Annotated in this window: 57 protein-coding genes, 4 tRNA genes and 1 pseudogene (2 of these 62 cut by a window edge); 12 read left to right on the plus strand and 50 right to left on the minus strand. The window is 68.5% G+C overall.

Annotated elements, in window-relative coordinates; translation table 11 throughout:
* The 14 genes from rplE to rpsJ form a co-directional block, all read right to left on the minus strand.
* Positions 1-522: the 5' portion of a 50S ribosomal protein L5 gene (rplE, locus tag ACX25U_RS14450; protein ID WP_030745251.1), read on the minus strand. It extends 36 nt beyond the left edge of the window; the window shows 522 of its 558 coding nt (coding positions 1-522); it begins with the start codon at positions 520-522; its stop codon lies beyond the left edge, outside the window.
* Complete coding sequence (gene rplX, locus ACX25U_RS14455) at positions 522-845, minus strand: 50S ribosomal protein L24 (protein ID WP_030174548.1); 324 nt, start codon at positions 843-845, stop codon at positions 522-524. The genes rplE and rplX overlap by 1 nt, the downstream gene beginning before the upstream one ends.
* 2 nt (positions 846-847) lie before the next feature.
* Entirely contained in the window at positions 848-1,216 is a 369-nt protein-coding gene (gene rplN / locus ACX25U_RS14460; protein WP_003998823.1) for a 50S ribosomal protein L14, read from the minus strand.
* Positions 1,217-1,537: 321 nt separating this feature from the next.
* On the minus strand, positions 1,538-1,825 hold the full coding sequence (gene rpsQ / locus ACX25U_RS14465) for a 30S ribosomal protein S17 (protein ID WP_073951487.1): 288 nt from the start codon (positions 1,823-1,825) through the stop codon (positions 1,538-1,540).
* Complete coding sequence (gene rpmC, locus ACX25U_RS14470; RefSeq protein WP_018564811.1) at positions 1,825-2,049, minus strand: 50S ribosomal protein L29; 225 nt, start codon at positions 2,047-2,049, stop codon at positions 1,825-1,827. The genes rpsQ and rpmC overlap by 1 nt, the downstream gene beginning before the upstream one ends.
* Positions 2,049-2,468: a 50S ribosomal protein L16 gene (gene rplP, locus ACX25U_RS14475; protein WP_009190136.1), complete on the minus strand. Its 420-nt coding sequence runs from the start codon at positions 2,466-2,468 to the stop codon at positions 2,049-2,051. The genes rpmC and rplP overlap by 1 nt, the downstream gene beginning before the upstream one ends.
* Before the next feature lie 5 nt (positions 2,469-2,473).
* A complete protein-coding gene (gene rpsC, locus ACX25U_RS14480) occupies positions 2,474-3,301 on the minus strand; it encodes a 30S ribosomal protein S3 (RefSeq protein WP_454392197.1) in 828 nt (275 codons plus the stop codon).
* Positions 3,301-3,648, minus strand: coding sequence for a 50S ribosomal protein L22 (rplV, locus tag ACX25U_RS14485; RefSeq protein WP_356189305.1), 348 nt, complete (start codon positions 3,646-3,648; stop codon positions 3,301-3,303). The genes rpsC and rplV overlap by 1 nt, the downstream gene beginning before the upstream one ends.
* Before the next feature lie 41 nt (positions 3,649-3,689).
* Positions 3,690-3,971, minus strand: coding sequence for a 30S ribosomal protein S19 (gene rpsS, locus ACX25U_RS14490; protein WP_023547380.1), 282 nt, complete (start codon positions 3,969-3,971; stop codon positions 3,690-3,692).
* A 12-nt stretch (positions 3,972-3,983) separates the two neighbouring features.
* Positions 3,984-4,820, minus strand: coding sequence for a 50S ribosomal protein L2 (gene rplB, locus ACX25U_RS14495; protein WP_454392200.1), 837 nt, complete (start codon positions 4,818-4,820; stop codon positions 3,984-3,986).
* Between the two features lie 52 nt (positions 4,821-4,872).
* Positions 4,873-5,292, minus strand: a complete 420-nt coding sequence (gene rplW, locus ACX25U_RS14500; protein ID WP_389828173.1) for a 50S ribosomal protein L23 — start codon at positions 5,290-5,292, stop codon at positions 4,873-4,875.
* Positions 5,292-5,951, minus strand: a complete 660-nt coding sequence (rplD, locus tag ACX25U_RS14505) for a 50S ribosomal protein L4 (protein ID WP_454392203.1) — start codon at positions 5,949-5,951, stop codon at positions 5,292-5,294. Before rplD ends, rplW begins: the two co-directional genes overlap by 1 nt.
* 8 nt (positions 5,952-5,959) lie before the next feature.
* Positions 5,960-6,604, minus strand: coding sequence for a 50S ribosomal protein L3 (gene rplC / locus ACX25U_RS14510; protein WP_454392205.1), 645 nt, complete (start codon positions 6,602-6,604; stop codon positions 5,960-5,962).
* Between the two features lie 18 nt (positions 6,605-6,622).
* Entirely contained in the window at positions 6,623-6,931 is a 309-nt protein-coding gene (rpsJ, locus tag ACX25U_RS14515; RefSeq protein WP_003948644.1) for a 30S ribosomal protein S10, read from the minus strand.
* A gap of 526 nt (positions 6,932-7,457) precedes the next feature.
* On the opposite strand from rpsJ, the gene ACX25U_RS14520 reads away from it, so the two are divergent.
* From ACX25U_RS14520 to ACX25U_RS14530, 3 genes are all read left to right on the plus strand, one after another.
* Entirely contained in the window at positions 7,458-7,985 is a 528-nt protein-coding gene (locus tag ACX25U_RS14520; protein WP_454392207.1) for a hypothetical protein, read from the plus strand.
* Positions 7,986-8,187: 202 nt separating this feature from the next.
* Positions 8,188-8,607, plus strand: coding sequence for a hypothetical protein (locus ACX25U_RS14525; RefSeq protein ID WP_454392209.1), 420 nt, complete (start codon positions 8,188-8,190; stop codon positions 8,605-8,607).
* Positions 8,604-8,993 carry a hypothetical protein gene (locus ACX25U_RS14530; protein WP_458633809.1) on the plus strand — a complete coding sequence of 130 codons (390 nt, stop codon included), beginning with the start codon at positions 8,604-8,606 and terminating at the stop codon, positions 8,991-8,993. Before ACX25U_RS14525 ends, ACX25U_RS14530 begins: the two co-directional genes overlap by 4 nt.
* A gap of 4 nt (positions 8,994-8,997) precedes the next feature.
* Here ACX25U_RS14530 and gdhA read toward each other — a convergent pair whose 3' ends face one another.
* From gdhA to ACX25U_RS14565, 7 genes are all read right to left on the minus strand, one after another.
* On the minus strand, positions 8,998-10,353 hold the full coding sequence (gdhA, locus tag ACX25U_RS14535) for an NADP-specific glutamate dehydrogenase (RefSeq protein ID WP_454392213.1): 1,356 nt from the start codon (positions 10,351-10,353) through the stop codon (positions 8,998-9,000).
* A 692-nt stretch (positions 10,354-11,045) separates the two neighbouring features.
* Complete coding sequence (locus tag ACX25U_RS14540; protein ID WP_454392215.1) at positions 11,046-11,678, minus strand: PH domain-containing protein; 633 nt, start codon at positions 11,676-11,678, stop codon at positions 11,046-11,048.
* Positions 11,679-12,168: 490 nt separating this feature from the next.
* Positions 12,169-12,741, minus strand: a complete 573-nt coding sequence (locus ACX25U_RS14545; RefSeq protein WP_454392217.1) for a hypothetical protein — start codon at positions 12,739-12,741, stop codon at positions 12,169-12,171.
* Between the two features lie 14 nt (positions 12,742-12,755).
* The gene (locus ACX25U_RS14550) at positions 12,756-15,029 is read right to left on the minus strand and encodes a hypothetical protein (RefSeq protein ID WP_454392219.1); all 2,274 of its coding nucleotides are present in this window, start codon (positions 15,027-15,029) and stop codon (positions 12,756-12,758) included.
* 25 nt (positions 15,030-15,054) lie between these two features.
* Positions 15,055-15,570, minus strand: a complete 516-nt coding sequence (locus ACX25U_RS14555; RefSeq protein ID WP_454392221.1) for a hypothetical protein — start codon at positions 15,568-15,570, stop codon at positions 15,055-15,057.
* A 282-nt stretch (positions 15,571-15,852) separates the two neighbouring features.
* Positions 15,853-16,953, minus strand: a complete 1,101-nt coding sequence (mycP, locus tag ACX25U_RS14560) for a type VII secretion-associated serine protease mycosin (protein WP_454392223.1) — start codon at positions 16,951-16,953, stop codon at positions 15,853-15,855.
* A 1,831-nt stretch (positions 16,954-18,784) separates the two neighbouring features.
* Positions 18,785-19,330, minus strand: a complete 546-nt coding sequence (locus tag ACX25U_RS14565) for a hypothetical protein (protein ID WP_454392225.1) — start codon at positions 19,328-19,330, stop codon at positions 18,785-18,787.
* 208 nt (positions 19,331-19,538) lie between these two features.
* Between ACX25U_RS14565 and ACX25U_RS14570 the strand changes: the two are divergent.
* Positions 19,539-19,964 (plus strand): annotated as a pseudogene (locus tag ACX25U_RS14570) (LysR family transcriptional regulator); the annotation flags it as partial.
* 114 nt (positions 19,965-20,078) lie between these two features.
* Here the strand turns inward: ACX25U_RS14570 and ACX25U_RS14575 are convergent.
* From ACX25U_RS14575 to rplK, 13 genes are all read right to left on the minus strand, one after another.
* Complete coding sequence (locus tag ACX25U_RS14575; RefSeq protein ID WP_454392227.1) at positions 20,079-20,978, minus strand: hypothetical protein; 900 nt, start codon at positions 20,976-20,978, stop codon at positions 20,079-20,081.
* Between the two features lie 184 nt (positions 20,979-21,162).
* On the minus strand, positions 21,163-22,356 hold the full coding sequence (gene tuf, locus ACX25U_RS14580; RefSeq protein WP_454392229.1) for an elongation factor Tu: 1,194 nt from the start codon (positions 22,354-22,356) through the stop codon (positions 21,163-21,165).
* Positions 22,357-22,512: 156 nt separating this feature from the next.
* Complete coding sequence (fusA, locus tag ACX25U_RS14585) at positions 22,513-24,639, minus strand: elongation factor G (RefSeq protein ID WP_454392231.1); 2,127 nt, start codon at positions 24,637-24,639, stop codon at positions 22,513-22,515.
* Positions 24,640-24,678: 39 nt separating this feature from the next.
* Complete coding sequence (gene rpsG, locus ACX25U_RS14590; RefSeq protein WP_073951511.1) at positions 24,679-25,149, minus strand: 30S ribosomal protein S7; 471 nt, start codon at positions 25,147-25,149, stop codon at positions 24,679-24,681.
* Positions 25,150-25,151: 2 nt separating this feature from the next.
* Positions 25,152-25,523, minus strand: coding sequence for a 30S ribosomal protein S12 (gene rpsL / locus ACX25U_RS14595; protein WP_003948652.1), 372 nt, complete (start codon positions 25,521-25,523; stop codon positions 25,152-25,154).
* Positions 25,524-26,340: 817 nt separating this feature from the next.
* Positions 26,341-26,898 carry a DUF1707 and DUF4190 domain-containing protein gene (locus ACX25U_RS14600; RefSeq protein WP_454392233.1) on the minus strand — a complete coding sequence of 186 codons (558 nt, stop codon included), beginning with the start codon at positions 26,896-26,898 and terminating at the stop codon, positions 26,341-26,343.
* 133 nt (positions 26,899-27,031) lie between these two features.
* Positions 27,032-30,931 carry a DNA-directed RNA polymerase subunit beta' gene (locus ACX25U_RS14605; protein ID WP_454392235.1) on the minus strand — a complete coding sequence of 1,300 codons (3,900 nt, stop codon included), beginning with the start codon at positions 30,929-30,931 and terminating at the stop codon, positions 27,032-27,034.
* A 97-nt stretch (positions 30,932-31,028) separates the two neighbouring features.
* Positions 31,029-34,514, minus strand: a complete 3,486-nt coding sequence (gene rpoB / locus ACX25U_RS14610) for a DNA-directed RNA polymerase subunit beta (protein WP_454392237.1) — start codon at positions 34,512-34,514, stop codon at positions 31,029-31,031.
* Positions 34,515-35,125: 611 nt separating this feature from the next.
* On the minus strand, positions 35,126-35,512 hold the full coding sequence (rplL, locus tag ACX25U_RS14615) for a 50S ribosomal protein L7/L12 (RefSeq protein ID WP_454392239.1): 387 nt from the start codon (positions 35,510-35,512) through the stop codon (positions 35,126-35,128).
* Positions 35,513-35,629: 117 nt separating this feature from the next.
* A complete protein-coding gene (rplJ, locus tag ACX25U_RS14620) occupies positions 35,630-36,160 on the minus strand; it encodes a 50S ribosomal protein L10 (RefSeq protein ID WP_454392241.1) in 531 nt (176 codons plus the stop codon).
* Positions 36,161-36,484: 324 nt separating this feature from the next.
* Entirely contained in the window at positions 36,485-37,405 is a 921-nt protein-coding gene (locus ACX25U_RS14625; RefSeq protein WP_454392242.1) for a hypothetical protein, read from the minus strand.
* A 144-nt stretch (positions 37,406-37,549) separates the two neighbouring features.
* Positions 37,550-38,275 (minus strand): 50S ribosomal protein L1, encoded by a 726-nt coding sequence (gene rplA, locus ACX25U_RS14630; RefSeq protein WP_454392244.1) that lies wholly within the window; start codon positions 38,273-38,275, stop codon positions 37,550-37,552.
* A 98-nt stretch (positions 38,276-38,373) separates the two neighbouring features.
* Positions 38,374-38,808, minus strand: coding sequence for a 50S ribosomal protein L11 (rplK, locus tag ACX25U_RS14635; RefSeq protein WP_043442978.1), 435 nt, complete (start codon positions 38,806-38,808; stop codon positions 38,374-38,376).
* A gap of 519 nt (positions 38,809-39,327) precedes the next feature.
* Between rplK and ACX25U_RS14640 the strand changes: the two genes are divergently transcribed.
* Together ACX25U_RS14640 and ACX25U_RS14645 are read left to right on the plus strand one after the other, a co-directional pair.
* A complete protein-coding gene (locus ACX25U_RS14640) occupies positions 39,328-39,516 on the plus strand; it encodes a hypothetical protein (protein WP_454392246.1) in 189 nt (62 codons plus the stop codon).
* Complete coding sequence (locus ACX25U_RS14645) at positions 39,513-39,743, plus strand: hypothetical protein (RefSeq protein ID WP_454392247.1); 231 nt, start codon at positions 39,513-39,515, stop codon at positions 39,741-39,743. The genes ACX25U_RS14640 and ACX25U_RS14645 overlap by 4 nt, the downstream gene beginning before the upstream one ends.
* A 123-nt stretch (positions 39,744-39,866) precedes the next feature.
* Here the strand turns inward: ACX25U_RS14645 and nusG are convergent, their stop codons facing one another.
* The 3 genes from nusG to ACX25U_RS14660 form a co-directional block, all read right to left on the minus strand.
* Positions 39,867-40,685: a transcription termination/antitermination protein NusG gene (nusG, locus tag ACX25U_RS14650; RefSeq protein WP_454392249.1), complete on the minus strand. Its 819-nt coding sequence runs from the start codon at positions 40,683-40,685 to the stop codon at positions 39,867-39,869.
* Positions 40,686-40,765: 80 nt separating this feature from the next.
* Complete coding sequence (gene secE / locus ACX25U_RS14655) at positions 40,766-41,053, minus strand: preprotein translocase subunit SecE (RefSeq protein ID WP_454392251.1); 288 nt, start codon at positions 41,051-41,053, stop codon at positions 40,766-40,768.
* 107 nt (positions 41,054-41,160) lie between these two features.
* Positions 41,161-41,233, minus strand: a tRNA-Trp gene (locus ACX25U_RS14660).
* Positions 41,234-41,451: 218 nt separating this feature from the next.
* Between ACX25U_RS14660 and ACX25U_RS14665 the strand changes: the two genes are divergently transcribed.
* Entirely contained in the window at positions 41,452-42,678 is a 1,227-nt protein-coding gene (locus ACX25U_RS14665; protein WP_454392253.1) for a pyridoxal phosphate-dependent aminotransferase, read from the plus strand.
* Between the two features lie 132 nt (positions 42,679-42,810).
* A complete protein-coding gene (locus ACX25U_RS14670; RefSeq protein WP_454392255.1) occupies positions 42,811-43,842 on the plus strand; it encodes an adenosine deaminase in 1,032 nt (343 codons plus the stop codon).
* 34 nt (positions 43,843-43,876) lie between these two features.
* Here ACX25U_RS14670 and ACX25U_RS14675 read toward each other — a convergent pair whose 3' ends face one another.
* From ACX25U_RS14675 to ACX25U_RS14705, 7 genes are all read right to left on the minus strand, one after another.
* Positions 43,877-44,590 carry a DsbA family protein gene (locus ACX25U_RS14675; protein ID WP_454392257.1) on the minus strand — a complete coding sequence of 238 codons (714 nt, stop codon included), beginning with the start codon at positions 44,588-44,590 and terminating at the stop codon, positions 43,877-43,879.
* An 85-nt stretch (positions 44,591-44,675) separates the two neighbouring features.
* Entirely contained in the window at positions 44,676-45,731 is a 1,056-nt protein-coding gene (locus ACX25U_RS14680; protein ID WP_454392259.1) for a UDP-N-acetylmuramate dehydrogenase, read from the minus strand.
* 66 nt (positions 45,732-45,797) lie between these two features.
* Complete coding sequence (locus ACX25U_RS14685; RefSeq protein ID WP_454392261.1) at positions 45,798-46,226, minus strand: MaoC family dehydratase; 429 nt, start codon at positions 46,224-46,226, stop codon at positions 45,798-45,800.
* Between the two features lie 7 nt (positions 46,227-46,233).
* Positions 46,234-46,686: an FAS1-like dehydratase domain-containing protein gene (locus ACX25U_RS14690; RefSeq protein WP_454392263.1), complete on the minus strand. Its 453-nt coding sequence runs from the start codon at positions 46,684-46,686 to the stop codon at positions 46,234-46,236.
* Between the two features lie 96 nt (positions 46,687-46,782).
* A complete protein-coding gene (gene rpmG, locus ACX25U_RS14695; protein WP_003948671.1) occupies positions 46,783-46,947 on the minus strand; it encodes a 50S ribosomal protein L33 in 165 nt (54 codons plus the stop codon).
* 87 nt (positions 46,948-47,034) lie between these two features.
* A tRNA-Met gene (locus ACX25U_RS14700) sits at positions 47,035-47,107 on the minus strand.
* 46 nt (positions 47,108-47,153) lie between these two features.
* Positions 47,154-47,226, minus strand: a tRNA-Thr gene (locus ACX25U_RS14705).
* A 197-nt stretch (positions 47,227-47,423) separates the two neighbouring features.
* Between ACX25U_RS14705 and ACX25U_RS14710 the strand changes: the two genes are divergently transcribed.
* The gene (locus ACX25U_RS14710; RefSeq protein WP_454392265.1) at positions 47,424-48,686 is read left to right on the plus strand and encodes an amidohydrolase family protein; all 1,263 of its coding nucleotides are present in this window, start codon (positions 47,424-47,426) and stop codon (positions 48,684-48,686) included.
* A 79-nt stretch (positions 48,687-48,765) separates the two neighbouring features.
* A complete protein-coding gene (locus ACX25U_RS14715) occupies positions 48,766-49,422 on the plus strand; it encodes an SDR family oxidoreductase (RefSeq protein WP_454392267.1) in 657 nt (218 codons plus the stop codon).
* Positions 49,423-49,483: 61 nt separating this feature from the next.
* Here ACX25U_RS14715 and ACX25U_RS14720 read toward each other — a convergent pair.
* Positions 49,484-49,565, minus strand: a tRNA-Tyr gene (locus ACX25U_RS14720).
* A gap of 228 nt (positions 49,566-49,793) precedes the next feature.
* Between ACX25U_RS14720 and ACX25U_RS14725 the strand changes: the two genes are divergently transcribed.
* Positions 49,794-50,282 (plus strand): YajQ family cyclic di-GMP-binding protein, encoded by a 489-nt coding sequence (locus ACX25U_RS14725; RefSeq protein WP_454392269.1) that lies wholly within the window; start codon positions 49,794-49,796, stop codon positions 50,280-50,282.
* Between the two features lie 110 nt (positions 50,283-50,392).
* On the opposite strand, the gene ACX25U_RS14730 is transcribed toward ACX25U_RS14725, so the two are convergent.
* Entirely contained in the window at positions 50,393-50,659 is a 267-nt protein-coding gene (locus tag ACX25U_RS14730) for a GlsB/YeaQ/YmgE family stress response membrane protein (RefSeq protein WP_454394279.1), read from the minus strand.
* Positions 50,660-50,799: 140 nt separating this feature from the next.
* On the opposite strand from ACX25U_RS14730, the gene ACX25U_RS14735 reads away from it, so the two are divergent.
* Entirely contained in the window at positions 50,800-52,056 is a 1,257-nt protein-coding gene (locus tag ACX25U_RS14735; RefSeq protein ID WP_454392270.1) for an APC family permease, read from the plus strand.
* A gap of 25 nt (positions 52,057-52,081) precedes the next feature.
* Here the strand turns inward: ACX25U_RS14735 and ACX25U_RS14740 are convergent, their stop codons facing one another.
* The 4 genes from ACX25U_RS14740 to ACX25U_RS14755 form a co-directional block, all read right to left on the minus strand.
* Positions 52,082-52,474, minus strand: coding sequence for a YccF domain-containing protein (locus ACX25U_RS14740; RefSeq protein WP_454392272.1), 393 nt, complete (start codon positions 52,472-52,474; stop codon positions 52,082-52,084).
* Positions 52,471-53,334 (minus strand): zinc metalloprotease HtpX, encoded by an 864-nt coding sequence (gene htpX / locus ACX25U_RS14745; RefSeq protein ID WP_454392274.1) that lies wholly within the window; start codon positions 53,332-53,334, stop codon positions 52,471-52,473. Before htpX ends, ACX25U_RS14740 begins: the two co-directional genes overlap by 4 nt.
* Positions 53,335-53,567: 233 nt before the next feature.
* On the minus strand, positions 53,568-55,097 hold the full coding sequence (locus tag ACX25U_RS14750; RefSeq protein ID WP_454392276.1) for an NADH-quinone oxidoreductase subunit N: 1,530 nt from the start codon (positions 55,095-55,097) through the stop codon (positions 53,568-53,570).
* Positions 55,094-55,584 carry the final stretch of a complex I subunit 4 family protein gene (locus tag ACX25U_RS14755; RefSeq protein WP_454392278.1) on the minus strand. The gene runs 1,138 nt beyond the window's last position, so only the last 491 of its 1,629 coding nucleotides appear in the window; its start codon lies beyond the right edge, outside the window; its stop codon occupies positions 55,094-55,096. Before ACX25U_RS14755 ends, ACX25U_RS14750 begins: the two co-directional genes overlap by 4 nt.

Raw genomic sequence — 55,584 nt, forward strand, 5'->3', positions numbered from 1 at the left:
GAGCGCGCGGCCCTCAGCGTCGTTGGTCGCCGTGGTGACCACGGTGATGTCCATACCCCGGACGCGGTCGATCTTGTCCTGGTCGATCTCGTGGAACATGACCTGCTCCGTGAGACCGAAGGTGTAGTTGCCACGGCCGTCGAACTGCTTGGGGGACAGGCCGCGGAAGTCGCGGATGCGCGGCAGCGCGAGCGACAGGGTGCGGTCCAGGAACTCCCACATGCGGTCGCCACGGAGCGTGACGTGGGCACCGATCGGCTGGCCCTCACGCAGCTTGAACTGCGCGATGGACTTGCGGGCCTTGGTGACCGCCGGCTTCTGGCCGGTGATCGTGGTGAGGTCGCGGATGGCGCCCTCGATCAGCTTGGAGTCGCGGGCGGCGTCGCCCACACCCATGTTGACCACGATCTTGACGAGGCCGGGAACCTGCATGACGTTCTCGTACTTGAACTCGTCACGCAGCTTGCCCGCGATCTCCTCGCGGTACTTCTGCTTCAGACGCGGGGCAGTGGTGGTAGCCATCAGATGTCCTCACCCGTCCGCTTGGCAACGCGGATCTTGTTGCCGTTGTCGTCGAAGCGGTAACCGACGCGGGTCACGACCTTCTGGCCGTCCTTCTCCACGACGAGCTGAACGTTGCTCACGTGGATCGGCGCCTCGGTGGTGACGATGCCGCCGGCCTGGGAACCGCGGGCGGTCGGACCGGCCTTGGTGTGCTTCTTGACCCGGTTGACACCCTCGACCAGGACGCGCTCCTCGCGCGGGTAAGCGGCGATGACCTTGCCCTGCTTGCCCTTGTCCTTGCCGGTGATGACCTGGACCAGGTCGCCCTTCTTGATCTTCATGCTCACAGCACCTCCGGCGCGAGGGAGATGATCTTCATGAACTTCTTCTCGCGCAGCTCACGGCCCACGGGGCCGAAGATACGGGTGCCACGAGGGTCGCCGTCGTTCTTGAGGATGACGGCGGCGTTCTCGTCGAAGCGGATGTACGAGCCGTCCGGACGGCGGCGCTCCTTGACGGTGCGAACGATGACCGCCTTGACGACGTCACCCTTCTTCACGTTGCCACCGGGGATCGCGTCCTTGACGGTGGCGACGATGACGTCACCGATGCCCGCGTAGCGGCGACCGGAGCCACCGAGCACACGGATGCAAAGGATTTCCTTCGCCCCCGTGTTGTCGGCGACGCGCAGTCGCGACTCCTGCTGGATCACGTCTATCTCCTGATCGTCTGCCGGTTCCCGCAGGGCCCTTTACGGGCGACCCTGCGAGCCTGGCGGAACTGTCCTGCGGGTCGCTCCCGCAGGAATTACTTGTACCTCTGGAGGCGTAAACCCCTGCCGCCGGGCGGCACACCGGCCCGGAGACCCGGGGTGTCCGCTCGCCGGCCCGAAGGCCGGGGCGAGCGCCCCGGGCCCGGCCGTCCGGCGGGACTCCGCGAGTTCCCTCGTGAGCCCGTCGGACGGCCACTGCCCCGGCGGGGTGCCGGGGGCCGTAGCCCCTGGCGGGGTCAGCGGGGGCCAGGCCCCCGCTTCTTACTTCGCCTTCTCGAGGATCTCGACGACGCGCCAGCGCTTCGTCGCGGACAGCGGCCGGGTCTCCATCAGGAGGACGCGGTCGCCGACACCCGCGGCGTTCTGCTCGTCGTGCGCCTTGAGCTTCTCGGTACGGCGGATGACCTTGCCGTACAGCGCGTGCTTGACGCGGTCCTCGACGGCGACGACGACGGTCTTGTCCATCTTGTCGCTGACGACCAGACCCTCACGGGTCTTGCGGAAGCTGCGCTGCTCCGTCTTGTTCTCAGTCACATTGCTCTCGCTCATCAGGCGTTCTCCACCGTTTCGATGCCCAGCTCACGCTCGCGCATCAGGGTGTAGATCCGCGCGATGTCCTTGCGGACCGCCTTCAGACGGCCGTGGTTCTCGAGCTGCCCCGTCGCCGCCTGGAAGCGGAGGTTGAACAGCTCTTCCTTGGCCTCGCGGAGCTTGCCCAGAAGCTCCTCGTTGCCCAGCTCGCGCAGCTCGGACGCCTTGGTACCGGCCGACATCACGCTTCACCTGCCTCGCGCTTGACGATCCGGCACTTCATCGGCAGCTTGTGGGCCGCACGGGTCAGCGCCTCACGGGCGATCTTCTCGTTCGGGTAGGACAGCTCGAACATCACGCGACCGGGCTTGACGTTCGCGATCCACCACTCCGGCGAACCCTTACCGGAACCCATGCGGGTCTCGGCGGGCTTCTTGGTCAGCGGGCGGTCCGGGTAGATGTTGATCCAGACCTTGCCGCCACGCTTGATGTGACGGGTCATGGCGATACGAGCCGCCTCGATCTGGCGGTTCGTCACGTACGCCGGGGTCAGCGCCTGGATGCCGTACTCGCCGAACGCAACCTGCGTTCCACCCTTGGACATACCGTTGCGCTTCGGGTGGTGCTGCTTGCGGTGCTTGACCCTACGGGGGATCAGCATGTCGGTCAGGCCTCCGTTCCGGTGCTCTCAGCCGGAGCGGCAGGAGCCGGGGCCTCGGCCTTGGGGGCCTCGGCGGCCGGAGCCTGCTGCTGCGGCTTGCGACCGCGCCGCTCGCCACCGCGGCCACCACGGGCCGGGCGGTCGGCGCCACCGCGAGCCGGGCGGTTGCCCGCACGGGCGGCGGCGTTCTCGGCGCGGACCTCGGCGATGTTCTTCACGTCGCCCTTGTAGATCCAGACCTTCACACCGATGCGGCCGAAGGTCGTCTTGGCCTCGAAGAAGCCGTAGTCCACGTTCGCGCGGAGCGTGTGCAGGGGCACGCGGCCCTCGCGGTAGAACTCCGAGCGGGACATCTCGGCGCCGCCGAGGCGGCCGCCGCACTGGATCTTGATGCCCTTGGCGCCGGCCTTCATCGCCGACTGCATGCTCTTGCGCATGGCGCGGCGGAAGGAGACGCGGGAGGACAGCTGCTCGGCAACGGCCTGGGCCACCAGCTGAGCGTCGGTCTCGGGGTTCTTGACCTCGAGGATGTTCAGCTGGACCTGCTTGCCCGTGAGCTTCTCGAGGTCGCCGCGGATGCGGTCGGCCTCGGCGCCACGGCGGCCGATGACGATGCCCGGACGCGCGGTGTGGATGTCCACGCGGACGCGGTCACGGGTGCGCTCGATCTCCACCTTGGAGATGCCGGCGCGCTCCATGCCGGACGTCATCATCCGACGGATGGCGACGTCTTCCTTGACGTAGTCCTTGTAGAGCTTGTCGGCGTACCAACGCGACTTGAAGTCGGTCGTGACACCGAGCCGGAACCCGTGCGGGTTTACCTTCTGGCCCATTACCGGGTTCCTTCCTTGCTGCTGACGACCACGGTGATGTGGCTGGTCCGCTTGCGGATCCGGTAGGCACGGCCCTGGGCACGCGGACGGAACCGCTTCAGGGTCGGGCCCTCGTCGACGTACGCCTCGGAGATGTAGAGGCTGTCGGCGTCGGTGTGGTCGTAGTTGTGCGCGGCGTTGGCGATGGCGCTGTCCAGCACCTTGCCGACCGGCGCGGAGGCTGCCTGCGGAGCGAATCGCAGGACGGCCTGGGCCTCCGTGGCGTCCATGCCACGGATGAGGTCCACCACGCGGCGGGCCTTCATGGGCGTGACGCGGATGTACCGCGCCTGGGCCCTGGCTTCCATGGTTGTCCCTTCAGTTACTTACGTGTCTGAATGCGATCCGCTTAGCGGCGCTTCGACTTCCGGTCTTCCTTGACGTGACCCCGGAAGGTGCGGGTCGGCGAGAACTCGCCGAGCTTGTGGCCGACCATCGACTCGGTGACGAACACCGGGATGTGGGTCTTGCCGTTGTGCACCGCGAGCGTGTGGCCCAGCATGGCCGGGACGATCATCGAGCGGCGGGACCAGGTCTTGATGACGTTCTTGGTGCCGGCTTCGTTCTGGGCGTCCACCTTCTTGATCAGGTGGTCGTCGACGAAGGGCCCCTTCTTCAGGCTACGAGGCATCTCAACCCGTCCTTAGCGCTTCTTGTTCGTCTTGCGGCGGCGGACGATGTACTTGTTCGACGCCTTCTTGGGCGAACGAGTACGGCCTTCCTTCTTGCCCCACGGGGACACCGGGTGGCGGCCACCGGAGGTACGGCCCTCACCACCACCGTGCGGGTGGTCCACCGGGTTCATGACCACACCACGGACGGTCGGGCGGACGCCCAGCCACCGCTTGCGGCCCGCCTTGCCCCAGTTGATGTTGCTCTGCTCAGCGTTGCCGACCTCGCCGATCGTGGCGCGGCAGCGCTGGTCGACCAGGCGGATCTCACCGGACGGCATGCGGAGGTGGGCCATCGTGCCCTCCTTCGCGAGCAGCTGCACGGAGGCACCGGCGGAACGGGCGATCTTGGCGCCGCCGCCGGGGCGGAGCTCGATCGCGTGGATCGTGGTACCGACCGGCATGTTGCGCAGGGCCATGTTGTTGCCCGGCTTGATGTCGGCCCCGGGACCGTTCTCGACGCGGTCGCCCTGGTGCAGGCCGCGCGGCGCGATGATGTAGCGCTTCTCGCCGTCGGCGTAGTGCAGCAGCGCGATGTGCGCGGTGCGGTTGGGGTCGTACTCGATGTGCGCGACCTTCGCCGGCACGCCGTCCTTGTCGTGACGACGGAAGTCGATCACGCGGTAGGCGCGCTTGTGGCCGCCGCCCTGGTGGCGGACGGTCACACGACCGGAATTGTTACGGCCGCCCTTGCTGTGCAGGGGACGGACCAGCGACTTCTCCGGCGTGGACCGCGTGATCTCGACGAAGTCGGCGACGCTGGCGCCACGACGGCCAGGAGTCGTCGGCTTGTACTTGCGGATACCCATTGTCTCTCAGTCCTCGGAAATGATCCGGACTATCTGGACGCTCCGACCGCCGTCAGGCGGTCGGACCGCCGAAGATGTCGATACGGTCGCCCTCGGCGAGGGTCACGATCGCGCGCTTGGTCGCCGCACGCTGGCCGAAACCGGTGCGGGTCCGCTTGCGCTTGCCCTGGCGGTTGATCGTGTTGACCCCGGTGACCTTGACCTCGAAGACCGCCTGGACGGCCTCCTTGATCTGGGTCTTGTTGGCACGCGGGTCGACGACGAACGTGTACTTGTTCTCGTCGAGCAGCGCGTAGCTCTTCTCGGAGACGACCGGCTTGATCAGGACGTCACGGGGGTCCGTGTACGACTTGCTCAGCGGGGTCTCGACGGTGTTCTTGCCCTCGGCGGCGTGGCGGCGCGCCTTGGCGACACGCGCGGCCTTGGCGGCCTTGGCCGCCTTCGAGGCGATGCTCGGGTGACGCGTAGCCATCAGGCCTCGCTCCCTTCGTTGTCGTTGGCCTTGTTCGGGCCGGCGACGAAGGACTCGAAAGCGGCCTGGGTGAAGACCACGTCGTCCGAGACGAGAACGTCGTACGTGTTCAGCTGGCCCGGCTCCAGGATGTGGACCTGGGGCAGGTTGCGGGCGGACAGCCACGCGGCCTCGTCGGCACGGTCGACGACCAGGAGCAGGTTCTTGCGCTCCGAGATCTTGCCGAACAGCGACTTGGCGGCCTTCGTGGAGGGGGTCTCGCCCTCGACCACGCCGGAGACGACGTGGATGCGGTCGTGGCGGGCCCGGTCGGTGAGGGCGTGGCGCAGGGCCGCGGCCTTCATCTTCTTCGGGGTCCGCTGCGAGTAGTCACGCGGCTGCGGGCCGTGGACGACGCCACCGCCGGCGAACTGCGGCGCGCGGGTCGAACCCTGACGGGCGCGACCGGTGCCCTTCTGACGGTACGGCTTCCTGCCGCCGCCACGGACTTCAGCGCGGGTCTTGGTCTTGTGGGTGCCCTGACGGGCAGCGGCCAGCTGCGCGACGACGACCTGGTGGATCAGCGGGATGCTGACCTTCTCAACGCCGAAGATCTCCGCGGGGAGCTCGACGGTACCGGCCTTCTCGCCCGCCGGCGAAAGGATGTCAACAGTGCTCATCGGTTACCTCAGGCCCCCTTGGCCGCGGTGCGGACCAGGACGAGGCCGCCGTTCGGACCGGGAACCGCGCCCTTGATGAGCAGCAGACCCTTCTCCGCGTCAACGGCGTGGACGGTCAGGTTCTGGGTGGTGACCCGCTCGTTGCCCATGCGACCCGCCATGCGGAGGCCCTTGAACACACGGCCCGGGGTGGCGCAGCCACCGATGGAGCCGGGCGAGCGGTGCTTGCGCTGGGTGCCGTGCCCGGCGCCGAGGCCACCGAAGTTGTGGCGCTTCATGACACCGGCGAAGCCCTTGCCCTTGCTCTTGCCGGTGACGTCGACCTTCACGCCGGCCTCGAACACCTCGGCGGTGATCTCCTGGCCGAGGGTGTACTCGGCGGCGTCCGCGGTGCGGATCTCGACGAGGTGACGACGGGGGGTGACGTCGGCCTTCGCGAAGTGGCCCTTGAGGGGCTTGTTCACCTTGCGCGGGTCGATCTCGCCGAAGGCGAGCTGGACGGACTCGTAGCCGTCGACGTCGTTCGTACGGACCTGGGTGACGACGTTCGGCCCGGCCTTGACGACGGTGACCGGGACGACACGGTTGTTCTCGTCCCAGACCTGCGTCATACCGAGCTTCTCGCCCAGGATGCCCTTGATCTGCTTAGCCATCTCTCAGATCACCGCGCCTCAGAGCTTGATCTCGATGTCGACACCGGCCGGGAGGTCGAGTCGCATCAGAGAGTCAACGGTCTTGGGGGTCGGGTCGAGGATGTCGATCAGGCGCTTGTGCGTGCGCATCTCGAAGTGCTCGCGCGAGTCCTTGTACTTGTGCGGCGACTTGATGACGCAGTACACGTTCTTCTCAGTGGGCAGCGGCACCGGGCCCGCGACCGACGCACCGGTACGGGTCACCGTCTCGACGATCTTCTTCGCCGAGGAGTCGATGACCTCGTGGTCGTAGGCCTTGAGCCGGATGCGGATCTTCTGTCCCGCCATGGCTACTCCGTAGTCCTGTCTCTTCTCACGCTCTGGAACCCGGTGTTCCCTTGCTTTTCTCCGACCCACGCGGTCGGGCGTGTCGCGGTCCCGCTGACACGGATGCCCCTTGTTTCGAACACCCCTGCGGGATTGCGCACGGCCTGCCACCACCGCTAGCCGGGGGCTGAAGACCCACCGGGCGCCTGGCCGGCGTCGCACCCACACTTCCCGGAAGATTCCCGTACGTCCGCCCCAGCGCTGCCGTGAGGCAGTTAGGACGACGAGTACCGTGGGACTCGCTTCCGGTCCTCCCGGCGGGAGGCGCGCGGCATCAACACTCGACCGAGCAACTCGGACAGTCTGCCACAGCGAGCACGGCGCTGGCCAATCGGACCGGGGAGAATACCCCGGGAGTGGCGTGGGTCAAACGTGGGCCCCTTGGACCCACGGCCGGAGCCGTACCTCGTCCGCGCACGCGGAGTGAGCGGGACCGGCCGGAGGGTAGGGTCCCGGATCGGGCGAACACACGGCCGACGGGGGGATCATGGCGGCGTACCTGGGGCCACTGGAACTGGTCGGGGACCGCTGGATCATCGGGGACCCGAAGCGGGAGGGCGGCTCGTGCCTGGCTCTCACCGCCGAGGGCTTGGAGCACCACCGGCACGGAGCGCCGGAACTCCCGGCCGTCGTCCCGTGGTCCAAGTTCGTGGAGCTGCACATCCGAGCCACCTACAAGGCGCGGCACGCCACTCGCACCATGGGCGTGCTGGCCGCGCTCGCCGACAGCCAGATGGAGGCCGGCCCCAGCGGCTGTTCCCTGAACGGGATCCTTCGCCATCCGTACGAGCCCTGGTCGGTGACCTACACCCATCACCAGCGCCCCTACACGGGCAACCACGTCTACGTGGTGCAAGCCCTGTTCCGGAGGACGTCCGAAGCGAGGGCGCTGCACCGCCTGGGCGACCCGGAGTGGCTGGGGGCGGCCGTCGCCCGGCTGGCGCCGTTGTCCGCGTGGTGGACCCCCACACTGAGTCGCCAGGTGAGGGAGATCATCGAGGACCTCGGCACCTGACAGGGCTCCGAACCGACAGGACGACCCGTGTTGTCATCCGCGCGGACGGCTCCGCCGGTCCGACCCGCGGAGGGTTCTCCGCATCCTCGAACGGCAGCTCTTCCTGCTGTTGTGGGGCGGCCTGCGCGGGCGGGTTGTGATCTTCACGCTAGGGTCGGGCGCCGAAGGCAGAAGCACACACCGCGAACACTCGGGGGACGGGATGACGGCAGCCGACGCGCACGACACCGGGGAACTGCCCGGAGCGGCGGCACCCGTGGACGGAAACCGTGGGCACGACAAGACACTCCGGGACGCGACCCGCATGGACAAGTGGTCGGTCGCCTGGATACTGACCGCACTGCTGATGTGGGGGCTCTTCGCGGTCCTGATGCTCGCCTCGGACAGCCCCGACGCCTCCGCCGACGGCCGGGGCTGCCAGGGCCCGTTGATCGCCGCGCTCCAGGAAGAGGGGCCGGCCTGCGACGACGGAATGCGCCAGTGGCCGGTGCTGCTCGTCGTCCTGGTCCTGGCGCTCATCCCCACGATCGTCGCCGCGGCGACGACGGTCTACGCCAAGCTGCTGGGCCGCCTGGCGACGGCGCCCGGCGAGACGACCGGGCGCGGGGACACGTGCCGTTGAGTGGTCGGCTCTCCGAGGCGTACGCCACGAAGTGCGCCCAGGCGCCGGGCGCGAGGGTGAGTTGCGGGCCCTCGGTGAACCCTGACGTGCCCCCGCACGCCCAGTCAGCCGTTGCCGCGAACGAACCCCACTCCCGGGCGAATCCACGCCCCCGCCCGCGCGCCCACGGCGTCACGCACAAAAACACCCGCCACACCGCCCGCTTCACGGTGATCGGCGGCCACCTCGCCCAGCACCCGGAACTCTCGCTGGTCGCCACCGCGCCGGCCGTGCACATCCAGTCCCTGCCGGACGACACCCCCGTGGACATCAAGACCCTCGCCGACCGGTGCCGCCGCAGACCGCGACCGTCCGCGGCAGCACCGGGAAGTGTGTCCCTGACCTGAAACGTCAGATGACGCCCTGGGCGAGCATCGCGTCGGCGACACGCTCGAAGCCGGCGATGTTCGCCCCGGTGACGTAGTCGCCGGGGGAGCCGTAGCGCTCGGCGGTCTCGTGGCAGGTGGTGTGGATGTCGCACATGATGCCGTCGAGCTCCTCCTCCACGCGGGCGGCGGTCCACGACGTACGGGAGTGGTTCTGCGCCATCTCCAAGGCGCTGACCGCGACCCCGCCCGCGTTCGCCGCCTTGCCGGGGCCGAAGGCGACCCCCGCGCTCTGGAGCAGGTGCACGGCCTCGGGCGTCGTCGGCATGTTGGCACCCTCGGACACGGCCTTCACCCCGTTGCGGATGAGCGCCTCGGCGTCCTTCTCGTCGAGCTCGTTCTGCGTCGCGGACGGCAGCGCGATGTCCGCCGGAACCTCCCAGACCCGCCCGCCGGGCACGAACCGCGCGGAGGCTCCGCGGCGCTCGGCGTACTCGCTGATCCGGCCGCGCTCGACCTCCTTGATCTGCTTCAGCAGCTCGACGTCGATGCCCTTGTCGTCGATCACGTACCCGCCGGAGTCGGAGCAGGTCAGCGGGTTGGCGCCGAGGGCCAGCAGCTTCTCTATGGTGTAGATCGCGACGTTCCCGGAGCCGGAGACGACCGCCGTCTGGCCCTCCAGGTCCTCGCCGCGCTCGCGCAGCATCGCGCCCGTGAACAGCACGTTGCCGTAGCCGGTCGCCTCGGGCCGGATCAGGGAGCCGCCCCAGCCCTGGCCCTTGCCGGTGAGCACGCCGGCCTCCCAGCGGTTGGTGATCCGCCGGTACTGGCCGAACAGGTAGCCGATCTCGCGGGTACCGACGCCGATGTCACCGGCGGGCACGTCGGTGTGCTCGCCGATGTGCCGGTACAGCTCCGTCATGAACGACTGGCAGAAGCGCATGACCTCCGCGTCGCTGCGCCCGTGCGGGTCGAAGTCGCTGCCGCCCTTGCCGCCACCGATGCCGAGCCCGGTCAGCGCGTTCTTGAAGACCTGCTCGAAGCCGAGGAACTTGATGATGCCGAGGTTCACGGACGGGTGGAAGCGCAGGCCGCCCTTGTACGGGCCGAGCGCGCTGTTGAACTCCACCCGGAACCCGCGGTTGACGTGCACCCGCCCGCGGTCGTCCTGCCACGGCACCCGGAAGATGATCTGCCGCTCCGGCTCGCACAACCGCTCGACAAGCCCCGCCTCCGCGTACTCCGGCCGGGCCGCGAGCACCGGCGCCAGCGTCTCCAGCACCTCGTGAGCGGCCTGGTGGAACTCGGGCTGGGCGGGATTGCGGCGCTCGATCTCGGTGAGCAGGGAGGCGAGCGAGGCCTTCGTGTCGAGTCGCGTCACGGCGGACCCCTTTCTGGCACAACTGCCGGTACGAACCGGCGATGAAGCGCTAGGCGCCGTTGCCTCCGCGCAGGGACAGGGCCGTCCCGGGAATGGTCCATCCGGGAAACGACCGACCCTTCAGTGTTACTCCTATGTCAATGTACTGACCAGTGATCGATCACCAGGAGTCCACTATGCGAGACGGTCCAGCCGCAGACAGGGGACAAACCACCACCAACAGTACGGTGCTGGACGCCTCCGATGGCCGTCGGAGGCAAACGTGTGACGAGGACAACTACGTCACGGGCTCGACGGTCTCGCTCCTCGCCTCGCCGACGCCCTGTCCTCGGCGAGGCTCGTCTCGGGCCTCGTCGGCAGGGACGGCGTAGACGATGAGCAGGGCCGCGTACACGAAAATCAGAGCGCTGCCGGTGCAGGAGGTGCAGGCCGGCGTGTCGGCGTCGGCACGGGCCGGCCCGGGATCGTGTTGCCCAGCACGCCCGCGCACAGTACGAGGCCCGCCGCACCGAACAGCCGGACGGGACCGCGCTGCCTGCGCAGCCAAGGCGGAGTCCAGCCGGCGCTCCGGGCTGCGGCCGGCGGGAGCCGGAACACGGTGAAGCCGATCAGCGTGGTCCGGTTCGGGTACGGATTCACGCCTTCATTCCTCACTGCTGAGACGGTGCCGGGGTGGACACGGGCAGGAGGTGTCAGCGGTGCAGGAATTCGGCCGCGATGTACAGCCCGCCGGCCAGGGCGACCGCCCATCGGACGAGTTCCGAGCCGATCAGCGCACGTTCGGCCTGCGCGGTGGGGCGCAGGTGACTGTGCCGGGCTATGGCGGTCAGCGTGTCGGCCGCCGCCTGGCCTCCCCTGCCGGAACGGCGGACGACACGGCTCAGCCAGGGCGGCGCGAACAGTCCGGCCATGGGCTCTTTCTCCGGACCGAAGAACTCCAGCTGCCCGTCGTGCCGCATCTCCACACGGCTGATCGTCGACCACGGCAGGAACCGTGTGGACCACAGACGGCGTATGTACACACCGTCCCGGTCAGCGGTGATCCGCCACAGCGCCAGCCAGCTGCACAGCCATCCGACGACCAGCGAGGACCACAGCGCGGAGATCAAGTGACCCGGCTGCGGATGTGCCAGGCCCGCCCCGGACGGCTGATCGGCCAGTACCACGAACACGACGCACCAGGCCGCCGCCGTCGCCCTTCCGCCCCACCCGGCACCCCACACCAGCGGCACCTCCGGCGCCGCCATCGTCTCGGCGAGCCTCTCGACCCGCGCACGGCGCTCCCGCCGGGCCTCACGTCGCCGCTCCGCACGGCCTGTTCTCATCCCAGCCCCGCCACACGCATCTGTATGTTCCGCACGTTTCGGCATGTTCCGCCGCTCATACGCCCAGGTCCTGGGCCAGTTGGCCTGATCAGCTCTTGATGTGTATGGGGCAAAGCGCACCGGAGTCGCACCATCCTGCACTGTCGTTCGCACAGACCGATCCCGGAGGGCGTACGCGCGGCAGCGGCATGCCGGCATGCCGGCATGCATGTAGCGGACCACAGTCAAGAGCGACGAGACACTGGACGCCAGAACGCGCCATGAGGCGGCCCAGCTCGGCATAACCGTCTCCAAGCGGCCCCAAGAGGCCATCGCAGCCCACCTGCCGGGTGGATCGGCAGATGGGCTGTCAGGATTTACCAGGACGTCGGCATGAGGCTCCGGGTGCAGTGCTGTGCGAGCCGACTCAGACTTCCGTCATTGCCGTGGTGGCGGTGTGACGGCCCACCCTCAAACCGCAGGGGATATTACGGGCGAACCGCCGGATCAGTCAGCGACCGGAGTCCGCTGACGGGGCGACGTCGTCTTCGGTGCAGAGCTCGGACGTGGAAGCCGCATCAGTGAACTCGGTGATGACCTTTTCCATGACCGCTACGCCGACCGAGCCTTGCTCCTTACTGATCACTGTGAAGACTTCTGCGCCGTCCTTGCGCTTCTTGCTGCACCTTACGTGCCCTACCGCGGCTGAGTCGGAAATGATGTACTGCTCCTTCTTCTTCTTGACATCGGCGGGCCTCAAGTGGTGTTCGCCGTATGCGATCTTAGTGAGGGTGGTCCCCGGTGACGACCGTTGAATGATGCTGTCGACGGCAAGCTTCCGGTCAACCAGCAGTTGGCAACGCGCGTAGCCGGTGATGCCGCCCTTCATGGGCCAGAGCTTCTTACCCGGCGGAAGAAGCGGTTCGAGAGCTGAGGAAGACACCGCCGTGCCGCACAACGAAGACGGAATGCCGTATTCCCGCTTGTCCTGCGACGATCCTGAAGAACAGGCAGTCAGGACCATGCCGGCGGCCAGGAGACAGACGATGCGAGCCGCGGAGAAGCGACGACGGATGAGCGACATCGTTCGGGTCCTTACTAGGGGATTTCTGTTTCAAGGTCGTCGGCCATGTGACGCCCGTTCGCCGCAGCGGTGTCGAAGCCTCCCTCAGTGCCCTGGCGCGCCCACTCGCCCACCTGGTGCGCGTACGGGGAGTGGTTCACCTTGGCAGCCTCGACAGCAGCGCACTGGGCCAATTCGGTGTTCCTCTTTTTACTTTCCGCCCAAAGCCGCCCCGAGTCGAGCCCGCTCTCCTTGAGGTTGTCTCCCGATACACCGTTGAACAATTCTTCGAGTACGACGCTGCTGACAGTACTGGCGACGCCATAAGCAGCGGCACCCGCCACTGGCGACCCGATGAAACTTGTCCCCACTCCGATACCGGTGCTGATGGCGCCGCTTGTGACGTTCCTCAACTGTGCGACGGCGTGGTTGTAGTCTTCATCCTTTACCTTCGCGGGGCCCAGCACGGCCTCCTGGCGTCCAATGGCCAAAGAGCCGCCGACTTCCGCCGACCGCCGGGAGATCTCCTTGACGGTGTTCTCCACGCTCTGGTTGTATCGCTGATCCTCGGGCACGTCCGGATTGAGGTGGTATTCCATGAGTTTGGCCATGTAGTCTTTCTGGCCGACCTCCACGGCAGAGTAGCCCTCGGGGTTCTGCCCGACGGTGATCAGGAATCGGACCACGTCGGTGTGATCCACCTTCGCCGATGCTCCAGCAACCGGGAAAAGCTTCTCAATCTCCCGCCAGTATTCGGAGTCAGGTTTGACGTCAGTCGTGGCGCGGTTGATGTCCGGGAGATACTCCGACGCCATCTGCCCGATGCTGTCGGACATGTAGCCGTTCTTGGTCAGGCGCTCGGGATTTTCGCTGATGGACTGGACCACGCCGGCCATGAGCTTGGCCTGTTTCTCGTTGTGCGCCGGTGTGTCCAAGGTCGGCTGCTCGCCCGCAGGGTGGCCGGTCGTCGCGGCCTCGAGCGCCATCGCCAGATTGTTCTGCCCGGTGTGGAGGGCGTGGCCCTTGAGGTCGGTCTCCTTCGGCCACTCCCGGTCCTCGAAAAGATACTTGAAATTGGAGACAGCCTCTTTGTGGTCTCCCCCCTTGGGCAGGTACTCCTCGCTGAAGAAGTCCGTGGCGGCGTCCGGGCTGTTGGACAGCGCCCTCAGGTAGCCGGTCAGCGGGTCGGAGCCGCTGTCGTCGCCCATGCGGTTGAGCCACGGGTCCATGCCCAGGTGTTGCCAGGCCAGGTTGGCGTGCTCGCCGTTGCCGGTGAGTTTGCGCTCGGTGGCCATGAGGGCGGTGCCGTAGCTCTTGAGGAACTGGTCGTCGTAGTCGCCGACCCGCATGAGGTTGCTCATGACCTGGAAGCCCATGGGCCCCATCTGCCCGCCGATCCGTTGGTCGCCGAGCGCGACCATCTTGCCCTTCCAGTCGGTCATGGCGGCCGAGTCGCTCTGCGAGGCGGTGGCGAGCGTCAGGCTGAGGTTGCGCTGCAGGTCGCCGTACTGGTCGAGCCGAGCGTGTCCCAACTGGACTGCCTTGTGAGGGTCGTTGATCCCGGCCCAGAACTCGAGCGTCTTCTCGGGCCCGAGGTCGGTGGCGAAACGCTCCGCGAACAACGGATCGTCGGCGTACTTCTTCAGCCCGGCATTGAGCCTGTCGAACTCGGCGGGCGTCAGGTCCTGCGGATCCTTCTTGACGAGCTTGGCCAGCTCGTCGGCTTCCTTGATGGCGGCTGCGGCCGCGTCGCGGTCCTTGTAGCTCGCGTCCGAGAAGCCGTAGTCGGTCTGGTCGACGAGGGCCATGAGCACCGTGTTCGCTGTGGTGTCGCTCTCGGTGGCCTGGGCAAGGATCTTCTGGACCTCGTCCCGGAGGGCGATGACGTCGCTCTCGTCATGCTCCGGTGGCGTGTAGCCGGAGGCGGCGCGGTCCGGGTGGACGTTCATGGTCACGGTGAAGGTGCCTTTGCCGGTGTTCATGACCGTCAGGTTCTTCTTCAGCCCGCGCTCGATCGCCTCGATGAGCTGCTTCTGGTAGCCCTTGAGCTCCCCGGCGGTATCGCTGAGGACGTTGTGGATCGTCTGGGCCTGGGTGTGGGCGTCCTTGAACTCGCCGGCCGTCTTGCCGACGAACTCCTTGGTCACCTGGCTGTTCTCACCCTTCCAGTCGGCCGTGTTCGCAGCCCGGTGCAGGCCCTTCTCAGCGTCCTCCGCCAGCTTTTCCAGGTTCCGAACGATAAGTGACCAATCCTCGATGGCGTCGTCGAGCAGCTTGAAGTTGGCGAAGCGCAGAGCATCGAGATCCATGATTCAGCGTCCCCGTTGCGTGTGATCAGTTCTTCTTCGCCGAATCCGGCGAACCGTAGACCGGGTTGTGCTTTCCCGGGCCCCCGACGCGCTCATTGAAGCCGGCGTCAAGCACGTCGATGCTGCTCATCTGCCGATGGATATACGCATCGTCGCCCGCATGGATCTTCTTGGTCACCTGCATGTGGTTGGAGATGTGGGCGCACGCGTCCAGCAGCGTGTTGAGCTGCTTCTCCCACTTGTTCGACACGTGCTGGAGCCCCGAGCCCAGGGCGAAGCCCTGCTTCGTCAGATCGCCGGCCGCTGAGTCCACGCTGGTGTTCGACAGACGGGCCTTGTCCCAGAGTTGGTTGTAGAGGGTGTGGGCCTGACTGCCGATCTTCGCCAGGTCGTGCTGCGTGACCTTGAGGTCACCGGTCTGGCTGGGGACGGGGACCCCTCCGGAGTCAGCCGGGAACTGGTTCAGCTGCATGTGCGCCGCCCCACCCTGCCGACGCGCCAGCGCGTCTGCCTTCAGCTGCTCCCATTCATCCCATGCCATGGGCGATCCCTTCCCCCGCTCGGTCCTTGCCCAGCACTCGACGTCCACAGTGGATTGCCTGGTTCCGGTCAAGGTAGCAACACCTGTGAACGGGTACGGCGCCAATCCCGTTCTCACTCACGATCCACACCTTTCTCCCGCAGCCCGTCCGACGAGTCGACGTACAGCCGTGTTCCGGCGCCGCCGGTCCGGGCCCCGCGGAGGGCAACGACGGCTACCAGGACGAGACTTCTGGAGCGATAGGGGGTGCCGGCACGGTCACGGAGTCCAGGCAGAGAGCCATCAGAAAACGTCGGCCCGTCGGCGTCTCGCGACGGCGAAGGCCGCCACGGTCCCGCCGAGCAGCAGAACGGCGCCGGCGCCGAGTCCGGCCCACAGCATGCCGTTGCTGTCGTCGTCCTTGGCCGACGCAGTGGCAGCAGCGGCCTCACCATTTGCTGCGTCAGCATCCCTGCTCGGTACCTCGGTGGGCCTCGGCGACGCGGAGGGCGATGCCGCGGCTGCCAAGTCCGGGAGCGGATAGACGTCCGCCGGCCCGGGGTCGCCCGGGTTCTGCAGGGCGACGCGCGGGCGGACGATGCCGTATCCGATGGAGTCGTTGCGCTTGGCGCCGTCCGTGGGAGCGCCGATGGTGTTGAGCATGACGCGCAGGACCTGGTTGTTGGTCCAGTCCGGGTGCTTGGACCAGATCAGGGCGGCGCTGGCGGAGGCCAGGGCGGTGGCGTCACTGGTGCCCCTGGTCTTGCAGAGGCCTGTCCTGCCACCGCAGGCGTGGACCATGTCTTCACCAGGAGCCGAGACATCCACTTGAGGCCCGTACTGGGAGAAGGATGCCCGCTGGAGATTCCTGCCGACCGCTGCTACACCGACGACGCCGGGTGTGGCTGCTGGGTAGCTGATCTGGTGAATTTTGTCGGCATCATTGCCCACCGCAGCAAAGATCAATGAACCCTTGTCCAGGGCATACCTGACCGCCTCGGTCAACTCTGGGGCGTTGGTGCCACCATCCATTGAGATATTGATGACGCGAGCTCCTGAATCGGCCGCGTAACGGATGGCCTTGCTGAAGTACGCAGCTACCGCGAAGGGGTTGACTTCGTTGGTGGCAGGCATTCGCACGGGGAGAATCTTCGTTCCAGGAGCGAGACCAAACGCTCCGTTTCCACCGCCGTAGGCACCCGTACCGGCAATGAGGCCAGCCATCCCCGTTCCATGCCCTTGGTAGTCCGTGTGCTCGTCACCGGCACGGCTTGCGGGAGCGAAATCTTTGCCGCCGAGCACCCGGCCCTTCAAGTCAGGATTGTTCGGGTCGACCCCGGTATCGATCACAGCGACGATGACACCCTCGCCTGTGCTCGTCCGCCACATCTTCTCTGCTTGCATGGCGTCCAGATGCCACTGCTGGGAACGTGCGGACTCGGCATGAGCTTGGGTAGCTGTACCGCCCACCAACAGTAGGCCAGTGGCCGCCAAAGCCACTGCTCGGACTGTTCTGTCCCACGTCCTGCCGATGGGCATGTACATCGCTCGTGTATCCCTTGGTCCTCAGTCGGCGGTTGGTGGCTCGCCCCGACGGTCGGTCTGTTTCTTCTGCCGTCGCTGTCGGCCGGCAGCCGTCGAGTTGCCAGGAGTGCCACGACGGCCGTTCCGAGCGCTGGCCTCGCTCGGCATGCCGCCGGAGATGCCTCCGCGGGTCGGTGCGGAGGGCACGGACGTACCGGGGCGCGCCAATGCACGGTCTGTGCGCTGCGGTGTACCCCCGACAACGCCTTCGCGGGCTGAAGGCATCTGGCCTCCGGTGATCGGCCCAGTCTGTCGAGCAGGTGGCTGGCCTCCCTGGCCTGTGGCCGACCCACGACCGGCGGATGCACGGCCTCCTGTGGGCTCGCTGCCAAGCGGCCCACCCGGCGGGCGCCCCTTCGTCCTGCCAGTGGCAGGGGTCCCAACCGGACGTCCGCCGGTGATTCCCGAGCCGGACGGAACACTGCGGCCGGGCGGTACGCCTTGGACAGGAAGGGTACGGCCAGATGCTGCGCCGGAGCCCGGCACGTTGCGACCTGGGACGGGACCGGTTCCGGTGACTCCACGACCACGAACAGGGCCGACAGATGTCTGCCCAGGGCGGTTGGGAACAAGACCAGAGCCACTGGGAACTGCACCAGTCCGACCGATCATGCGACCACCGACTGTCGGTTTACCCGAACCGCCGGAGGCAGAAGGTGCACGCCCAGGCCCCGCGGAAAACGACGGGACCGGGGCGCTCGTCGATGGAAGGCCCCCGGTTTCGCCCGGTCGCCCAATCGCCGGCCCACTGCCTGTTGGCCCCGTGGAGGGCTGGTGAACTTCGGTGGGAACAGTCACGGAGTCAATACCGACACGCGTGGCGGGCTCGTTTGCTGTCGGATGCGGGTACGTGGACGGCACTGTGTTCGTCGTGGAAACCGTGGCTGTGGGCGCGGCCGCGTCAGTCGATCCGAAACTCGCGGGGCGACCATGCCCTTCTCCCACGGTTCCTGCACTGCCGGAACCGGTATAGCCCCCGCTCGTTCCCCCTGACCCGGCCGCCTGTTGACGAGCCAGGTCAACGCTCACTTCGCCGTCGTCGCGAGGCACCAAAACCTTCGGCGGCGGCGGGAACTTGGGCCGCTCCAAGTCGTCCATCTGCGTCGCGGACAGCTTGTACGACTGCCCCAGTTTCCGCATCTGGGCCGCCGCCTCCAGGCGGACCTTCTCCTGGTCGGCCTTCAGCGCGGCAAGCTCGTCCGTCGACTTGGCGCGGATCGCCGCCGCGTCCGGGTCGTTGTGGGCGGCCGTCGCCGCGGCCAGGTTCGCCTGTGCGCCCTTGGTGTCGCGGGGGATCGACGCCTGGGCCGTGGCGATCGCGTTCGACGCCTGGCCCAGCCACTTCGCCGCGCCCTCACTGAAGTCACCCAGCCGGTGGGTGGAGTTGGCCAGATCGTTGGCCCACGCGCGGAACGCCTCCGCGCCCTCGCCCTTCCACGCCACCCACTGCGGGCGGACCTTCAATTCCTCCGCGATCTTGCGGATCTCCTCGGCGGCCGCCGTCAGACGGTCGGCGGCCGCCTGCACTTCTCCCGCGTTCGCCTGGTCCAGCCACGCCAGCATCTGCTCGTGGCTCATGCTTTCGAAGGACGTACTACCGCCGCCGTTTCCCTTGCCCGCCATCAGACCTCCCCCGTCACCGTCGGAACCATCAGATCGTGCCACCCGAGTCGCCCGCCGGCGGCTGCGTCGGCTCGGTGGCCCCGCCGCCGTGCTCGCCGCCGTCCTGGCTCTTCTGCGGCAGCGAGGGGTCGTAGCTCCCGCCGTAGTGCTTCGTCGCCTCCGCACTGATCGCCGCCATCCGGTCCCGGACGTCCACGTCGATGTTCTGGTAGCCCTTGTGCGAGGCCAGGACCGCGATGCCCATGCCCTCCATCGAGTCCGACAGCAGCATCGACAGCGTCTCCAGCTCGCTGATCACCGTCTCGTACGTCGAATACAGACCGGCCGCCTCCGCCCACGCCCCGCTTCCGCCACCGAACTGGTGACGGGTGAGCTGGGCCTGTCCGACCTTGCCCGGGCCGGCCTCCGAGCCCTTCAGGTCGCGGATCAGATCGTCCACCCGCTTCTGGAACTTCGTGAACGACGACAGCTCCGTAGCCACGTCGGCCGCGGCCGCGGCAGCGTCCCGCGCCGCGTCGAACAGGCCGGACAGCCACGACGACGGCTGCCCGGTCGATCCGGCATCGCTCGGCAACACAGCGTCCTCCCCCGTGCGTTCGTAAAGCGCAAGCCTCGATGACAACTCTAGCTACACCCAGTGACAGTACCCACCCGGGTGATGCGCCGACGATCCGAATTGGCCGACATCACTCGATCCAACCGGCTTGAACGACACGGCACATGAGCAGTTGTACTCAGATGGCACACGTCACTGCCTTCGCGCAACTGGCCCTTCCCGTCCCCTGAAGACGGTCCGGACGATCGCCGAGGCAGGAAGTCCCACCCGGGCGGCACCGGTTCTCGGGCTCGCAACCCGCGCTGAGCGCGCAGCTCAGGCGGATCGAACAAGCCCTGGGAGGGAAGCTGTTCGAGCGCGGACGGTACGGGGTGCGGACCACCGCGCCGGGCGAACCGACGCTGGAGCGGGCCCGGATCGTGCAGCCCGCCGTGACCGGGCTCCAGCAGGAGGCGGCCCGGTTCGCGCGGGCCCGGCGGGCGGCCGAGTGGCTGCGGCTGGGTGGTACGCACGAGCCGCTGCTGGGCGCCTTTGTGGACCTGCTGGCGGACACCGCACCCGACGCGCGCAGGTGACCACCCGCGTCTCCTGGTCCGAGCGGGAGCCTACTGTCCTGCTGGCCGAGGGCCGCCTGGACTTCGCCGGCGCCGGGCGGACACCGATCGACCGGTGATCCGTCCGTCGCCGATCCACCGCTGAGCGACCACTGTGAGGCCGGGCCCGGGGGGACCGGGGGAGACCCCCGGTCCCGTCTGCAGGGTCGGGCTCAGGCCCCGGACCCTTCCTCGGCCGGCGCGAACAGCTCGGCCGTCGAGGTCGCCGTGATGGCCCGTGTGAACCAGGTGCTCAGCGTGTCGAGATCGGCGCAGCCGGCGATCCGCTCCCGGTCCTCCTCGGAAACCTCGATCCCCCGGCGGTCCAGCAGAAGCAGTATGTCCTCGGCACGCCCCTCGGCACGTCCCTCGGCCCGGAGGTTCTGGGCGGTCTGGGACTGGAAGAAGGAGAGGTCGACGGCCATGAGGTGCCTCCAGAGATCTGCGGCCGGTGTCTTGCCGAGGCCTTGTTCGGTGAGCTCGATGAGGATGCCTGCGGTGCTCTCGTCGTGAATCAGCAGGCCTTTCAGTGCCGTGGCCAGTGCCTTCAGTATGGCATCGGCGCCGGGGTCACGGCGGTGCAGCGCTGCGGACAGGACGGTCAGCGGGATGTCGCGGGCCGCTTCCTCCGGGCTGTCGATCACGGGCAGGTCGTCCGGGCCGAGAACCAGGGGACGCAGAGTCGGAGAGGGCCACTGCGGCGGGCCGATGTCGACCTGCCGTGCCGCCCAGGCCGCGGTGCCACGGTCCGGGCAGACGACGAGGAGGACCGGGGGCGTCCGGTACTTGGCGTACAGGTGGGAGAGGTAGTAGGCCCAGCTCGCCGGCTTGTCCGGATCACGTCTGCCCTGGGACTCGACCGCGAGGACGAAGCTGCCGTTGTCCGCGGTGTCCATCCGCAGCAATGTGTCCACCCGCCGCTCCACCGGGCGGTTCTCGGTGAGGTCGGTGGGGAGCGGGGACGCCGAGACGGGGGTGTCGAAGAGGACGCCGAGGCCCTTGACGGCACGGGCGAAGAGCCCCGGGTCCTCCTGGAAGATCCGGTGCAGGGCCTCGTGGGATGAGCCGACCATGCGCCGAAAGCAGGCCGGACCGGGCGAAGCCGGAGCGCATATGCCAGTGGTTCCTGCTGACGAGTGACGTCCCAGGACATGAACTTGACGCAGGTCCGCACGCGAAAGGGCCCGTACGACCTCAGTCGTACGGGCCCTCTCAGGTGCTCGCAGCGGAGCTACCGGGTCAGACGATCCTCAAGACTTACTTGATGATCTTGGTGACCTGGCCGGCGCCCACCGTGCGGCCACCCTCGCGGATGGCGAACTTCAGGCCCTCTTCCATGGCGACGGGCTGGATGAGCTCCACCTTCATCTCGGTGTTGTCACCCGGCATGACCATCTCGGTGCCCTCGGGGAGGGTCACCACGCCGGTCACGTCCGTCGTGCGGAAGTAGAACTGCGGGCGGTAGTTGTTGAAGAACGGGGTGTGGCGGCCACCCTCGTCCTTCGACAGGATGTAGGCCTGGGCCTGGAACTCGGTGTGCGGGGTGACCGAGCCCGGCTTGATGATGACCTGGCCGCGCTCGACGTCCTCGCGCTTGATGCCGCGGAGCAGCAGACCGACGTTCTCACCGGCCTGGCCCTCGTCGAGCAGCTTGCGGAACATCTCGATGCCGGTGACCGTGGTGGAGGTCTTCTCCGGCTTGATGCCGATGATGTCGACGGTCTCGTTGACCTTGAGGACACCACGCTCGATACGGCCGGTGACGACCGTACCGCGACCGGTGATGGTGAAGACGTCCTCGATCGGCATCAGGAACGGCTTGTCGATGTCGCGCTCCGGCTCCGGGATCGACTCGTCGACGGCCTTCATCAGGTTGAGGACCGAGTCGACCCACTGCTGCTCGCCCTCGAGGGCCTTCAGCGCGGAGACCTTGACGACCGGGACGTCGTCGCCCGGGAACTCGTACTCGGTGAGGAGCTCACGGACCTCGAGCTCGACGAGCTCCAGGATCTCCTCGTCGTCCACCATGTCGGCCTTGTTCAGGGCGACGACGATGTACGGCACGCCGACCTGGCGGGCCAGGAGCACGTGCTCCTTGGTCTGCGGCATCGGGCCGTCGGTGGCGGCGACCACCAGGATCGCGCCGTCCATCTGGGCGGCACCGGTGATCATGTTCTTGATGTAGTCCGCGTGACCCGGGCAGTCGACGTGGGCGTAGTGACGCGCCTCGGTCTGGTACTCGACGTGCGAGATCGAGATGGTGATACCGCGCTGGCGCTCTTCGGGGGCCTTGTCGATGTTGTCGAACGGGGTGGCCTCGTTCAGCTCCGGGTACGCGTCGTGCAGCACCTTGGTAATGGCGGCCGTGAGGGTCGTCTTACCGTGGTCGATGTGACCGATGGTGCCGATGTTGACGTGCGGCTTAGTCCGCTCGAACTTCGCCTTCGCCACTGGGGTCCTCCTGTGGAGTGGTTCTGTACGCCTTACTTCATCGGCGCCAGGTGATCTTTGCTGGATGGCCCGGATCTCCGGGGCACTCCACCACGATTGCGGCGGAATGCCCCGTGAGGCTCCGGAGTCAAGCCTAAAGGCTGGAACTCGGCTGAGTTACTCGCCCTTGGCCTTCGCGATGATCTCCTCGGCGACGTTCCGCGGAACCTCGGCGTAGGAGTCGAACTGCATCGAGTAGCTTGCGCGACCCGAGGTCTTGCTGCGGAGGTCTCCGACGTAGCCGAACATCTCCGAGAGGGGCACGAGGCCCTTCACGACGCGGGCACCCGCCCGCTCCTCCATGGCCTGGATCTGGCCACGGCGGGAGTTGATGTCACCGATGACCTCGCCCATGTAGTCCTCGGGCGTGGTGACCTCGACGGCCATCATCGGCTCGAGAAGAACCGGGCTGGCCTTGCGCGCGGCCTCCTTGAAGGCCTGCGAACCGGCGATCTTGAACGCGAGCTCGGAGGAGTCGACCTCGTGGTAGCCGCCGTCGAGAAGCGTGACGCGGACGCCCGTCATCTCGTAACCGGCGAGGATGCCGAACTGCATGGCCTCCTGCGCACCGGCGTCCACCGAAGGGATGTACTCCTTCGGAACGCGGCCACCGGTGACCTTGTTCACGAACTCGTACGAGGTGTCGCCGCCCTCGAGCGGCTCGATCGAGATCTGCACCTTGGCAAACTGGCCGGTACCACCGGTCTGCTTCTTGTGGGTGTAGTCCACCCGCTCGACGGCCTTGCGGATCGTCTCGCGGTACGCGACCTGCGGCTTGCCGACGTTGGCCTCGACCTTGAACTCACGGCGCATACGGTCGACCAGCACCTCGAGGTGCAGTTCGCCCATACCACCGATGATGGTCTGGCCGGTCTCCTCGTCCGAGTGGACCTGGAAGGACGGGTCCTCCTCGGCCAGGCGCTGGATCGCGACGCCCAGCTTCTCCTGGTCGCCCTTCGACTTGGGCTCGATGGCGACCTGGATGACCGGCGCCGGGAAGTCCATGGACTCCAGGATGACCGGGTTCTTGTCGTCGGACAGCGTCTCACCGGTGGTGGTCTGCTTCAGGCCCATGACGGCGACGATGTCGCCGGCGCCTACCGCCGGGATCTCCTCACGCTTGTTGGCGTGCATACGGTAGATCTTGCCGATGCGCTCCTTCTTGCCCTTGACGGAGTTCAGCACCTGGGTGCCGGACTCCAGGCGGCCCGAGTAGACCCGGACGAAGGTGAGCTTGCCCAGGTGCGGGTCGCTCATGATCTTGAACGCAAGGGCGGAGAGCGGCTCGTCCTCGGACGGCTTGCGCTTGATGATCTCCTCGGCGTTGCCCACGGCGTGGCCCTCGATGGCCTCGACGTCGAGCGGCGTGGGGAGGTAGCGCACGACCGCGTCGAGCAGGGGCTGAACGCCCTTGTTCTTGAACGCGGTGCCACAGAACACCGGGGTGATCGTGGTCTCGGTGGACTTGCCGGACGCGATGGTGATGCGACGGATCGCGGCGTGCAGCTGCTCCTCGGTGGGCTCCTCGCCCTCCAGGTACAGCTCCATGATCTCTTCGTCGTTCTCCGCGACGGCCTCGACCAGCTTGCCGTGCCACTCCTCGGCGGCCTCGGTGTGCGTGGCCGGGATGTCGACGATGTCGTACATCTCGCCCTTGGTCGCCTCGGCGGACCAGACCAGGGCCTTCATGCGGACCAGGTCGACGACGCCCCGGAAGTCGGCCTCGGCGCCGATCGGCAGCTGCATGACCAGCGGCTGCGCGCCCAGGCGGTCGGAGATCATGTCGACACAGCGGTGGAACTCGGCACCGGTGCGGTCGAGCTTGTTCACGAAGCAGATGCGCGGAACGCCGTAGCGGTCCGCCTGACGCCACACCGTCTCGGACTGGGGCTCGACGCCGGCAACGCCGTCGAACACCGTCACGGCACCGTCGAGCACGCGCAGGGAACGCTCCACCTCGACGGTGAAGTCGACGTGACCCGGCGTGTCGATGATGTTGATGGTGTGGTCGACGTTGTCCAGCGGCCAGTGGCAGGTGGTGGCAGCAGAGGTGATCGTGATGCCACGCTCCTGCTCCTGCTCCATCCAGTCCATCGTGGCGGAGCCCTCGTGGGTCTCACCGATCTTGTAGGACACACCGGTGTAGAACAGGATCCGCTCGGTGGTGGTCGTCTTGCCCGCGTCGATGTGGGCCATGATCCCGATGTTGCGGACCTTGGCCAGGTCAAGTGAAGTGGTAGCCATAAGGCTTCAGTCTTCTCTCGGTTCTCGATGGGGTAGCGACTACCAGCGGTAGTGCGCGAAGGCCTTGTTGGACTCGGCCATCTTGTGCGTGTCCTCGCGCTTCTTCACAGCGGCGCCGAGGCCGTTGGAGGCGTCGAGGAGCTCGTTGAGCAGACGCTCGGTCATGGTCTTCTCGCGGCGGGCGCGGGAGTAACCGACCAGCCAGCGCAGCGCCAGGGTGTTGGCGCGGCCGGGCTTGACCTCGATCGGTACCTGGTAGGTGGCGCCACCGACACGGCGGGACTTGACCTCGAGGGTCGGCTTGATGTTGTCCAGAGCGCGCTTCAGGGTGATGATCGGGTCGTTGCCGGTCTTCTCGCGCAGACCCTCCATGGCGCCGTAGACGATGCGCTCGGCGGTGGAGCGCTTGCCGTTCAGCAGCACCTTGTTGATCAGGGAGGTCACCAGAGGAGAGCCGTAGACCGGGTCGATGATGACCGGGCGCTTCGGGGCGGGGCCCTTACGAGGCATTCTTACTTCTCCTTCTTGGCGCCGTAGCGGCTGCGGGCCTGCTTGCGGTTCTTGACACCCTGGGTGTCGAGCGAGCCACGGATGATCTTGTAGCGAACACCCGGCAGGTCCTTCACACGGCCGCCGCGCACGAGCACGATGGAGTGCTCCTGCAGGTTGTGTCCCTCACCCGGAATGTAAGCGGTGACCTCGATGCCGCTGGTCAGACGCACACGCGCGACCTTGCGGAGGGCCGAGTTCGGCTTCTTCGGGGTGGTCGTGAACACACGCGTGCAGACGCCACGGCGCTGGGGCGAACCCTCGAGTGCCGGCGTCTTGTTCTTCTCGACCTTGTCCTGCCGGCCCTTGCGGACCAGCTGCTGGATCGTAGGCACTACTTCTCCGGTTTCTGTGTGCCGATGGGTACAGCTAACCTGGAACATCGCCGACCCACGCGGTCGGGTGTGTCGAATCCCGCAGACTCCCACCGCCAGGCAGAAAGAGGCGCAGATTACGGTGGCCGTCAGCGGCTCCCTGTGCGGTGTGAAGGCACGCACGAAAGCCAGGGCACACCCCAGGCACAAGGTCTGAGCGTACCTACCTCATTCGCTGCGGTCAAAACAAATGGGCCCCGCCCGCCTCGTTCCGCGTACTTTGTCAAGCCCCTGTACGCTGCGCGATCTTCGAATCCACGGATCACGGTCTACGGATACGGCAATTCCCGCACGTCAGCCCGCTGCCACGGCTTTGAACGCCGAGAATCACGGCCCTTCCCGCGCCGACGGAATCTCCACCCGGTCGGCGCGCCCCGGAGCGTCGGCGGACGCGCCTGGACGGGCCACGGTCCGGGGGTACGGGGGTACGGGGGTACGGGATGCACGCGCGCCGGCCCGTTGGCACGACCGCCGGGAGGAGCGCCTGGAGGCACGCGGGCGCCCTCCGCCCCGCCGAATCGCCACCCGCGCAACGCGCACGATCCAGGCGTACGGCATGCGCGCGCATCAGCCCGGTCACGCAACCGCCGCCACGACCGCCCGCGGCAGCGGATATCCGCCCGGGCGGCCGCGCCGGAACACCCGTGGGCGCCCCGTCCGGCAACCACGGCCCCGGGGTACGGGATGCGCGACCGCCACTGCCGGAAGGCCGGTCGGCACGAAGCCCCGTCACCGCCCTCTTCAGGCGCGCCTGGGCGGGCCGCCGGCCCGGTATGTGTCAGCTCGGTGAGGCTACCGCCGCCACGACGAGGAGGGTGAGGAGGAGAGCCCAGCCGGCGACGGAGAGCCAGCCCAGGACCAGGCCGGCCAGGGCCAGGCCGTCGCCGCCCTCGCCTCGGCGGCGTATCTCGGAGCGGGCGACGTGGCCCAGGATCACCGCGGGAAGGCCAGTGAGACCGGCCGTCATCAGGGTGAGCACGCCGCAGACCAGGGAGCCGACCGCCTTGCCGTTGGTGGGCGGGGCCGGGCGCGGCAGGAACGTCGCGGGGACCGCCGGAGCCGCCGCGGGGTACGGTGCCGGGCCCTGGGGCAGATCGGCGACCAGCAGCGCCAGTTCTCCGACGGTACGCGCCTGGTACGCCCGGGTGACGCGCCGGTCGAGTTCCCCCTGATCCAGACGGCCCTCGCTGAAACCCGCTCTGAGCACGTCCACGGCACGCTCGCGGTCGGCATGGGACGCGAGCAGCGACGGGCTGCCCTGGCCCTGCCACGGCTGCGGAACGCCCCGCCCAGGCTGCCAGGGCTGCCAGGACGGCTGCGATGGCGGAAACGACACGGACGACCTCCCCCGAACCGTACGAGTCCCTCCATCATGCGCCATCGGGCGCCGAAACGCCGAAAGGCGGCCACCCCGTAACGGAGTGGCCGCCCCTCAGTGCGTCACCTCAGTGCGTCGAGCGCACGCCCGCTCACTGGTTGTACGGACCGTAGTCGTAGTCCTCCAGCGGAACGGCCTGGCCGGAGCCCGTGCCGAACGGCGAGTAGTCGATGTCGTCGTAGCCCACGGCCGAGTACATCGCGGCCTTGGCCTCCTCGGTCGGCTCGACCCGGATGTTGCGGTAGCGGGACAGGCCCGTACCGGCCGGGATGAGCTTACCGATGATGACGTTCTCCTTGAGGCCGATCAGGGAGTCGGACTTGGCGTTGATCGCCGCGTCCGTGAGGACCCTGGTCGTCTCCTGGAAGGACGCCGCCGACAGCCAGGACTCGGTCGCCAGCGAGGCCTTGGTGATACCCATCAGCTGCGGACGGCCGGAGGCCGGGTGACCACCCTCCTGGACCACACGACGGTTCTCCTGCTCGAACTTCGAGCGCTCGACCAGCTCGCCGGGCAGCAGCTCGGCGTCGCCGGACTCGATGATCGTCACCCGGCGCAGCATCTGCCGGATGATGATCTCGATGTGCTTGTCGTGGATCGACACACCCTGCGAGTTGTAGACCTTCTGGACCTCGCCGACCAGGTGGACCTGGACGGCCCGCTGGCCCAGGATGCGCAGCACGTCGTGCGGGTTGGTGGCACCCACGGTGAGCTTCTGGCCCACCTCGACGTGGTCGCCCTCGCCGACCAGCAGACGGGCACGCTTCGAGATCGGGTAGCTGGTCTCGTCGCTGCCGTCGTCCGGGGTGATGACGATCTTCTTGGTCTTCTCGGTCTCCTCGATCCGGACGCGTCCGGCCGCCTCGGAGATCGGGGCGACACCCTTCGGCGTACGGGCCTCGAAGAGCTCGACGACACGCGGCAGACCCTGGGTGATGTCGTCACCGGCCACACCACCGGTGTGGAAGGTACGCATCGTCAGCTGGGTGCCGGGCTCACCGATGGACTGGGCGGCGATGATGCCGACCGCCTCACCGATGTCGACCAGCTTGCCGGTGGCGAGCGAACGGCCGTAGCACATGGCACAGGTGCCCACCGCGGACTCGCAGGTCAGGACCGAGCGGGTCTTGACCTCCTCGACGCCGCGGGAGACCAGCTCCTCGATGAGCACGTCGCCCAGGTCGGTGCCGGCCGGGGCCAGCACCTGGCCGTCGACGACGATGTCCTCGGCGAGGCAGCGCGCGTACACGGACGTCTCGACGTTGTCCGCCTTGCGCAGCACGCCGTCGGCGCCCCGCTCGGCGATGCGCAGACGCAGGCCGCGGTCGGTGCCGCAGTCCTCCTCGCGGATGATGACGTCCTGGGAGACGTCGACCAGACGACGGGTGAGGTAACCGGAGTCGGCGGTACGCAGGGCGGTGTCGGCCAGACCCTTACGGGCACCGTGCGTGGAGATGAAGTACTCCAGCACGGACAGACCCTCGCGGAACGACGCCTTGATGGGCCGCGGGATGGTCTCGTTCTTGGCGTTCGACACCAGACCGCGCATACCGGCGATCTGACGCATCTGCATCATGTTCCCTCGGGCGCCCGAGTTCACCATCATGAAGATCGGGTTGGTCTTCGGGAAGTTGTCGTTCATCGCCTCGGCGACCTCGTTGGTCGCCTTGGTCCAGATCGCGATGAGCTCCTGGGTGCGCTCGTCCTTGGTGATCAGACCGCGCTCGTACTGCTTCTGGACCTTCTCGTCCTGCGCCTCGTACCCGGCGACGATCTCCTTCTTCGCCTCGGGGACGACGACGTCGGAGATGGCGACGGTGACGCCGGAACGGGTGGCCCAGTAGAAGCCGGCCGCCTTCAGGTTGTCGAGCGTGGCCGCCACGATGACCTTCGGGTAGCGCTCGGCGAGGTCGTTGACGATCTCGGAGAGCTGCTTCTTGCCGACCTCGTAGTCGGCGAACGGGTAGTCCTCGGGCAGCAGCTCGTTGAAGAGCGCGCGGCCCAGCGTGGTCTTCAGCCGGAAGCTGTCACCCTGCTGCCACTCCGGCTCGCCCTCCTCGCGGGCCGGCGGGGTCCAGCCGCGCGGCGGGATGGTGCCCACCGGGAAGCGGATGTCCACGCGCGACTGCAGCGACAGCTCACCGGCGTCGAACGCCATGATCGCCTCGGCCACGGAGGAGAAGGAGCGGTCCTGGCCCTTCACGTCCCGCATCTCGCCGTCGGTGGTGAGGAAGAACAGACCGAGGACCATGTCCTGGGTCGGCATCGTCACCGGACGGCCGTCGGCCGGCTTGAGGATGTTGTTCGAGGACAGCATCAGGATGCGGGCCTCGGCCTGCGCCTCCGCGGACAGCGGCAGGTGCACGGCCATCTGGTCACCGTCGAAGTCCGCGTTGAACGCGGTGCACACGAGCGGGTGAATCTGAATGGCCTTGCCCTCGACCAGCTGCGGCTCGAAGGCCTGGATGCCGAGGCGGTGCAGCGTGGGCGCACGGTTCAGCAGAACCGGGTGCTCCGCGATGACCTCTTCCAGCACGTCGTACACGACCGTGCGGCCGCGCTCGACCATGCGCTTGGCGCTCTTGATGTTCTGCGCGTGGTTCAGGTCGACCAGGCGCTTCATCACGAACGGCTTGAACAGCTCCAGCGCCATCGCCTTCGGCAGACCGCACTGGTGCAGCTTCAGCTGCGGACCGACGACGATCACGGAACGCGCGGAGTAGTCCACGCGCTTGCCGAGCAGGTTCTGGCGGAAGCGGCCCTGCTTGCCCTTGAGCATGTCGGACAGCGACTTCAGCGGACGGTTGCCGGGGCCCGTGACCGGGCGGCCGCGGCGGCCGTTGTCGAAGAGCGCGTCGACGGCCTCCTGGAGCATGCGCTTCTCGTTGTTGACGATGATCTCGGGCGCGCCGAGGTCGAGAAGCCGCTTCAGGCGGTTGTTGCGGTTGATGACACGGCGGTACAGGTCGTTCAGGTCGGAGGTCGCGAAGCGGCCACCGTCCAGCTGCACCATCGGACGCAGGTCCGGCGGGATGACCGGGACGCAGTCCAGGACCATGCCCTTGGGGCTGTTGGAGGTCTGCAGGAACGCGGAGACGACCTTCAGGCGCTTGAGCGCACGGGTCTTCTTCTGGCCCTTGCCGGTGCGGATGATCTCGCGGAGCCTCTCGGCCTCCTCCTCGAGGTCGAAGGACTCCAGGCGCTTCTGCAGCGCCGCGGCACCCATCGAGCCGTCGAAGTACGTGCCGAAGCGGTCACGCAGCTCGCGGTAGAGCAGCTCGTCGCCCTCGAGGTCCTGGACCTTGAGGTTCTTGAACCGGTTCCACACCTCGTCGAGCCGGTCGATCTCGCGCTGGGCGCGGTCGCGCAGCTGCTTCATCTCGCGCTCGGCGCCCTCGCGCACCTTGCGGCGCACGTCGGCCTTGGCGCCCTCGGCCTCCAGCTCGGCGAGGTCCGCCTCGAGCTTCTTGGCGCGGGACTCCAGGTCGGCGTCGCGGCGCTGCTCGATCTGCTGGCGCTCGACCGAGACGTGGGCCTCCAGCGAGGGCAGGTCGCGGGTACGGCGCTCCTCGTCGACGTACGTGATCATGTACGCCGCGAAGTAGATGACCTTCTCCAGGTCCTTCGGGGCCAGGTCCAGCAGGTAGCCCAGGCGCGACGGGACACCCTTGAAGTACCAGATGTGCGTGACGGGCGCGGCCAGCTCGATGTGGCCCATCCGCTCACGGCGCACCTTCGCGCGCGTGACCTCGACGCCACAGCGCTCGCAGATGATGCCCTTGAAGCGGACGCGCTTGTACTTGCCGCAGTAGCACTCCCAGTCCCGGGTGGGGCCGAAGATCTTCTCGCAGAAGAGGCCGTCCTTCTCGGGCTTGAGGGTGCGGTAGTTGATGGTCTCGGGCTTCTTGACCTCGCCGTGGCTCCACTGACGGATGTCGTCAGCGGTGGCCAGGCCGATCCGCAGCTCGTCGAAGAAGTTGACGTCGAGCACTATGCGTCAATCCCTCTCAGGGTCGTTAAGTCTGTGGTCTGAAACGGGGGCCTGGGGGTCGGCGGGCCTCCTGGTCAGGAGGCCCGCCGGACTCCCGTCAGACCTCTTCGACGCTGCTCGGCTCGCGCCGGGACAGGTCGATGCCGAGCTCCTCCGCGGCGCGGAAGACATCCTCGTCGGTGTCGCGCATCTCGATGGACATACCGTCGCTGGACAGCACCTCCACGTTGAGGCAGAGAGACTGCATCTCCTTGATGAGCACCTTGAAGGACTCGGGGATGCCGGGCTCGGGGATGTTCTCGCCCTTGACGATGGCCTCGTAGACCTTCACGCGGCCGGTGACGTCGTCGGACTTGATGGTCAGCAGCTCCTGGAGGGCGTAGGCGGCGCCGTACGCCTCGAGTGCCCACACCTCCATCTCGCCGAACCGCTGGCCACCGAACTGGGCCTTACCACCCAGCGGCTGCTGGGTGATCATCGAGTACGGACCGGTCGAGCGGGCGTGCAGCTTGTCGTCGACCAGGTGGTGCAGCTTCAGGATGTACATGTAGCCGACCGAGATCGGGTCCGGGAACGGCTCGCCGGAGCGGCCGTCGAAGAGCCGGGCCTTGCCGGACGGCAGGACCAGGCGGTCGCCGTCGCGGTTGGGGACGGTGTGCTCCAGCAGACCCGCGATCTCGTCCTCCCGGGCACCGTCGAAGACCGGGGTGGCCACGTTGGTGCGCGGCTCGACCTGGTCTGCGCCGATGGTCTGGAGGCGCTCGGCCCACTCCTCCGCGAGGCCGGAGACGTCCCAGCCCTGGCTGGCGAGCCAGCCGAGGTGGATCTCCATGACCTGTCCCGGGTTCATTCGGGACGGCACGCCCAGCGGGTTGAGGATGATGTCGACCGGGGTGCCGTCCTCCAGGAACGGCATGTCCTCGATCGGCAGGATCTTGGAGATGACACCCTTGTTGCCGTGGCGGCCGGCGAGCTTGTCACCGTCGGTGATCTTGCGCTTCTGCGCCACGTAGACGCGGACCAGCTGGTTCACGCCGGGCGGCAGCTCGTCGCCCTCCTCGCGGTCGAAGACGCGTACGCCGATGACCTTGCCGGTCTCGCCGTGCGGCACCTTCAGCGAGGTGTCACGGACCTCACGGGCCTTCTCACCGAAGATCGCGCGCAGCAGGCGCTCCTCCGGGGTCAGCTCGGTCTCGCCCTTCGGGGTGACCTTGCCGACGAGGATGTCGCCGGCGATGACCTCGGCGCCGATGCGGATGATGCCGCGCTCGTCGAGGTCGGCGAGGACCTCCTCGGAGACGTTCGGGATGTCCCGGGTGATCTCCTCGGGGCCGAGCTTGGTGTCACGGGCGTCGACCTCGTGCTCCTCGATGTGGATCGAGGAGAGGACGTCGTCCTGCACGAGGCGCTGCGACAGGATGATCGCGTCCTCGTAGTTGTGGCCCTCCCACGGCATGAACGCGACCAGCAGGTTCTTGCCGAGCGCCATCTCGCCGTTCTGGGTGGCCGGGCCGTCGGCGAGGACCTGGCCCTCGACGACGCGGTCGCCCTCGTTGACGATGACCTTCTGGTTGACCGAGGTGCCCTGGTTGGAGCGGGCGAACTTGGCCAGGCGGTACGTGATGTACGTGCCGTCGTCGTTGGCGGTGGTGATGTAGTCCGCGGAGACCTCCTGGACCACACCGGCCTTCTCGGCCTTGACGACGTCGCCGGCGTCGACGGCGGAGCGGTACTCCATGCCGGTGCCGACGAGCGGGGCCTCCGACTTGATGAGCGGAACGGCCTGGCGCATCATGTTCGCGCCCATGAGGGCACGGTTGGCGTCGTCGTGCTCGAGGAAGGGGATCATGGCGGTCGCGACCGACACCATCTGGCGCGGCGAGACGTCCATGTAGTCGACGTCCTCGGGGCTGACGTAGTCGACCTCGCCGCCACGGCGGCGGACCAGCACGCGGGCCTCGGCGAAGCGCAGGTCGTCCGTCAGGGTGGCGTTGGCCTGCGCGATGACGAAGCGGTCCTCCTCGTCTGCGGTCAGGTAGTCGACCTCGTCGGTGACCTGGCCGTCGTTGACCTTGCGGTACGGGGTCTCGACGAAACCGAACGCGTTGACCCGGCCGTAGGAGGCGAGCGAGCCGATCAGACCGATGTTCGGGCCTTCCGGCGTCTCGATCGGGCACATACGGCCGTAGTGCGAGGGGTGCACGTCACGGACCTCGAAGCCGGCCCGCTCACGGGAGAGACCACCCGGGCCAAGGGCCGACAGGCGGCGCTTGTGGGTGAGGCCCGACAGCGGGTTGTTCTGGTCCATGAACTGGGACAGCTGGCTGGTGCCGAAGAACTCCTTGATGGAGGCGACGACCGGCCGGATGTTGATCAGGGTCTGCGGCGTGATCGCCTCGACGTCCTGCGTGGTCATGCGCTCGCGGACGACGCGCTCCATCCGGGCCAGACCGGTGCGGACCTGGTTCTGGATGAGCTCGCCCACGCTGCGCAGACGGCGGTTGCCGAAGTGGTCGATGTCGTCGGTCTCGACGACGACCGTCTCGCCGTTGTCGGCGACGGTCTCGATCTCGCCGGCGTGCAGCTTCACCAGGTACTTGATCGTCGAGATGACGTCCTCGACGGTCAGGACGCCGGCGTCCAGCGGAGCGTCCGCACCCAGCTTCTTGTTGACCTTGTAGCGGCCGACCTTGGCGAGGTCGTAGCGCTTGGGGTTGAAGTAGAGGTTCTCAAGGAGCGTCTGCGCGGCCTCGCGCGTGGGGGGCTCGCCCGGACGCAGCTTGCGGTAGATGTCCAGCAGCGCGTCGTCCTGGCCCTGGGTGTGGTCCTTCTCCAGGGTGGCGCGCATCGACTCGTAGTCGCCGAACTCCTCGAGGATCTGCTCGTTGGTCCAGCCGAGCGCCTTCAGGAGGACGGTGACGGACTGCTTGCGCTTGCGGTCGATGCGGACACCGACCATGTCGCGCTTGTCGATCTCCATCTCCAGCCAGGCACCCCGGGAAGGGATGATCTTGGCGGAGAAGATGTCCTTGTCGGACGTCTTGTCGATGGAGGAGTCGAAGTAGACACCGGGGGAACGGACCAGCTGCGACACCACGACACGCTCGGTGCCGTTGATGACGAAGGTGCCCTTGTTCGTCATGAGCGGGAAGTCGCCCATGAAGACGGTCTGGGACTTGATCTCGCCGGTCTCGTTGTTGGTGAACTCGGCCGTGACGAAGAGCGGGGCGGCGTACGTGAAGTCGCGCTCCTTGCACTCGTCGATGCTGTTCTTCGGCGGCTCGAAGCGGTGGTCGCGGAACGTCAGCGACATCGACCCGGAGAAGTCCTCGATCGGGGAGATCTCCTCGAAGATCTCCTCGAGGCCGGACTTGGTGGGGACGTCCTGACCGGACTCCAGAGCCGCCTCGACGCGAGCCTTCCACGCGTCGTTGCCGAGCAGCCAGTCGAAGCTCTCGGTTTGCAGCGCGAGAAGGTTCGGAACCTCGAGGGGCTCCTTGATCTTTGCAAAGGAGATGCGCAGCGGGGCGGTGCTGGCGCCGTTGTTCGTATTCGCGGTCGAGGCGTTGCGCGAGGCGGCCAAGAGGGGGTCCTTCCGAGGGCTCGGACTCACTACGCGCGTACCGGCCCCCCGCCGCCGCTTGACGACGGGTCGTCCTGCTCCGGCCGAAAAGGCCAGGTCAGTGATGGTCCGGTCGTCGTTGCTGAGGCGAGGGCATGCCCCTGGTGACGGGCAGGGGGCAGCTAACAGGCAGCGCAAAGGGTCAGTGTAGCCACTTGGCCCACTGATGTCCAGTACGGGTTTTTCGAGACCCTCGTAGTTGTCAACGCCTGCGGCATGCCTGCCCTCAACGCACCCTGATACTGCCCTCTTCGTCGTCGATCCATGCCTCGGATTCGGATCCTTGTGACGACGCGTCCTGAGAATTGCGCGCTGCGTGCAGTTCGTCAAGGCCCCCCATGCCAAAACCGGATGCTGCCCTCGTCACTTGCGGCCTGCGCCGGGACCTCTCGAGGCACGACGAAGATCACCATACCCCTCTCGGTCCCGGGTGCAAGGCAGCCTGCGCCGCCCCTGGGAAACGCCGAGGAGCGACCACCCGGATGGATGATCGCTCCTCGGTGCGTTCGCGTTACAGCCCTGCGGGACTGCTGTCAGCGCGCGGGAGTCCCTGACGGACCCGTCGTGAGGTCTTACTTGACCTCGACGGAGGCGCCGGCGCCCTCGAGGGCCTCCTTGGCCTTGTCCGCGGCCTCCTTGTTGACCTTCTCGACGACGGGCTTCGGCGCACCGTCGACCAGGTCCTTGGCCTCCTTCAGGCCCAGGGAGGTCAGCTCGCGCACGACCTTGATGACCTGGATCTTCTTCTCGCCGGCGCCGGTGAGGATGACGTCGAACTCGTCCTTCTCGGGCTCGGCCTCGGCGGCGGCGACACCGGCACCACCGGCGACGACGACCGGGGCGGCCGCGGCGGCGGTGACGTCGAACTTCTCCTCGAAGGCCTTCACGAACTCGGAGAGCTCGATGAGGGTCATCTCCTCGAACTGCGCGAGCAGGTCTTCCTGGCTGAGCTTCGCCATGATGGCGGTCCTTCCACTTGAATCGGCAGGTGCCGGATGTACTGGGTGAGGCGGGCGTACGTCGGCCCGCTGCGACCCTTGCCGCGTCAGGCGGCGCGGGTCAGAAAGCGAGCCGAATTACTCGGCACCGCCCTGCTCGTCCTGCTTGGCGCGCAGCGCGTCCACGGTGCGGACGAGCTTCGACGGCAGCGCCTGGAAGACGGAGGCAGCCTGGGACTGCTTCGCCTTGAAGGCACCGGCCAGCTTGCTGAGCAGAACCTCGCGAGACTCCAGGTCCGCAAGCTTCTTGATCTCGTCGGCGGACAGCGCCTTGCCCTCAAGGACACCGCCCTTGATGACGAGATTCGGGTTGTCCTTGGCGAAGTCACGGAGACCCTTCGCCGACTCCACCGGGTCACCGGTGACGAAGGCGACGGCCGTCGGACCAGCGAAGAGCTGGTCGTCCAGCGTGATCCCGGCCTCATTGGCCGCAATCTTGGTCAGCGTGTTCTTCACCACGGCGTACTGGGCGTTCTCACCGAGCGACCGGCGCAGCGTCTTGAGCTGCGCCACGGTGAGACCGCGGTACTCGGTCAGCACGGCGGCGTTGGAACTGCGGAACTTGTCCGTCAGCTCCGCAACCGCGGCAGCCTTGTCGGGCCTCGCCATAGAGCCTCGGCCTCCTTCCGGGTGATTCGGACCGCGCGGACCCGAAGGAGGACTGGGAAAAACGAAACGCCCCGGCGCAGGCGCACGGGGCGGACTCGACCGGCCACGCACACGACACGGTCGCGCGCACTCCGGGAGTTCTTCCACTGTCACCTACGCGGGTCGTCCGCAGTTCAGCGGATCCTTCGGCCACCGCGCCCTCGTACGAGCGCACGGCAACGACCAGCGGTCTTTGGCTTCGGTGGGAGCGTACGGGAACGGGTCACCGCAATGCAAATCCGCCCGTACGGAGCCCAGACCTACGGAGGCTCGGACCGTACGGGGTCAGGAGCCGGTGCCCGTGCCACCCGCGACGGCGCCCTGCGACTTCATCAGGTCCTTGAATTCCACGGTGTCGCCGGCCGGGGGCGCCTGGACGGAGACCTTCGCGCCGTAGTCGCTGTAGTGGGTCGTGCTGGTCACGGTGCCGGCCGCCGTCTCCGCCTTCTCGACCTTCTTCACCAGTAGGTTCTGGTCGTTGATCCAGATGTCGATGGACTCCGTGGTGACGCCCGCCCGGGTGAGGTTCTTCTTCAGCTCGTCCAGCTGGCTCTTGGGCAGGTTCGAGCTCCTCTCGGCGAAGTCGGCGGCGTTCACCGTGCCCGCGTAGTGCGTGGTGCGCTCGCCGCGCACCGTCGCCTCGCCGACCTTCTTGACGTCGCCGGAGGCCAGCAGCAACTTCACCGACTGGTTCGGCGTGGCGTTCTGCAGCTGTTCCCTCATGTACGCGCGGGCGCCGCCGAGCTGCTCGAAGTTCCCGTAGCCGTACCGGATCCAGTGCTTGCCGCCCGTCTGCCGCGCGAAGGCGTCGCCCATGCGGGCGTAGTAGGCGTCGGGCAGGTACCGCGCCTCCATCGTCGTGGACCCGATCCTGCGCATCGTCTCGGCGGCCTCGCCGCCGGTGTAGGTCAACGTGAGCGTGCCGGTCAGGCCACGGGACCAGTCGAGGGTGCCGTCGCTCTTCATGGACATCAGCGTGCCGATGCCGGTCGTCATCGACACCTTGGCGGATTCGGCCTCGGCGGTGGACGTGTCGGCGGAGCGCAGGGCCGCTATGGGGCTCACATGCGTCGCACCCCGCCCCGCCGCCCCGTCGGTCCCGCCCGAGCCTCCGGAGGAGCCGCCGGAGCCGCACGCGGCCACTCCCGTCATCGCGGCCGCCACCGCGATCGAGAGCGTCGTACGGCGCGCGGTCGTGCTCTTCATTCGTCCCACCCCTGTGCCGTTGCTGTGGTCCTCACGCTAGCGCAGGCCACTGACAGCCGTGCGGGAAAAGCCATACGGGAAAAGGGACGAGCCCCGCGCCTGGAAAGGTCGCGGGGCTCGTCACCGACTGGGTGAGCCGTGGGCTCAGACCGCGGCCGGGTCCTCCTCGACGAGGAGGTTGCGGGTGCGGTTCGGGTCGACCGGGATGCCGGGGCCCATCGTGGTGGTGATGGCGGCCTTCTTGATGTAGCGGCCCTTGGCGGCGGACGGCTTCAGACGGAGGATCTCCTCCAGCGCGGCGCCGTAGTTCTCCACCAGCTTGGTGTCGTCGAACGACGCCTTGCCGATGATGAAGTGCAGGTTCGAGTGCTTGTCGACGCGGAACTCGATCTTGCCGCCCTTGATGTCGGTGACGGCCTTGGTCACGTCGGGGGTGACGGTGCCGGTCTTCGGGTTCGGCATCAGTCCACGCGGGCCGAGGACGCGGCCGAGGCGGCCGACCTTGCCCATGAGGTCCGGGGTGGCGACGACGGCGTCGAAGTCCAGACGGCCCTTCGACACCTCGTCGATCAGCTCGTCGGCACCGACGATGTCGGCGCCCGCGGCACGCGCGGCCTCGGCACGGTCACCGGTCGCGAAGACCAGGACCCGGGCGGTCTTACCGGTGCCGTGCGGAAGGTTCACGGTGCCACGGACCATCTGGTCGGCCTTGCGCGGGTCGACACCCAGACGGAAGGCGACCTCGACGGTGCCGTCGAACTTGGTCGTGGAGGTCTCCTTGGCGAGACGGACGGCCTCGAGCGGGGCGTACAGCTTCTCCCGGTCGATCTTGGCGTCCGCAGCGCGGAGAGCCTTGCTGCGCTTGCTCACAACTGCTCCTGTGTGTTCTGAAAGGAGTCGTGGTACGGGCCGAGCAGGCCCTGCCACGTGCGGCCTGCTACGGCCGCGTACGTACTACGGGGTGGGGTTCAGCCCTCGACGGTGACGCCCATGGAACGGGCGGTGCCGGCGATGATCTTCGCGGCGGCGTCCAGGTCGTTGGCGTTGAGGTCGGGCAGCTTGGTCTGGGCGATCTCGCGGACCTGCGCCTGGGTGATCTTGGCGACCTTGGTCTTGTGCGGCTCGCCGGAGCCCTTCTCCACGCCCGCGGCCTTGAGGATCATCTTGGCGGCCGGCGGCGTCTTGGTGATGAAGGTGAAGGAACGGTCCTCGTAGACCGTGATCTCCACCGGGATGACCCAACCGCGCTGCGACTCGGTCGCGGCGTTGTAGGCCTTGCAGAACTCCATGATGTTGACGCCGTGCTGGCCCAGCGCGGGGCCGACCGGCGGGGCCGGGTTGGCGGCACCGGCCTGGATCTGGAGCTTGATGAGCCCCGTGACCTTCTTCTTCTTGGGAGGCATGCTCTCTCCGGGTCCTTACTGAGAGGTTGAGTACCATCCGCGCCTTCGACCTGCTCCGACCGGTGCACGATCCCGCAGATGGCATACCGCACCACGATAGCCCCTGTCCCCTCGGGACCTGAAATCGCCGAGGTCAAGTGGCCTGCGGAGGCATGCGACGGACGGCCTCGCGCCCATTGGCCCGGTTCGGCCATCGGACACATCACGAAGGATCATCAGGCGCAAATCAGGTGGCAAGTGGAGGAAACCGGCGACTCGACGGACACCTCCTCCGCTGACAGCACCTCTGCCTGCGGCGCCCACGGCCCTTCTGAACCGTCGCGCTCGCGGCGGGCGCGACTTCAGAAGGAGTGGCAGGTTCACCCATGAGCTTTTCGTTCGCACCGCCCGGATTCTCTGCATAGGTACGGTCGCCACGCTGGCCCCCGCCGCGCCGGCCCCCTCCGCCTCGGCCGCGACGCACAACGTGCCGTGCGGCCAGGCCCATCTGCGCAACGCCATCATCACTCGTAAATCGGGGTGTTCCGCATCCTGACCGTCGACCACGGCGAACTGACGCTGCGAGCGGCCACCATCGCCAACGGCGTCACCGCGGACTTTGGTGGCGGGATCGTCGTCACCGGCAACGGCGCCCTGACCGTCGTCTCCGGCGTGATCCGGAACAACCACGCCGGCTCGGCGTTTTCGGCGGTTCTCGTGCTGATGTGAGCGGGACCGCCCTCAGGGACAACACCGCGGCCCGGAACGGCGGCGGCATCGCCAACGACGACCTCCTGCCCGTCACCCACACCCACATCTTCAGGAACACCGCGCAGACCGGCGGAGGCATCTGCAACAACCAGGGCACCATGACCCTGCAAGACAACGCAGTTACCGAGAACACCCCGGACAACTGCCGCACCAGTCCGCCCCAGGTCCCCGGCTGCTCCGTCTGATCATCCCACCGCACCGCGCCGGCACGCACAACGGCCCGGAGGCCCACGGCCGCACACACAATGCCCCTACCGGCGGAAAACCGCTGGTAGGGGCGGGCCGGCCAATGGCCAGTGATGAGGAACCTAGTTCTTCTGGATCTGGTCGAAGGAGAGCTCGACCGGCGTCTCGCGGCCGAAGATCTCCACCAGGCCCTTGACCTTCTTCGAGTCGGGGTTGATCTCGTTGATCGTCGCCTGCAGCGTGGCGAACGGGCCGTCGGTGACGGTGACCGAGTCGCCGACCTCGAAGTCCAGCACCTGGACCTCGACCTTGCGCTGCGGGACCGGCTTGCCCTCGGCCTCGGCGGCCTCGCGGGCGGCCTTCTCCTCGGCCTCCGGGGCGAGCATCTTCACGATCTCGTCGAGCGTCAGCGGGTACGGGTTGAAGGCGTCCCCCACGAAGCCGGTGACGCCCGGGGTGTGGCGGACGGCGCCCCAGGACTGGTCCGTCAGATCCATCCGGACGAGCACATAGCCGGGCAGCTTGTTCTGCCGGACGGTCTTGCGCTCGCCGTTCTTGATCTGGACGATCTCCTCCTCGGGAACCTCGGCCTGGTAGATGAGGTCCTCGACGTTCAGCGAGACGGCGCGCTGCTCCAGGTTGGCCTTCACGCGCTTCTCGTAGCCGGCGTAGGTGTGGATGACGTACCACTCGCCGGGCAGCGTGCGCAGTTCCTCGCGGAGCTTGGTGACCGGGTCCACCTCGGCCTCCGGCTCCTCCTCGGCGGCCCCTCCCTCGGGCGCCTCGTCCTCGACGTGGACGGCGGCCTCCTCGGCCGGTTCGCCCGCGGCGGCCTCGGCAGCCTCGACCTCGTCGACCTCGTCCGCACCCTCGACGATGTCGAGCTCGTCATCCACGGACTCGGTCGGCTCGATGGCGTCGTTCAGGTTCGGGTCAGACACGGTGGCTGCTTCTTCCTGGATACATAGGGGTGGAACATGCGAAAGGGGCGCCGGGTACCACGGCGCCCTTCGCTCTTGGCTCAGCCGAAGACGTACTTGGCCGCGTGGTCGAGCCCATAGTCAATCACGGTCACCAGGCCGATCATGATGACGACGAAGACAATCACCACGGTGGTGTACGTCGTCAACTGGTTACGAGTGGGCCAGACGACCTTGCGGAGTTCCGCGATGATCTGGCGGTAGAAGAGGGCAAGGCGCTTAAGCGGGCCCTTCTTGGCACGCTTGCCGCCCTTGCGAGGCTTCTTCTTGGACTCCGCCACCTCGTCCTGGGCATCAGGCGTGTCGAGGGAGCCCACGGCGTCCGTCATTCGTCCTCACCTGATTCCGGGTCGTGGCCGTGCCGCGCCCGGTCGAGCCGCACGGCGATGCATTGCTGTACGTACATGCGCACACATCCTGGCGATGATGTGTGTAGCAGGGCCGGAGGGACTTGAACCCCCAACCGCTGGTTTTGGAGACCAGTGCTCTACCAATTGAGCTACGACCCTTTGTGTGTCCCCCAACGTACCGCATCCGACCGGATGCTCGATGTGCATCGGGTACGGCAGCGGCTGCTGAAGGCCAACGAGGTGAGAGTGTACGTGGTCCGGCGCCGGTCGTCGAACGGAAAGCGCCCGAAGGTGCTTCGTCGGCGGAAACCGACAGGGCGGGCCTGTGAGCGAAACCGAAGTGCCGCGGCCGTTCCCGGTCTGAAACGATGGACGGTATGAGCGCTGCAACTCCTCCCACCGAGCGCCGGGTCTCCGCCCGAGTCGGCGCGATCTCCGAGTCCGCCACCCTCGCCGTGGACGCCAAGGCCAAGGCTCTCAAGGCCGCCGGGCGTCCGGTGATCGGCTTCGGCGCCGGTGAGCCGGACTTCCCGACCCCGGACTACATCGTCGAAGCCGCGATCGAGGCCTGCAAGAACCCCAAGTACCACCGGTACACGCCGGCCGGCGGCCTGCCCGAGCTGAAGGCCGCGATCGCCGCCAAGACGCTGCGCGACTCCGGCTGGGAGCCGGACGTCTCGCAGATCCTGGTCACCAACGGCGGCAAGCAGGCCATCTACGAGGCGTTCGCCGCGATCCTCGACCCGGGTGACGAGGTCATCGTGCCGGCGCCGTACTGGACGACGTACCCGGAGTCCATCCGCCTGGCCGGCGGTGTCCCCGTCGAGGTCGTCGCCGACGAGACCACCGGCTACCGCGTGACGGTCGAGCAGCTGGAGGCCGCCCGCACGGAGAAGACCAAGGTCGTCCTCTTCGTCTCCCCCTCCAACCCGACCGGCGCGGTGTACTCCGAGGCCGAGACCGAGGCGATCGGCCGCTGGGCCCTGGAGCACGGCCTGTGGGTGCTCACCGACGAGATCTACGAGCACCTGGTCTACGGCGACGCCGTCTCCGTCTCCCTGCCGGCGCTGCTGCCCGAGCTGCGCGACAAGTGCATCGTGGTCAACGGCGTCGCCAAGACGTACGCCATGACCGGCTGGCGCGTGGGCTGGGTCATCGGCCCCAAGGACGTGGTCAAGGCCGCGACGAACCTCCAGTCGCACGCCACGTCGAACGTGGCGAACGTCTCCCAGGCTGCCGCCCTCGCCGCCGTCTCCGGCGGTCTGGAGGCGGTCGCGAAGATGCGCGAGGCCTTCGACCGGCGGCGCAGGACCATCGTGCGGATGCTCAACGAGATCGACGGCGTACTCTGCCCGGAGCCGGAGGGCGCGTTCTACGCCTATCCGTCGGTGAAGGCGCTGATCGGCAAGGAGATCCGCGGCAAGCGCCCGCAGAACTCGGTGGAGCTGGCCGCGCTCATCCTGGAGGAGGCCGAGGTCGCGGTCGTCCCGGGCGAGGCCTTCGGCACGCCGGGCTATCTGCGGCTGTCGTACGCCCTCGGTGACGAGGACCTGGTGGAGGGCGTCAGCCGGATCCAGAAGCTGCTGGCGGAGGCGCGGGACTGAGGCCCCCCCTTTTCACGCGGGGCCCGCGACCTACTCCCGTGAGCAGGTCGCGGGCCCCTTCATTTGTGCGAGCAAGACCACGAAAGTGGAAACGACTACCGGGACGCGGGGGACGTGCGGCACGATCCAGAGATGGAGCGTGTACGTGATGTCTCTGAGCTGCCGAAAGCCCATCTGCACCTGCACTTCACCGGGTCGATGCGGCCCGGCACCCTGCTGGAGCTGGCCGACAAGTACGGTGTACGGCTGCCCGAGGCGCTGACGGAGGCCCTGGTCAGCGGGGAGCCGCCGAAGCTGCGGGCGACGGACGAGCGGGGCTGGTTCCGCTTCCAGCGGCTGTACGACGCGGCGCGCTCCTGCCTGCGGCAGCCGGAGGACATCCGGCGCCTGGTGCGGGAGGCCGCCGAGGAGGACGTCAAGGACGGTTCGGGCTGGCTGGAGATCCAGGTCGACCCGACCTCGTACGCCCCGCGCCTGGGCGGACTGATCCCGGCTCTGGAGATCATCCTGGACGCGGTGGAGACGGCGTCGCGCGAGACGGGCCTGGGGATGCGGGTGCTGGTCGCCGCGAACCGTATGAAGCACCCTCTGGACGCGCGCACGCTGGCCCGGCTGGCCGTGCGCTACCGGGACCACGGCGTGGTCGGCTTCGGGCTGTCGAACGACGAACGCCGGGGCATGGCGCGGGACTTCGACCGGGCGTTCGCGATCGCCCGGGCCGGCGGCCTGTTCGCGGCCCCGCACGGCGGCGAGCTGACCGGCCCGGCCTCGGTCCGCGACTGCCTGGACGACCTGCAGGCCCACCGGGTGGGCCACGGGGTGCGCGCGGCGGAGGACCCGCGTCTGCTGGGGCGCCTCGCCGACCGGGGCGTGACCTGCGAGGTGTGCCCGGCGTCGAACGTGGCCCTCGGCGTGTACGAGAAGCCGGAGGACGTACCCCTGCGCACGCTCTTCGAGGCCGGTGTTCCGATGGCCCTGGGCGCCGACGACCCCCTGCTGTTCGGCTCCCGCCTGGCGGCCCAGTACGACCTCGCCCGCCACCACCACGCCTTCACGGACGCCGAACTGGCGGAACTCGCCCGCCAGTCGATCCGCGCGTCGGCGGCCCCGGAGGACGTCCGGGCGAAGCTGCTGTCGGGGGTGGACGACTGGCTGGCGGGCTGACGGGGAGTGCGCCGCGGCCGAGGCCTCGGCGGCGTCAGGAGCGGGCCGTGGCGCCGATCACCATGGGCAGCATGTCCTTGTCGAAGAGGCCTCCGGACAGCTGATCGGGGACGGCCTTGCCGTTGACCTTCACCGTGGGGGTGCCGGGCGCTCCCGACTTCTCGAAGGCCTTCTCGGAGGCGGTCACGAAGTCGCGGTGCTTCATGCCCTTGACCGCCGCGTCGAACTCCGTGCCGCGCAGGCCCTGGACCTGGGAGGCCATGTCGAGCAGGAACGCGTCGGTGTAGCCGTCGACGGCCTCCTCGGGCTGGTGGGCGAAGAGCGCCTCGTGGTACTCGACGAATCTGCCCGCGTCCAGGGCGGCGCGCAGGGCGTTGGCGGCCTTCTTCGAGCCCTGGCCGCCGAGTCGGTCGTCGAGGAACGAGGCGAGCGTGTACTCGGCCCGGACCTCGCCGGACAGGACCATCGCGCGCAGCCCCTCGCCGCCGCCCCGGGTCTCGAACTCCTCGCAGACCGGGCAGCGCAGGTCCTCGTACACATGGACGACGATCTTCGCGTGCGGGGACCCCACGCGGACGGTGGTGCCGTCGGGTGCGAGCGTCTCGGGGATCTCCTCCACGCCCGTGTACGCCGGTGCGTCCGGCTTCCTGTCCCCGGCCTCGGCGTGTCGCTCACCGCATCCCGTGACGAGCACGCCCACCAGGACGGCCGCGACTGCGAGGGCACGTCTGCCGCGTCGCTCCCCCATGGTCTTCCCCTCCCCTTGTTCCCCTTGTTCCCCTTGTTCCCCTTGTTTCCTTTGTACCTGGTGAACCCACAGGCAGTCGCGCTGCCTACAGGCTCACGCCCACCGTCACCGGCTCGTTGACCAGGGTGATGCCGAAGGTCTCGCGGACGCCGGCCACGACCTCGCGGGCCAGGGTCAGCAGGTCCTCGGTGGTCGCGCCGCCGCGGTTGGTGAGGGCGAGGGTGTGCTTGGTGGAGATGCGTGCCGGACCGGTGCCGTAGCCCTTGGTGAAGCCGGCCTTGTCGATCAGCCAGGCCGCGGAGGTCTTGGTGTGCCCCTGGCCCGCCGGGTAGGCGGGCGGCTCGACGCCCTCGCCCAGCCGCTCCCGCACGCGCGCGCGGAAGGCGGCGAAGTCGGCGTCCGTGAGGATCGGGTTGGTGAAGAAGGAGCCGGCCGACCAGGTGTCGTGGTCCTCGGGGTCCAGCACCATGCCCTTTCCGGCGCGCAGCTTCAGCACGGTGTCGCGGGCGGTGGCGAGCGGCACCCGGTCGCCCGCCTCCACGCCGAGGGCGCGGGCGGTCTCGGCGTACTTGACGGGCGCCGACAGCCCGTCCGCGTCCTCCAGGGCGAAGCGGACGCGCAGGACGACGTACCGCTCCGGGTCGGCCTTGAAGCGGCTGTGGCGGTAGGAGAACACGCACTCCTCGTTGGCCAGGGTCACCGTCTCGCCCGCCCGGCGGTCGTAGGCGACGACCTCGGTGATGGTGGTGGACACCTCCTGGCCGTACGCCCCGACGTTCTGGATCGGGGTCGCGCCGGCGGAGCCGGGGATGCCGGACAGGCACTCGATGCCCGCGAGGCCGGCCTCGACGGTACGGGCCACCGCGTCGGTCCAGACCTCGCCGGCGGCCAGCTCCAGCGTCGTACCGCTGAGTTCGAAACCGCGGGTGGCGATGCGCAGGGCGGTGCCGTCGAAGCCCTTGTCTCCGATGACCAGGTTGGACCCACCGCCGATGAGCAGCAGCGGCGTGCCGGCGGCGTCGGCCTCGCGGACGGCGTCGATCACCTCGGCGTCGGTGGTCGCGGTGATCAGCCGGGTCGCGGGGCCGCCCAGCCGGAAGGTGGTCAGCGGGGCGAGGGGCGCGTCGTGGAGTTCCTGCACGCGCCCAAGACTACGAGACCCCGCTGACAGCCCGGCACGCCGACGGCCACGGGACCGCGGTGGCCGTCACGCCAGTCGTACGACCGCCCGGGACATTCCGAGGACCTTCTGGCCGTCACTCATGGCCGTCAGGTCGACCCGTACGGTGTTGTCGTCGAGCTTGGCCGCCACCTTGCCGGCGACCTCGATCAGGGCCCCCTTGTCGTCGTTCGGGACGACGACGGGCTTGGTGAAGCGGACGCCGTACTCGACGACGGCGCCGGGGTCGCCAGCCCAGTCGGTGACGACGCGGATCGCCTCGGCCATGGTGAACATGCCGTGCGCGATCACGTCCGGCAGCCCGACCTCCTTGGCGAACTTCTCGTTCCAGTGGATGGGGTTGAAGTCCCCGGAGGCGCCCGCGTACTGGACGAGGGTGGCGCGGGTCACGGGGAAGGTCTGGGCCGGAAGCTCGGTGCCGACCTCGACGTCGTCGTAAGCGATCTTCGCTGTCATCGGTTCCTCACGCCTCCTCGGCCGCGCGGGCCACCAGCTTGGTCCAGGCGGTCACGACGTGCTCGCCGGCCTCGTCGTGCACCTCGCCGCGGACATCCAGGATGTCGTTGCCGGCCAGGGACTTGATCGCCTCGATGGTGGAGGTGACGGTGAGCCGGTCGCCGGCGCGCACGGGCCGGGTGTAGACGAACTTCTGGTCGCCGTGCACCACGCGGCTGTAGTCGAGGCCGAGCTGCGGATCTTCGATGACCTGTCCGGCGGCCTTGAAGGTGATCGCGAAGACGAAGGTCGGCGGGGCGATCACGTCCGAGTGGCCGAGCGCCTTGGCGGCCTCCGGGTCCGTGTAGGCCGGGTTGGCGTCTCCCACCGCCTCCGCGAACTCACGGATCTTCTCCCGCCCGACCTCGTAGGGGGCGGTGGGCGGGTAGGACCGCCCCACGAAGGACTGGTCGAGCGCCATGGCTCGGCACCTCCTGGTGTCAGCTGGGGTTTCCCACATGAAACAACATGAGGCCGCCCCCCTGGCGCGGGGACGGCCTCATGTATGGGTTTTGTTTTATCGCGTCTCGCGGTGCGCGGTGTGCGCGTTGCAACGCGGGCAGTGCTTCTTCATCTCAAGACGGTCCGGGTTGTTGCGCCGGTTCTTCTTGGTGATGTAGTTCCGCTCCTTGCACTCCACGCAGGCCAGCGTGATCTTCGGGCGGACGTCGGTGGCAGCCACGTGAGTGCTCCTTGACGAACGGGTAGGTATTCAACGCAGAAAAGAGTAGCCGATCGAAGGACCGACCCCGCAATCGGCTACTGGGAGTAGCGGTGACCGGACTTGAACCGGTGACACAGCGATTATGAGCCGCTTGCTCTACCGACTGAGCTACACCGCTGCGATGCGATCGGGCCCCGCCTGGCGGCGGGAGCCTCTCACACCAGAGCCCCAAAACGGAATCGAACCGTTGACCTTCTCCTTACCATGGAGACGCTCTGCCGACTGAGCTATTGGGGCGAGCGAGGAAGACATTACACGCTTCGCCGCCCCACACCCAAATCCGATTCGCCGTGCCGTCCCGCCGTGCGGCCACACCGGTACGACTATTGCGCTCCTCCCTCGTCGGGCCCGGTGACCGCCCTAGGCTCGACCCACTCTGCGTGATCTTGCGTCCCGCGCGCGGCCACGCGGTCCATGTCCCCACCTGGAGTGCGATGCCCCCCGGTCAGCCGCCCCACTCGTCCTCCTCGCCGGGCTCGTCCGGACGGACGGATCCGGACGGGTTGTTGCTGTGCGGGGCCCGGCTGGCCGACGGACGGACCGTGGACGTACGGCTGGCCAGCGGGCGCATCGAGGCGGTCGGCACCGCCGGCAGCCTCGCCGCCGGCGGGCCGCGGGACGGAGGCACGCGCGTGGATCTCGGCGGCTATCTGCTCCTGCCGGCCCCGGCCGAACCCCACGCCCACCTGGACGCCGCCCTGACCGCCGACGGCGGTGGCGGTCCGGTGTCGTACGACCCGGAGGACGTCCAGCGCCGGGCGACCGAGGCCGCGCTGCTGCAACTGGGTCACGGGGCGACGGCCGTGCGCGCACACGTACGCGTGGGTGATGTCCAGGGGCTCGGCGCCCTGACGGCGGTCCTGCGGGCGCGGCGGGCGCTGCGCGGACTCACCGAGCTGACGACGGTGGCGGTGCCGCGCGTGCTCACCGGTGCGGCCGGTGCGGAGGGCCTGGCGGTGCTGCGGGACGCGGTGAAGGCGGGCGCGTGCGTGGTGGGCGGCTGCCCGGACGTGGACCCCGACCCCACGGGCTACGTCGAGGCGGTCCTCGAGGTCGCCTCCGAGCACGGCTGCCCTGTCGACCTGCACACCGACGGGGCCGACCCGGCCCGTCTGGCGCGGATCGCGGCGGTGGCGGGCGGGCTGCACCCCGGAGTCGCGCTGGGCCCGTGCGGCGGCCTGTCCCGGCTGTCGGCCGGGGCGGCCGCGCGGGTCGCGGACCAACTGGCCGCGGCCGGGGTGACGGTGGTGTGCCTGCCCCAGGGCGGCTGCGGGGGCGCCGAGGGGCGGGACACGGCTCCGGTACGGCTGCTGCGGGCGGCCGGGGTGCGGGTGGCCGCGGGCAGCGGGACCCTGCGGGACGTGTCGAACCCGGTGGGGCGCGGCGACCCGCTGGAGGCGGCGTATCTGCTGGCCTCACGCCACGGGCTGCGCCCCGAGGACGCCTACGACGCGGTGAGCGCGTCGGCCCGCGCGGTGCTCGGCCTGACCGAGGTGCGGGTGGAGGCGGGCTTCCCCGCCGAGCTGCTCGCGGTGCGCGGCGACCGGCTCGCGGGCGCGCTGTCGCTCGGGTACAGCCGGATCGTGGTGCACCGGGGGCGCGTGGTGGCGCGTACGAGTGCGGTACGGGAGTACTGCGACTCGGCCGCCGCGGTGGAGCTGGGGCTGCCGCGGCAGGGGCGGGGCGAGCTGTCGTGACGCGGTGTGCGGATGTGCGCCCCGGGACATGCCCGAAGTCGTACGGCGGACACGGCCGTTCGGGCGTACGGTCGGAGACATGCGCATTGTCATCGCTGGTGGTCATGGTCAGATCGCGCTGCGGCTGGAGCGGCTGCTCGCCGTGCGCGGGGACGAGGTGACGGGGATCATCCGCCGTGCCGAACAGAGCGAGGACCTGCGGGCGGCCGGTGCCGAACCGATCGTGCTCGACCTGGAGTCGGCGTCGGTCGAGGAGGTCGCGGAGCGGCTGCGGGGCGCCGACGCGGCGGTGTTCGCGGCGGGCGCGGGCCCGGGCAGCGGCGCGGCGCGCAAGGACACGGTGGACAAGGGCGCGGCGGTGCTGTTCGCGGACGCGGCGGTACGCGCGGGCGTGCGCCGCCACCTGGTCGTGTCGTCGATGGGCGCGGACGCGGGACACAAGGGCGACGAGGTCTTCGACGTCTATCTGCGCGCCAAGGGCGCGGCCGACGACCACGTCCGCGGCCAGGAGGCCCTGGACTGGACGATCCTGCGCCCCGGCGCGCTGACGAACGACGCCGGCACCGGCCTCGTACGCCTGGAGGCCCACACCGGCCGCGGCTCGATCCCCCGCGACGACGTGGCCGCCGTCCTGGCCGAACTGGTCGACACCCCCGCCACCGCCGGCCTGACCCTGGAACTCGTCAGCGGCTCGGCACCGGTGTCGGTCGCGGTGAAGTCGGTGGCGGGCAACTGAGAGCCCACACGAAAACCCCCTCTGATCTACGTCTCCGCAGATCAGAGGGGGTTTCCCACAGTGGCGGCGCCAGGATTCGAACCTGGGAAGGCTGAGCCGGCAGATTTACAGTCTGCTCCCTTTGGCCGCTCGGGCACACCGCCGGGTATTGCCGCCTGTTTGAACCACCTTTCGGCGGCGCTCCCTGGCAACGACGTAAACAATACCCGATGCGGAGGGGTGCCTCGCCACCCGATTGATCGGCACCGCGGGGACGGGGGATGACTAGGCTGGTGCGGATGCGGCACGCGGCCCGAAGGGCGGGCTCGGCGGCCTCCCCACGCCCGCCGACACGCATCCGATACGCACCCCGATACAAGGAGCCACAGGACATGGCCGACTCCAGTTTCGACATCGTCTCGAAGGTCGAGCGGCAGGAGGTCGACAACGCCCTCAACCAGGCCGCCAAGGAGATCTCGCAGCGCTACGACTTCAAGGGCGTGGGTGCCTCGATCTCGTGGTCCGGTGACAAGATCCTCATGGAGGCGAACTCCGAGGACCGGGTGAAGGCAGTCCTCGACGTCTTCCAGTCCAAGCTGATCAAGCGCGGTATCTCGCTGAAGGCCCTGGACGCGGGCGAGCCGCAGCTGTCCGGCAAGGAGTACAAGCTCTTCGCGTCGATCAAGGAGGGCATCTCCCAGGAGAACGCGAAGAAGGTGGCCAAGCTCATCCGCGACGAGGGCCCCAAGGGCGTGAAGGCCCAGGTCCAGGGTGACGAGCTGCGCGTCAGCTCCAAGAGCCGCGACGACCTGCAGGCCGTGATCTCCCTGCTCAAGGGCCAGGACTTCGACTTCGCGCTGCAGTTCGTGAACTACCGGTAGGGACGGCGCGCCACGCACGGGCGTGGGCACGCGGAAGTTACGGGAAAAAGGGTGGACACCGCGCTGGTGCCCACCCTTCTCCGTCTGCCGGCCGCGCCTCGGCGGTGCGCTCAGTCGCGGGAGTTGCCGAACAGGATGCGGTAGGCGATCAGCAGGACGAGCGAGCCGCCGATCGCCGCGGCCCAGGTGGCGCCGTCGTAGAAGCTCTTGCTGATCGGGTGGCCCAGCCAGCGGGCGGAGATCCAGCCACCGATGAACGCTCCGGCGATGCCGATGAGGGTCGTGCCGATGAAGCCGCCCGGGTCGCGGCCCGGGAGCAGGAACTTCGCGATGGCCCCGGCCAACAGTCCCAGGATGATCCAGCTGATGATGCCCATGCTCTGAACCTGCCCGTCGTACTCGTCACGTGTCGTGATCGTGCTTACCACACGCGTGTTCATGCGGCGTTCCGGCCGTGTCGGAGAGGAAGACGCCACAGCCACGCCCCGTGGTTGCGCCCGCCAATAGAGTTCGGACCATGACCCGCTCCTCTGCCGCCTCCGCGTCCGAGCTGCGGCGCACCCTGGGGGTCCGGGACGCCGTGGTGGTCGGGCTCGGCTCGATGATCGGGGCCGGGATCTTCGCCGCCCTGGGACCGGCGGCGCGCGCGGCCGGCTCCGGTCTGCTGCTCGGGCTCGCGGTCGCCGCCGTGGTGGCCTACTGCAACGCCACCTCGTCGGCGCGGCTGGCCGCCCGGTATCCGGCCTCGGGCGGCACGTACGTGTACGGGCGTGAGCGGCTCGGCATGTTCTGGGGCCATCTGGCGGGCTGGGCGTTCGTGGTCGGGAAGACGGCCTCCTGTGCGGCGATGGCGCTCACCGTGGGGGCGTACGTCTGGCCGGGGCAGGCGCACGCGGTGGCGGTCGCGGCCGTGGTGGCGCTGACCGCGGTGAACTACGGCGGCGTCCGGAAGTCCGCCTTGCTGACGCGGGTGATCGTGGCGGTGGTGCTGGCGGTCCTCGCTTCCGTGGTCGTCGTGTGTCTGGGTTCCGGCGCTTCCGCCGCGGGGCGGGCCGCCGTCGGCGGCCCCGTGGGCGCCGGCGGCGTGCTGCAGGCGGCCGGGCTGCTGTTCTTCGCGTTCGCCGGGTACGCACGGATCGCGACCCTCGGCGAGGAGGTACGGGACCCGGCGCGCACCATCCCCCGCGCGATCCCGCTCGCCCTGGGCATCGCGCTGGCCGTGTACGCGTGTGTGGCGGTGGCCGTCCTCTCCGTGCTGGGGCCGGTGGGGCTCGGGCACGCGGGAGCGCCGCTGGCCGACGCGGTGCGGGCGGCCGGGGTACCCGGGCTGGTGCCGGTGGTGCGGGCCGGGGCCGCCGTGGCCGCGCTGGGGTCGCTGCTCGCCCTCATCCTGGGCGTCTCGCGGACCACGCTGGCCATGGCACGGGACCGGCATCTGCCCGGCGCGCTGGCCGCCGTGCACCCCCGTTTTCAGGTGCCGCACCGGGCGGAGCCGGCCGTGGGCACGGTGGTCGCGGTCCTGGCCGCCACGGTGGACGTCCGGGGCGCGATCGGTTTCTCCTCCTTCGGTGTGCTGGCGTACTACGCCATCGCCAACGCCTCCGCCTGGACCCTGGACGCCTCTCCCGCCCGGCGCGCGGTTCCGGCGGTGGGACTCATCGGGTGCGTGACGCTGGCGTTCGCGCTGCCGTGGGTCTCGGTGGCCGTGGGCGCCGGTGTGCTGGCGGTGGGCATGGCCTCGTACGGCGTACGGCGGTGGGTGGCGGCGCGGTAGGGCTCCGGGTCTTTGCCCCCGTCCGTCAGCGTGCCGCGAACGGCTGGTCCGTGCGGACGATCTCGCGGCCCAGCGGGAACAGGGAGACCGGGATCAGCTTGAAGTTGGCGATGCCGAACGGGATACCGATGATCGTGACGCACAGCGCGATGCCGGTGGTGATGTGGGCGAGGGCCAGCCACCAGCCCGCGAGGATCAGCCACAGCACGTTGCCGACGCAGGAGGGGGCGCCCGCGTCGCGGCGCTCGACCGTGGTGTACCCGAAGGGCCACAGGGCGTAGACGCCGATACGGAAGGCGGCGATGCCGAACGGAATGCCGATCACGGTGATGCACAGCAGCACTCCCGCGAGGAGGTAGCCGAGGAACAGCCAGAAGCCGCTGAGGACCAGCCAGATGACGTTGAGGATTGTCTTCACCGGTAGTGACCTGCCATCTGTTCGAGTCGGGCGATGCGCTCCGCCATCGGCGGGTGCGTGGAGAACATCTTCGACAATCCCTGGCCCGGGCGGAACGGGTTGGCGATCATCATGTGGCTCGCGGTCTCGATACGCGGCTCGGGGGGCAGCGGGAGCTGCTGGGTGCCGGTCTCCAGCTTGCGCAGAGCGCTGGCGAGGGCGAGGGGGTCGCCGGTGAGCCGGGCGCCGGACGCGTCGGCCTCGTACTCCCTGGAGCGGCTGATGGCCAGTTGGATGACGGTGGCCGCGAGCGGGCCGAGGATCATGATCAGGAGCATGCCGAGCAGGCCGGGGCCCTCGTCGTCGTTGGAGCGGCCGATCGGGATCAGCCAGGCGAAGTTGACCAGAAACATGATCACGGAGGCGAGGGCGCCGGCGACGGAGGAGATGAGGATGTCGCGGTTGTAGACGTGGCTGAGTTCGTGGCCGATCACGCCGCGCAGTTCACGCTGGTCCAGGATGCGCAGGATGCCTTCCGTGCAGCACACGGCCGCGTTGCGCGGGTTGCGGCCGGTCGCGAAGGCGTTGGGCGCCTCCGTCGGGGAGATGTACAGGCGGGGCATGGGCTGGCGGGCCTGAGTGGAGAGTTCGCGGACCATGCGGTAGAGAGCCGGGGCCTCGAACTCACTGATCGGGCGGGCGCGCATGGCGCGCAGTGCCAGCTTGTCGCTGTTCCAGTACGCGTACGCGTTGGTGCCGAGGGCGACGAGGACCGCGACGATCAGGCCGGTGCGGCCGAAGAAACTGCCGATGACGATGATGAGTGCGGACAGTCCCCCGAGGAGGACTGCGGTCCTGAGCCCGTTGTGCCGGCGGTGCACGGTACGCCCTCCAAGCGGTGCGGCAGGGGAACCCTTCGCTTGCTGCTGTTCGACGCCACTGGTGGCGTGGTGTCACCTCCAGTGGACCCTTACGTACTGGTCAACGCCAGGCGGGAGCCACGGGTTCCCTGGAGCGTGCGACGGCGCGCGGGCCGTCCGGGTGAGCGGGACGCCGGACGGCACGCGCGCGTGGGGGCCGGGTGCCCGGCGTGCGCGTGACGACTCCCCGGCGTTCAGAACAGACCGGTGCTCGCGAAGCGCAGGACCAGTTGGGGTGCGCCGGACAGGGCGATGCCGAGGACGGCCGTGAGGGTGATGGCGGCGGTGAGGGGGGCCGGGACGCGGTGCCGGACGGGTTCGCCCTCGGGGGCGCGGAACAGCAGTGCCGTCCACTGCAGGTAGTAGAAGAGCGCGATGACCACGTTGACGGCCATGACGACGGCGAGCCAGCCGAGTCCGGCGTCGACGGCCGCGGAGAAGACGGTGACCTTGGCGAACAGGCCGATGATGCCCGGGGGCAGTCCGGCCAGGCACAGCAGGAAGAAGGCCATCAGGAGGGCGGTCAGCGGGTTGGTGGCGTACAGGCCCCGGTAGTCCGTGAGGCGGTTGCGTTCCCTCGTACGGCCCATGAGGGCGGCCACGGCGAAGGCGCCGAGGTTCACGGCGGCGTACATGAGGGCGTAGGCGACCGTGGAGCCGATCGACTTCTGCGGGTCCTTCGAGTACCCGGCCGCGGCGATCGGCACCAGGAGGTAGCCGGCCTGGCCGACGGAGGACCAGGCGAGCAGCCGTACCGCGCTGTACGTGCGCGTGGCCTGCTGGCGTAGGGCGCCGACGTTGCCGACGGTCATGGTGAGCGCGGCGAGTACGGCGAGAGCCGGCCCCCAGGCGCCGGCGTACGACGGGAAGGCGACGACGGTGACGAGGATCAGGCCGGTGAAGCCGACCGCCTTGCCGATGACCGACAGGTAGGCGGCGATGGGCAGGGGGGCGCCCACGTAGGTGTCGGGAACCCAGAAGTGGAAGGGGACGGCGGCCGTCTTGAAGGCGAAGCCGACGAGGGTGAGGACGACGCCGGTCTGGGCGACGGTGTGGAGCTGTCCGTCGACGTGCTGGATGCGGTCGGCGATCTGGGTGAGGTAGAGGGTGCCGGTGGTGGCGTAGACGAAGCTGACGCCGAGGAGGCTGACGGCGGTGGCGGTGACCGAGGACAGGAAGAACTTCAGGGCCGCGTCGGAGGATTTGCGGTCGCCGTGCCGGAGGCCGACGAGGGCGAAGGCGGGCAGGGAGGCGACCTCCAGGGCGACGATCAGGGTCGCCAGGTCGCGCGCGGCGGGCAGGAGCGCGGCGCCGGCGGCGGAGGACAGCAGCAGGAACCAGAACTCCCCCTCGGGCAGTGCCCCGCGCGCGTCCTTCAGTGCGGTGACCGACAGTAGGGCCGTGAGGAGCGCGCCGCCGAGGACGAGGAACTGGATGACGAGGGCGAAGTGGTCGGCGGTGTAGCTGCAGACGTCGGCCTGTCCGGTCAGGCAGAACGTGGTGCGGCGGCCGTCGAGGAGGGGCAGCAGCAACAGCCCGGCGGCGGCGAGGCCCGCGACGGAGACCCAGCCGAGGACGGGTTTGCGGCCGGCGGGCACGAAGAGGTCGGCGACGAGCACCGCGAGCGCGACCACCGCGGTGAGGGTGGGCGGTGCGATGGCGAGCCAGTCGACGGACTGGACCACCGACTCGGCCGGCGGCTGGGCCAGGACCAGGGCGCTCATCGAGTGCCTCCTGCGAGGAGCTGCTGCACGGCCGGGTCGGTGAGCCCGAGCAGGGCCTTCGGCCAGAGCCCGGCGAGGACGGTGAGGGCGACGAGCGGGGTCCAGGCCGCGAACTCGTAACTGTGGACGTCGGCGAGCCGGGACGCCTGCCGGGGTACGGCGCCCATGCAGACGCGGCGGACCACGACGAGCATGTACGCGGCAGTCAGGAGGGTGCCGAACACGCCGATCGCCATGAAGGTGAGGAAGGCGGGCCGGCTGAGGCCGTCGGCGGGCTTGAACGAGCCGAACAGGGCGAGCATCTCGCCCCAGAATCCGGCGAGTCCCGGCAGGCCGAGCGAGGCGACCGCGCCGAAGGCGAGCAGACCGCCCAGGCGCGGGGCCCTTCCGTACAGGGCGGCGCCCGACTGGAATCGATTCGGCGCGGCGGAGCCGCTCGTTGAGGGGTGGTGGTCGGGCGACGGGAGGGCGAGGGCGTCGAGGTCGG

This window comes from Streptomyces sp. JNUCC 63, assembly GCF_054366325.1.

Excerpts from the sequence above, each read along its gene's own strand:
- ACX25U_RS14725 (WP_454392269.1), top strand. The coding sequence starts at position 49,794 with ATGGCCGACTCCAGTTTCGACATCGTCTCGAAGGTCGAGCGGCAGGAG.
- rplP (WP_009190136.1), bottom strand. The coding sequence starts at position 2,468 with ATGCTGATCCCCCGTAGGGTCAAGCACCGCAAGCAGCACCACCCGAAG.
- rplK (WP_043442978.1), bottom strand. The coding sequence starts at position 38,808 with ATGCCTCCCAAGAAGAAGAAGGTCACGGGGCTCATCAAGCTCCAGATC.
- fusA (WP_454392231.1), bottom strand. The coding sequence starts at position 24,639 with ATGGCTACCACTTCACTTGACCTGGCCAAGGTCCGCAACATCGGGATC.
- rplV (WP_356189305.1), bottom strand. The coding sequence starts at position 3,648 with ATGGAAGCCAGGGCCCAGGCGCGGTACATCCGCGTCACGCCCATGAAG.
- ACX25U_RS14520 (WP_454392207.1), top strand. The coding sequence starts at position 7,458 with ATGGCGGCGTACCTGGGGCCACTGGAACTGGTCGGGGACCGCTGGATC.
- ACX25U_RS14730 (WP_454394279.1), bottom strand. The coding sequence starts at position 50,659 with ATGGGCATCATCAGCTGGATCATCCTGGGACTGTTGGCCGGGGCCATC.
- rpsG (WP_073951511.1), bottom strand. The coding sequence starts at position 25,149 with ATGCCTCGTAAGGGCCCCGCCCCGAAGCGCCCGGTCATCATCGACCCG.
- rplD (WP_454392203.1), bottom strand. The coding sequence starts at position 5,951 with ATGAGCACTGTTGACATCCTTTCGCCGGCGGGCGAGAAGGCCGGTACC.
- ACX25U_RS14545 (WP_454392217.1), bottom strand. The coding sequence starts at position 12,741 with ATGTCGCTCATCCGTCGTCGCTTCTCCGCGGCTCGCATCGTCTGTCTC.
- secE (WP_454392251.1), bottom strand. The coding sequence starts at position 41,053 with ATGACGGACGCCGTGGGCTCCCTCGACACGCCTGATGCCCAGGACGAG.
- mycP (WP_454392223.1), bottom strand. The coding sequence starts at position 16,953 with ATGCAAGCAGAGAAGATGTGGCGGACGAGCACAGGCGAGGGTGTCATC.
- ACX25U_RS14625 (WP_454392242.1), bottom strand. The coding sequence starts at position 37,405 with ATGAAGAGCACGACCGCGCGCCGTACGACGCTCTCGATCGCGGTGGCG.
- ACX25U_RS14715 (WP_454392267.1), top strand. The coding sequence starts at position 48,766 with ATGCGCATTGTCATCGCTGGTGGTCATGGTCAGATCGCGCTGCGGCTG.
- ACX25U_RS14555 (WP_454392221.1), bottom strand. The coding sequence starts at position 15,570 with ATGGCATGGGATGAATGGGAGCAGCTGAAGGCAGACGCGCTGGCGCGT.
- ACX25U_RS14525 (WP_454392209.1), top strand. The coding sequence starts at position 8,188 with ATGACGGCAGCCGACGCGCACGACACCGGGGAACTGCCCGGAGCGGCG.
- rpmC (WP_018564811.1), bottom strand. The coding sequence starts at position 2,049 with ATGTCGGCCGGTACCAAGGCGTCCGAGCTGCGCGAGCTGGGCAACGAG.
- ACX25U_RS14710 (WP_454392265.1), top strand. The coding sequence starts at position 47,424 with ATGCCCCCCGGTCAGCCGCCCCACTCGTCCTCCTCGCCGGGCTCGTCC.
- ACX25U_RS14670 (WP_454392255.1), top strand. The coding sequence starts at position 42,811 with ATGGAGCGTGTACGTGATGTCTCTGAGCTGCCGAAAGCCCATCTGCAC.
- rpsC (WP_454392197.1), bottom strand. The coding sequence starts at position 3,301 with ATGGGCCAGAAGGTAAACCCGCACGGGTTCCGGCTCGGTGTCACGACC.
- ACX25U_RS14550 (WP_454392219.1), bottom strand. The coding sequence starts at position 15,029 with ATGGATCTCGATGCTCTGCGCTTCGCCAACTTCAAGCTGCTCGACGAC.
- ACX25U_RS14540 (WP_454392215.1), bottom strand. The coding sequence starts at position 11,678 with ATGAGAACAGGCCGTGCGGAGCGGCGACGTGAGGCCCGGCGGGAGCGC.
- rplL (WP_454392239.1), bottom strand. The coding sequence starts at position 35,512 with ATGGCGAAGCTCAGCCAGGAAGACCTGCTCGCGCAGTTCGAGGAGATG.
- ACX25U_RS14675 (WP_454392257.1), bottom strand. The coding sequence starts at position 44,590 with ATGGGGGAGCGACGCGGCAGACGTGCCCTCGCAGTCGCGGCCGTCCTG.
- ACX25U_RS14690 (WP_454392263.1), bottom strand. The coding sequence starts at position 46,686 with ATGGCGCTCGACCAGTCCTTCGTGGGGCGGTCCTACCCGCCCACCGCC.
- rpsQ (WP_073951487.1), bottom strand. The coding sequence starts at position 1,825 with ATGAGCGAGAGCAATGTGACTGAGAACAAGACGGAGCAGCGCAGCTTC.
- rplC (WP_454392205.1), bottom strand. The coding sequence starts at position 6,604 with ATGGCTAAGCAGATCAAGGGCATCCTGGGCGAGAAGCTCGGTATGACG.
- ACX25U_RS14685 (WP_454392261.1), bottom strand. The coding sequence starts at position 46,226 with ATGACAGCGAAGATCGCTTACGACGACGTCGAGGTCGGCACCGAGCTT.
- rplB (WP_454392200.1), bottom strand. The coding sequence starts at position 4,820 with ATGGGTATCCGCAAGTACAAGCCGACGACTCCTGGCCGTCGTGGCGCC.
- ACX25U_RS14735 (WP_454392270.1), top strand. The coding sequence starts at position 50,800 with ATGACCCGCTCCTCTGCCGCCTCCGCGTCCGAGCTGCGGCGCACCCTG.
- ACX25U_RS14750 (WP_454392276.1), bottom strand. The coding sequence starts at position 55,097 with ATGAGCGCCCTGGTCCTGGCCCAGCCGCCGGCCGAGTCGGTGGTCCAG.
- rpsJ (WP_003948644.1), bottom strand. The coding sequence starts at position 6,931 with ATGGCGGGACAGAAGATCCGCATCCGGCTCAAGGCCTACGACCACGAG.
- rplW (WP_389828173.1), bottom strand. The coding sequence starts at position 5,292 with ATGGCTACGCGTCACCCGAGCATCGCCTCGAAGGCGGCCAAGGCCGCC.
- ACX25U_RS14665 (WP_454392253.1), top strand. The coding sequence starts at position 41,452 with ATGAGCGCTGCAACTCCTCCCACCGAGCGCCGGGTCTCCGCCCGAGTC.
- rplX (WP_030174548.1), bottom strand. The coding sequence starts at position 845 with ATGAAGATCAAGAAGGGCGACCTGGTCCAGGTCATCACCGGCAAGGAC.
- rplJ (WP_454392241.1), bottom strand. The coding sequence starts at position 36,160 with ATGGCGAGGCCCGACAAGGCTGCCGCGGTTGCGGAGCTGACGGACAAG.
- ACX25U_RS14575 (WP_454392227.1), bottom strand. The coding sequence starts at position 20,978 with ATGGTCGGCTCATCCCACGAGGCCCTGCACCGGATCTTCCAGGAGGAC.
- rpsS (WP_023547380.1), bottom strand. The coding sequence starts at position 3,971 with ATGCCTCGTAGCCTGAAGAAGGGGCCCTTCGTCGACGACCACCTGATC.